This is a genomic window from Terribium retamae (assembly GCF_022347545.1).
GTDB classification, from domain to species: Bacteria; Pseudomonadota; Alphaproteobacteria; order Rhizobiales; family Rhizobiaceae; genus Mesorhizobium; species Mesorhizobium retamae.
The window spans coordinates 1-57105 of record NZ_JAKREW010000029.1 but is presented as its reverse complement, the minus strand read 5'-3'; the positions used below and the strand labels follow the sequence as shown (position 1 = coordinate 57105).

The 57105-nt window shown below is 60.7% G+C and carries 56 protein-coding genes and 1 pseudogene (1 of these 57 only partly in view); 26 read left to right on the top strand and 31 right to left on the bottom strand.

Annotated features, from left to right (window positions below; all coding sequences use genetic code 11):
- The 9 genes from L4923_RS22470 to L4923_RS22430 all read right to left on the bottom strand — a co-directional run.
- Positions 1-1495, bottom strand: the 5' portion of a protein-coding gene (locus tag L4923_RS22470; protein WP_239369328.1) for a beta-N-acetylhexosaminidase. It extends 530 nt beyond the left edge of the window; only the first 1495 of its 2025 coding nucleotides appear in the window; the start codon lies at positions 1493-1495; its stop codon lies off the left edge, out of view.
- Positions 1496-1632: 137 nt separating this feature from the next.
- Positions 1633-2118 (bottom strand): GNAT family N-acetyltransferase, encoded by a 486-nt coding sequence (locus L4923_RS22465; protein WP_239369327.1) that lies wholly within the window; start codon positions 2116-2118, stop codon positions 1633-1635.
- Between the two features lie 245 nt (positions 2119-2363).
- On the bottom strand, positions 2364-3152 hold the full coding sequence (locus tag L4923_RS22460) for a SapC family protein (protein ID WP_239369326.1): 789 nt from the start codon (positions 3150-3152) through the stop codon (positions 2364-2366).
- 168 nt (positions 3153-3320) lie between these two features.
- Entirely contained in the window at positions 3321-4937 is a 1617-nt protein-coding gene (locus L4923_RS22455) for an FGGY-family carbohydrate kinase (protein WP_239369325.1), read from the bottom strand.
- 66 nt (positions 4938-5003) lie between these two features.
- Entirely contained in the window at positions 5004-5732 is a 729-nt protein-coding gene (locus tag L4923_RS22450) for an SDR family oxidoreductase (protein ID WP_239369324.1), read from the bottom strand.
- A 140-nt stretch (positions 5733-5872) separates the two neighbouring features.
- Positions 5873-7132 carry a sugar ABC transporter permease gene (locus tag L4923_RS22445; RefSeq protein WP_239369323.1) on the bottom strand — a complete coding sequence of 420 codons (1260 nt, stop codon included), beginning with the start codon at positions 7130-7132 and terminating at the stop codon, positions 5873-5875.
- Entirely contained in the window at positions 7129-7938 is an 810-nt protein-coding gene (locus L4923_RS22440; RefSeq protein WP_239369322.1) for an ATP-binding cassette domain-containing protein, read from the bottom strand. The genes L4923_RS22445 and L4923_RS22440 overlap by 4 nt, the downstream gene beginning before the upstream one ends.
- Before the next feature lie 80 nt (positions 7939-8018).
- Positions 8019-9080, bottom strand: a complete 1062-nt coding sequence (locus tag L4923_RS22435; protein ID WP_239369320.1) for an ABC transporter substrate-binding protein — start codon at positions 9078-9080, stop codon at positions 8019-8021.
- A gap of 263 nt (positions 9081-9343) precedes the next feature.
- Positions 9344-10228, bottom strand: a complete 885-nt coding sequence (locus L4923_RS22430; protein WP_239369318.1) for an AraC family transcriptional regulator — start codon at positions 10226-10228, stop codon at positions 9344-9346.
- A 561-nt stretch (positions 10229-10789) separates the two neighbouring features.
- Between L4923_RS22430 and pobA the strand changes: the two genes are divergently transcribed.
- Positions 10790-11959 (top strand): 4-hydroxybenzoate 3-monooxygenase, encoded by a 1170-nt coding sequence (gene pobA / locus L4923_RS22425; protein WP_239369316.1) that lies wholly within the window; start codon positions 10790-10792, stop codon positions 11957-11959.
- Between the two features lie 25 nt (positions 11960-11984).
- Here pobA and pcaQ read toward each other — a convergent pair whose 3' ends face one another.
- Complete coding sequence (pcaQ, locus tag L4923_RS22420) at positions 11985-12905, bottom strand: pca operon transcription factor PcaQ (protein WP_239369343.1); 921 nt, start codon at positions 12903-12905, stop codon at positions 11985-11987.
- An 89-nt stretch (positions 12906-12994) separates the two neighbouring features.
- Here pcaQ and pcaD point away from each other — a divergent pair, with 89 nt between their 5' ends.
- The 5 genes from pcaD to L4923_RS22395 are packed head-to-tail and all read left to right on the top strand — an operon-like array spanning position 12995 to position 16684.
- Positions 12995-13795, top strand: coding sequence for a 3-oxoadipate enol-lactonase (gene pcaD / locus L4923_RS22415; RefSeq protein ID WP_239369314.1), 801 nt, complete (start codon positions 12995-12997; stop codon positions 13793-13795).
- 1 nt (position 13796) lies between these two features.
- Positions 13797-14201, top strand: a complete 405-nt coding sequence (gene pcaC / locus L4923_RS22410; RefSeq protein WP_239369312.1) for a 4-carboxymuconolactone decarboxylase — start codon at positions 13797-13799, stop codon at positions 14199-14201.
- Between the two features lie 2 nt (positions 14202-14203).
- Complete coding sequence (pcaH, locus tag L4923_RS22405; protein WP_239369310.1) at positions 14204-14944, top strand: protocatechuate 3,4-dioxygenase subunit beta; 741 nt, start codon at positions 14204-14206, stop codon at positions 14942-14944.
- A 58-nt stretch (positions 14945-15002) separates the two neighbouring features.
- Positions 15003-15620, top strand: coding sequence for a protocatechuate 3,4-dioxygenase subunit alpha (pcaG, locus tag L4923_RS22400; protein ID WP_239369308.1), 618 nt, complete (start codon positions 15003-15005; stop codon positions 15618-15620).
- A gap of 5 nt (positions 15621-15625) precedes the next feature.
- Positions 15626-16684 carry a 3-carboxy-cis,cis-muconate cycloisomerase gene (locus L4923_RS22395; RefSeq protein WP_239369306.1) on the top strand — a complete coding sequence of 353 codons (1059 nt, stop codon included), beginning with the start codon at positions 15626-15628 and terminating at the stop codon, positions 16682-16684.
- Positions 16685-16803: 119 nt separating this feature from the next.
- Here L4923_RS22395 and L4923_RS22390 read toward each other — a convergent pair whose 3' ends face one another.
- A complete protein-coding gene (locus L4923_RS22390) occupies positions 16804-17979 on the bottom strand; it encodes a M20 aminoacylase family protein (RefSeq protein ID WP_239369304.1) in 1176 nt (391 codons plus the stop codon).
- 112 nt (positions 17980-18091) lie between these two features.
- On the opposite strand from L4923_RS22390, the gene L4923_RS22385 reads away from it, so the two are divergent.
- The 7 genes from L4923_RS22385 (at position 18092) to L4923_RS22355 (ending at position 23351) form a co-directional block, all read left to right on the top strand.
- The gene (locus tag L4923_RS22385) at positions 18092-18922 is read left to right on the top strand and encodes an AraC family transcriptional regulator (RefSeq protein ID WP_239369302.1); all 831 of its coding nucleotides are present in this window, start codon (positions 18092-18094) and stop codon (positions 18920-18922) included.
- 146 nt (positions 18923-19068) lie between these two features.
- Positions 19069-20601, top strand: coding sequence for a sensor histidine kinase (locus tag L4923_RS22380; protein WP_239369300.1), 1533 nt, complete (start codon positions 19069-19071; stop codon positions 20599-20601).
- The gene (locus tag L4923_RS22375; protein WP_239369298.1) at positions 20598-21206 is read left to right on the top strand and encodes a response regulator transcription factor; all 609 of its coding nucleotides are present in this window, start codon (positions 20598-20600) and stop codon (positions 21204-21206) included. Before L4923_RS22380 ends, L4923_RS22375 begins: the two co-directional genes overlap by 4 nt.
- Before the next feature lie 87 nt (positions 21207-21293).
- A complete protein-coding gene (locus tag L4923_RS22370) occupies positions 21294-21779 on the top strand; it encodes a GlcG/HbpS family heme-binding protein (protein WP_239369296.1) in 486 nt (161 codons plus the stop codon).
- 799 nt (positions 21780-22578) lie between these two features.
- The gene (locus L4923_RS22365; protein WP_239369294.1) at positions 22579-22767 is read left to right on the top strand and encodes a hypothetical protein; all 189 of its coding nucleotides are present in this window, start codon (positions 22579-22581) and stop codon (positions 22765-22767) included.
- A gap of 11 nt (positions 22768-22778) precedes the next feature.
- Positions 22779-23117: a hypothetical protein gene (locus tag L4923_RS22360; protein ID WP_239369292.1), complete on the top strand. Its 339-nt coding sequence runs from the start codon at positions 22779-22781 to the stop codon at positions 23115-23117.
- Positions 23118-23129: 12 nt separating this feature from the next.
- Entirely contained in the window at positions 23130-23351 is a 222-nt protein-coding gene (locus tag L4923_RS22355; protein WP_239369290.1) for a hypothetical protein, read from the top strand.
- Here the strand turns inward: L4923_RS22355 and L4923_RS22350 are convergent.
- The 5 genes from L4923_RS22350 to L4923_RS22330 are packed head-to-tail and all read right to left on the bottom strand — an operon-like array spanning position 23348 to position 29036.
- Complete coding sequence (locus tag L4923_RS22350) at positions 23348-24223, bottom strand: ABC transporter permease (RefSeq protein ID WP_239369288.1); 876 nt, start codon at positions 24221-24223, stop codon at positions 23348-23350. The two genes, L4923_RS22355 and L4923_RS22350, sit on opposite strands and share 4 nt — an antisense overlap.
- On the bottom strand, positions 24220-25179 hold the full coding sequence (locus L4923_RS22345; protein ID WP_239369286.1) for an ABC transporter permease: 960 nt from the start codon (positions 25177-25179) through the stop codon (positions 24220-24222). Before L4923_RS22345 ends, L4923_RS22350 begins: the two co-directional genes overlap by 4 nt.
- 13 nt (positions 25180-25192) lie before the next feature.
- Positions 25193-26833 carry an ABC transporter substrate-binding protein gene (locus tag L4923_RS22340; protein WP_239369284.1) on the bottom strand — a complete coding sequence of 547 codons (1641 nt, stop codon included), beginning with the start codon at positions 26831-26833 and terminating at the stop codon, positions 25193-25195.
- 36 nt (positions 26834-26869) lie between these two features.
- Complete coding sequence (locus L4923_RS22335; protein WP_239369282.1) at positions 26870-27655, bottom strand: DUF427 domain-containing protein; 786 nt, start codon at positions 27653-27655, stop codon at positions 26870-26872.
- 22 nt (positions 27656-27677) lie between these two features.
- Positions 27678-29036, bottom strand: coding sequence for an LLM class flavin-dependent oxidoreductase (locus tag L4923_RS22330; protein WP_239369280.1), 1359 nt, complete (start codon positions 29034-29036; stop codon positions 27678-27680).
- 176 nt (positions 29037-29212) lie between these two features.
- On the opposite strand from L4923_RS22330, the gene L4923_RS22325 reads away from it, so the two are divergent.
- On the top strand, positions 29213-31042 hold the full coding sequence (locus tag L4923_RS22325; protein WP_343303902.1) for a dipeptide ABC transporter ATP-binding protein: 1830 nt from the start codon (positions 29213-29215) through the stop codon (positions 31040-31042).
- A gap of 118 nt (positions 31043-31160) precedes the next feature.
- Positions 31161-31682 (top strand): DUF982 domain-containing protein, encoded by a 522-nt coding sequence (locus tag L4923_RS22320; RefSeq protein WP_239369276.1) that lies wholly within the window; start codon positions 31161-31163, stop codon positions 31680-31682.
- Between the two features lie 77 nt (positions 31683-31759).
- On the opposite strand, the gene L4923_RS22315 is transcribed toward L4923_RS22320, so the two are convergent.
- Positions 31760-32701, bottom strand: a complete 942-nt coding sequence (locus L4923_RS22315; RefSeq protein WP_239369274.1) for a cation diffusion facilitator family transporter — start codon at positions 32699-32701, stop codon at positions 31760-31762.
- A gap of 292 nt (positions 32702-32993) precedes the next feature.
- Between L4923_RS22315 and L4923_RS22310 the strand changes: the two genes are divergently transcribed.
- Complete coding sequence (locus L4923_RS22310; protein WP_239369272.1) at positions 32994-35315, top strand: glucose/quinate/shikimate family membrane-bound PQQ-dependent dehydrogenase; 2322 nt, start codon at positions 32994-32996, stop codon at positions 35313-35315.
- 150 nt (positions 35316-35465) lie between these two features.
- On the opposite strand, the gene L4923_RS22305 is transcribed toward L4923_RS22310, so the two are convergent.
- Positions 35466-35843 carry a DUF982 domain-containing protein gene (locus L4923_RS22305; RefSeq protein ID WP_239369270.1) on the bottom strand — a complete coding sequence of 126 codons (378 nt, stop codon included), beginning with the start codon at positions 35841-35843 and terminating at the stop codon, positions 35466-35468.
- Positions 35844-35967: 124 nt separating this feature from the next.
- On the bottom strand, positions 35968-36714 hold the full coding sequence (locus tag L4923_RS22300) for a Crp/Fnr family transcriptional regulator (protein ID WP_239369342.1): 747 nt from the start codon (positions 36712-36714) through the stop codon (positions 35968-35970).
- A gap of 356 nt (positions 36715-37070) precedes the next feature.
- Here L4923_RS22300 and L4923_RS22295 point away from each other — a divergent pair, with 356 nt between their 5' ends.
- From L4923_RS22295 to L4923_RS22275, 5 genes are all read left to right on the top strand, one after another.
- Positions 37071-37376 (top strand): circadian clock KaiB family protein, encoded by a 306-nt coding sequence (locus tag L4923_RS22295; protein WP_239369268.1) that lies wholly within the window; start codon positions 37071-37073, stop codon positions 37374-37376.
- Positions 37373-38470 (top strand): two-component system sensor histidine kinase NtrB, encoded by a 1098-nt coding sequence (locus L4923_RS22290; protein WP_239369266.1) that lies wholly within the window; start codon positions 37373-37375, stop codon positions 38468-38470. The genes L4923_RS22295 and L4923_RS22290 overlap by 4 nt, the downstream gene beginning before the upstream one ends.
- Positions 38471-38757: 287 nt before the next feature.
- Positions 38758-38958 (top strand): CsbD family protein, encoded by a 201-nt coding sequence (locus L4923_RS22285; RefSeq protein ID WP_239369264.1) that lies wholly within the window; start codon positions 38758-38760, stop codon positions 38956-38958.
- Between the two features lie 245 nt (positions 38959-39203).
- Positions 39204-39500, top strand: a complete 297-nt coding sequence (locus tag L4923_RS22280) for a hypothetical protein (RefSeq protein WP_239369262.1) — start codon at positions 39204-39206, stop codon at positions 39498-39500.
- 171 nt (positions 39501-39671) lie between these two features.
- A complete protein-coding gene (locus tag L4923_RS22275) occupies positions 39672-40403 on the top strand; it encodes a carboxylesterase family protein (protein WP_239369260.1) in 732 nt (243 codons plus the stop codon).
- 67 nt (positions 40404-40470) lie between these two features.
- On the opposite strand, the gene L4923_RS22270 is transcribed toward L4923_RS22275, so the two are convergent.
- From L4923_RS22270 to arr, 6 genes are all read right to left on the bottom strand, one after another.
- The gene (locus L4923_RS22270; RefSeq protein WP_239369258.1) at positions 40471-40647 is read right to left on the bottom strand and encodes a hypothetical protein; all 177 of its coding nucleotides are present in this window, start codon (positions 40645-40647) and stop codon (positions 40471-40473) included.
- Positions 40648-40775: 128 nt separating this feature from the next.
- Complete coding sequence (gene minE / locus L4923_RS22265; RefSeq protein WP_239369256.1) at positions 40776-41057, bottom strand: cell division topological specificity factor MinE; 282 nt, start codon at positions 41055-41057, stop codon at positions 40776-40778.
- On the bottom strand, positions 41054-41869 hold the full coding sequence (minD, locus tag L4923_RS22260) for a septum site-determining protein MinD (protein WP_239369254.1): 816 nt from the start codon (positions 41867-41869) through the stop codon (positions 41054-41056). The genes minE and minD overlap by 4 nt, the downstream gene beginning before the upstream one ends.
- 30 nt (positions 41870-41899) lie before the next feature.
- Positions 41900-42661 (bottom strand): septum site-determining protein MinC, encoded by a 762-nt coding sequence (gene minC / locus L4923_RS22255; protein ID WP_239369341.1) that lies wholly within the window; start codon positions 42659-42661, stop codon positions 41900-41902.
- Positions 42662-43064: 403 nt separating this feature from the next.
- Positions 43065-44390 (bottom strand): NAD(P)/FAD-dependent oxidoreductase, encoded by a 1326-nt coding sequence (locus L4923_RS22250; protein WP_239369340.1) that lies wholly within the window; start codon positions 44388-44390, stop codon positions 43065-43067.
- A gap of 367 nt (positions 44391-44757) precedes the next feature.
- Positions 44758-45174, bottom strand: a complete 417-nt coding sequence (gene arr, locus L4923_RS22245; protein WP_239369252.1) for an NAD(+)--rifampin ADP-ribosyltransferase — start codon at positions 45172-45174, stop codon at positions 44758-44760.
- Between the two features lie 130 nt (positions 45175-45304).
- Here arr and L4923_RS22240 point away from each other — a divergent pair, with 130 nt between their 5' ends.
- Positions 45305-45859 (top strand): TetR/AcrR family transcriptional regulator, encoded by a 555-nt coding sequence (locus tag L4923_RS22240; protein ID WP_239369250.1) that lies wholly within the window; start codon positions 45305-45307, stop codon positions 45857-45859.
- A 72-nt stretch (positions 45860-45931) separates the two neighbouring features.
- Positions 45932-46660, top strand: coding sequence for an SDR family oxidoreductase (locus L4923_RS22235; protein WP_239369226.1), 729 nt, complete (start codon positions 45932-45934; stop codon positions 46658-46660).
- A gap of 367 nt (positions 46661-47027) precedes the next feature.
- Here L4923_RS22235 and L4923_RS22230 read toward each other — a convergent pair whose 3' ends face one another.
- Both L4923_RS22230 and L4923_RS22225 read right to left on the bottom strand, forming a co-directional pair.
- Positions 47028-47588 carry a HEAT repeat domain-containing protein gene (locus L4923_RS22230; RefSeq protein ID WP_239369224.1) on the bottom strand — a complete coding sequence of 187 codons (561 nt, stop codon included), beginning with the start codon at positions 47586-47588 and terminating at the stop codon, positions 47028-47030.
- A 225-nt stretch (positions 47589-47813) separates the two neighbouring features.
- Entirely contained in the window at positions 47814-48209 is a 396-nt protein-coding gene (locus L4923_RS22225) for a helix-turn-helix domain-containing protein (protein WP_239369339.1), read from the bottom strand.
- A gap of 351 nt (positions 48210-48560) precedes the next feature.
- Between L4923_RS22225 and L4923_RS22220 the strand changes: the two genes are divergently transcribed.
- From L4923_RS22220 to L4923_RS22210, 3 genes are all read left to right on the top strand, one after another.
- On the top strand, positions 48561-49313 hold the full coding sequence (locus tag L4923_RS22220) for an AraC family transcriptional regulator (RefSeq protein ID WP_239369222.1): 753 nt from the start codon (positions 48561-48563) through the stop codon (positions 49311-49313).
- An 80-nt stretch (positions 49314-49393) separates the two neighbouring features.
- The gene (locus L4923_RS22215) at positions 49394-50134 is read left to right on the top strand and encodes a haloacid dehalogenase type II (RefSeq protein ID WP_239369220.1); all 741 of its coding nucleotides are present in this window, start codon (positions 49394-49396) and stop codon (positions 50132-50134) included.
- A 390-nt stretch (positions 50135-50524) separates the two neighbouring features.
- Positions 50525-50740, top strand: a complete 216-nt coding sequence (locus L4923_RS22210) for a hypothetical protein (RefSeq protein ID WP_239369219.1) — start codon at positions 50525-50527, stop codon at positions 50738-50740.
- 236 nt (positions 50741-50976) lie between these two features.
- On the opposite strand, the gene L4923_RS22205 is transcribed toward L4923_RS22210, so the two are convergent.
- The 4 genes and pseudogenes from L4923_RS22205 to L4923_RS22190 form a co-directional block, all read right to left on the bottom strand.
- Positions 50977-52314, bottom strand: a complete 1338-nt coding sequence (locus L4923_RS22205; RefSeq protein ID WP_239369217.1) for an HlyD family type I secretion periplasmic adaptor subunit — start codon at positions 52312-52314, stop codon at positions 50977-50979.
- Positions 52314-54524 carry a type I secretion system permease/ATPase gene (locus L4923_RS22200; protein WP_239369215.1) on the bottom strand — a complete coding sequence of 737 codons (2211 nt, stop codon included), beginning with the start codon at positions 54522-54524 and terminating at the stop codon, positions 52314-52316. The genes L4923_RS22205 and L4923_RS22200 overlap by 1 nt, the downstream gene beginning before the upstream one ends.
- Before the next feature lie 25 nt (positions 54525-54549).
- Entirely contained in the window at positions 54550-56694 is a 2145-nt protein-coding gene (locus L4923_RS22195) for a hypothetical protein (protein WP_239369213.1), read from the bottom strand.
- A 100-nt stretch (positions 56695-56794) separates the two neighbouring features.
- Positions 56795-57105: pseudogene (locus L4923_RS22190) on the bottom strand (hypothetical protein); the annotation flags it as partial.

Sequence of the window (57105 nt, the reverse complement as noted above, 5' to 3'; positions counted from 1 at the left end):
AGCCGTCGATCTCGTCGGCATTGTGCCGGTTGGTGATGATGTTGACGCGCTTGGCGTGAACGGCTGCGACATCCGCGCCGGCCAACTCACCGAGTTTCGCCAGCGCCTTAGGTGAACCCGACCAGGCGCCGATCGGCACCTCGTCGGCGCCGACATGGATGCGCTTGTATGGGAACAGCTCGATTACCTCGTCGAGGATGGTCTCGAGCACCTGGTAGGTTTCCTCGCGCGCTGGGTTGAGGCAATTGTTGGGGAAGCCCTGCACTGAATAGTACACACCGTGCTCGGCCGGGTCGCGCAGTTCGGGGATCGCCTGCAGCATGGCATAGCAGTGACCCGGGACATCGATCTCGGGGATCACCTCGATACCGAGACGGCCGGCCAGCGCAACGATCTCGCGCACCGAAGCCTTGCTGTAGTAGCCGCCCGTGCGTTCGGGTCCCGAACCCAGCAATGGCGGCAGCGGCAGGCCGTGGCCGCGCCAGGCGCCGATGCGGGTCAGTTCCGGATAGGCGTCAATCTCGATGCGCCAGGCTTCATCATCGGAGAGGTGCCAATGGAAACGGTTGAGCTTGTTCCAGGCCATGATCTTGAGGAAGCGGCTGACTTCCGCTGTGCCGTAGAACTGACGAGCCACGTCCAGATGCGTTCCACGCCAGCCGAGCGACGGCTCGTCCCTGATCTCGCCTTCCAGCGGAAAGAGAAAGGTCTCCGGATGATGGCGCGCCCCGCGCAGGATCTGTCCGAGGGTGATCAAGCCGTACAGCAGACCAGACCGCGTCGCGGCGGAGATCATCACGCGATCGCCAGCGAAACGGATAGCATAGGCTTCGGAGGCGAAATCATCGGCCACGACAAGGGACACCGGTATGCCGCCTTCGCTTTCCGGTCGCACGATGCCTTCTACCGGAAACAAGCCCTCGACCAGTTCCGCGAAAGCGGCGGCGGCAGCCTTGGCCTCGTCGCCTTTGGCCTCGATCGCTAGGCCTTGCGGCACCGCGACACGGCCTGACACGGAAACGCTGTTCGGCCAGGGTACGATCGCCACAGGCACCGGTGCCACATGCGGCACGGGATAGATTTCAGCACCACGCTTCAGCGGCGCATTGTCACCCTTCGCCTGCGTCGGGGCGACGGACACCGGCACCGTCGTGCCATCGGCAAAGGCGACATAGGCGGTGTTGGCGCCATCAGTCCAATGGCGCAGGGGATAGGACAGTCCACGTGCGGTCACCGTCCACGAAGCTCCCGGCTCAAGCACGAAGCCGTCGGGCGGCGATAATTCGGAGTGATTGGAAAGCCGCGCGGTCAGGCTACCGCCCTCGACCATTGCCTCGGGGTCGATTCGGCCGGGCCCATTTACGCAAAGCTTGAAGCCGGAGACGGGCCTTGCCGAAAGATTGGTCAATGTCAGCGAATAGGCGAGGCTTTCATCCTCGATGGCCGGGGTCCAATGGGTTTGAAGGCGGAGGGCTGATTTCGGCTGGATGGTCATGTCGAACTTTCAGTCTGGCAAGCGTTGCGTTGCAGGCTCTTCTTCGCGCTTCCGTCCCCGGCCGGACCTTTCTTTTCTAAGGGAAAGGGGAAGCTTCCGGCGCCATGCCCTGCTCGCCACATCGGCGAGCCGGCGCATTATTCATGAGACGGTGGCCACTTCAACAGTCCGGCATAGATGCCGGGTTCGGAGTTGGGGATCATCGTGGCACCCACCGTGCGCTCATAGAACGCCGACGGACCGACATCGCCGATAATCGCGTAGCCGTAGCCCATCGTTTTCAGATCGAGCAGTGAGGCAAGCAGCAACGCATGGCCGATGCCGAGCCCTCTTGCTGCCTTTTCTACGCCCGTCGGGCCAAAGAAGCCGCGTGCGATGGATTCGTGGCAGGAAAACCCGACCAGCTTTTCCGCCCGCGTCGCCAGGAAACAGGTCGGCGGCTGGCGCATGATGGCGACTGCCGTCTCGCTCGACCAGCCGGCACCAAATGTCTTGCGCACCCAGTCAGTGACCAGTTCAAGCTCGGGTGCCAAGGCCCGGCGGATCGTGACCCCCGCCCTTTGCATGCGCTCATCCAATACAGGTTCCGGTCTCAAGAGGGAAAGGTTGACGAGATAATCCATGCTGCTTTGCCACCTGTTCTGGATGCGCACGGGACGATCAAATTGATCGATCCAGTCGAAGCCCGCCGAGACGACCTACCCCTTCGGCCGATGAGAAGGTGCGCTGTTGTCGAGATAGATCAAGCCACCGGAAACCGTGAGCGGAGATCCCCGGCGTCTCGCATTGCACCGAATAAATCAATTTGATTTATGGGTAGGAGCCAAGACGTGTTTCGTCAACTGCTAATACATACAGGGAAGACGGCTCAGCGAGCCTGATACAATGCCGCCTGGTGGATCAGCGAACTCCAGCTGTTGGTCGAGGCGAGGTGGCAATAGACCAGCGTCAGCGCGCCGGATTTCCTGAGATCGAGGAAGGCTTCGTCGCTCAGCTTGTTGAAGAGATCCTCGTCGATGACCTTGAAATCGGTGAGGTTCAGCACCTCGCCGTTTTCCAGCGTCACCGTGCTGCGGCGTTCGACGAACAGTCCGTGCGCGGCGATCTTGTCGACCATGGTGCGCGTGGCGGCAAAATCCATCTGGTATTGGTTGCAGAAGGCGAGCGCCTGTTTGGTGGCTTCCGTCGCCTCTGTCCCCGCAAAGAACGGTGCGACCTTCTCGCCGCGCGCCGCTGCCGCGGCCTGCTCGACCACACGGTGGCAAGTGCGATCAACGCACAGAGCCAGTCGTCCGCTGCCTTGTCCGCCATCATCAGCGAGAATGAAAGGATAACGACGCACATAGGCGGGAATGTAATGCGGCTTGGCCCACTGGCCGTCCTTTTCGACGAACAGATTCTCGCCCTGACGCAGCCCCGTGATGACGACAGGTTGGTTGCCTGGGCCGACAAAGACGATCGGATAGGAGCGCATGGCCGCCGGCATTTCGCCCGTCACCACGGGCAGTGCGTGCGCAGCGCGCGTGAAGGAAAAATCGGCACGCGCGGCGAGACCAAGTGAGCCGTGGCGGTCGGGGTTCATCGCCTCCGGCTTGGCATAGAAAAGCGGAAACGCGTCCGTTGCCGGAGCTGTCGTCGCGCCATTTTCTGCAGTCATGCCTTATCCCCCGATCTGGCGCAAAAGGCGGTTTCGCCCTCGCAGCGCATTGCAATCCGGCAGCGTCTTACGCCATAGGCTGGGAAAGTCCATCCGCCGCAAGACGGCGGAGCGAAATAGACCCAAAGATGGCAGGGTACATCCCTCTGACCGGAGAAAGAGACTAACTTAGACTTCCGCGCGTACCGCCCTGCCCGCCTTCTGCAGCAGTTCAAACGCATGGAAGCGTTTCGCGTGCCAACCGGCTTGAGCCGGATTCGCTCGATAAATATCGCCGAGTTCCGACATCGCCGCCATGGCTGTGGCGACATCCGGAAAATGGCCTGCCGCAACGGCGCCCAGGATGGCGGAACCGAGCAGGACAGGTTCCGGCGAAGTCGACGCGGCCACGACTAGCCCTGTCGTGTCTGCGAGAAGCTGGCGAACCAAAGGGCTCTGACCGGCGCCGCCGCTGACGACAATGGTGTCAGTCACAACGCCCTTCTCGGCCAACACGCCGACAATCTGGCGCGCACCGTACCCAAGACCGCAAATGCCTGCGAGATAAAGACCCACCAACCCATCCAGGCTGGTGTCCATACCGATGCCGGCGATCAGACCGAGCGCCTCAGGATCGGCGAATGGCGCACGGTTGCCAAGAAATTCCGGCACGACATGCAGTTTGCCGATGAGTTCAGGCGCCTTCTCGGCGCCGCCGCGCTTGTCGGCCTCCGTCGCCAGCCATTGGCTCAGGCTCATGCCGTTCTTATCGGCTTGCACCGACGCCTCGGCGGAAGCCGGGTGCATGCGCACCAGATGATCGATCGCAGCTCCTGCGGCTGACTGCCCCCCTTCGTTCAGCCACAGCCCCGGCACCATGGCCGAGAAATACGGTCCCCAGACGCCGTCCACGAAGGCTGGCTCGGCGGTGGTCGACATGGTGCAGGCTGACGTGCCGAACACATAGGCCATGCGCGAAAGCACGCTGCCTGCGTCGCCGCGTGCGCCCACCGTGCCGATACCGCCGGCATGGGCGTCGATGAGGCCGGCACCAACCGGTGTGCCTTCGGCAAGGCCGAGATCACGCGCTGCCTCGGCCGTCAGTCCGCTGCCCAGCGCCGTGCCTGCCGGCCCGACCTCCCTGCCGATGCGGCGGAACTGCTCGTCAGCCAGCGCGCCAAGCCCGACAGTGCGGAAATAGCGCTCGTCCCAGCGCTGTTCATGCGCCAGGTAAGTCCATTTGCAGGTAACAGTGCACACCGACCGGGCAAGGCTGGCTGTCGATTTCCAGGTCAGGAAATCGGTCAAATCCATGAATTGCCAGGCATGGGCAAAAGTCTCCGGCTTATGCTCGGCCAGCCACAGCAGTTTCGGCGTTTCCATCTCCGGCGATATGGCGCCGCCGACATAATTCAGCACGCCCTCGCCGGTCCGGTTGATACGCGCAGCCTGCTCGGTGGCACGGTGATCCATCCACACGATGATGTTGCGCTCGGCCTCATTGGTTGGCCCCACGCTGAGTGGCTGTCCACCGTCGCCCAGCACCACCAGCGAACAGGTGGCATCATAGCCGATACCAGCGATCGACTCTGCCAGCACGCCAGAAGTGGCGACGGCTTCGCGCGTGCTGGCTGCCACTGCTTGCCAGATATCGCGGCTTGATTGCTCGACGATGTCACCCGCTTCGCGAAACAGCGCAATGTCGCGTTTGGCGGAGGCGAGCATGGCACCGCTCACATCGAACACGCCTGCACGAGCGCTGCCGGTGCCGACATCGATGCCGATGAAATGCTTTGCCGAAGTCATGCGATCACCCGTAATAGCGAGAAAACGAAAAAACGCCGCCGGCACGCGAGCTGGCGGCCGTCGAAACTAGAGATCGTTGCTCTGCGGAAGGATCACCAGGTCGCGGATGGTGATGTTGCGCGGCCTGGTCAGCATGAACATCACCGCCTCCGCCACCTCCACAGGCTGCATCAAGCCGCCTGCCGCCAGCTCGTCTTCCAGCTTCTGCTTTGGCCAGTCGCTGATCAACGCCGTCACCACCGGGCCGGGCGCGACCGCACCGACGCGCAGGCCGTGCTTGGCCACCTGGCGGCGCAGCGTGTGGACAAAGGCCTGGATGGCATGTTTCGAAGCCGTGTAGATCGGCTCCCACACCACCGGCACAAGGCCGGCGATCGAGCTGGTGACGACAATGTCGCCGGTCTTGCGTTCGACCATGTGCGGCAACACCGCGTGAATGGAACGAAACGCAGCATTGATGTTGAGGTTCAGCATGCGGTCCCAGGCATCCGGATCCCCATCAACCACCTCGCCACCAACGTATGAACCGGCATTGGCGTGAAAGATGTCGAGCTGACCGGCCTTGTCCAGGATCTGCGGCATCATGCCGGCCACGCTTTGCGGGTCCATCAAGTCGACCACCACGGGGAACGCCTGCTGCCCAAGGTCCTCGCAAACGGCTTTCAGCGCATCTTGATTGCGGTCGACGAGCGCGACTCGCACGCCGGCCGCGACCAAGTGCCTGGCGCATTCCAGGCCAATGCCCGATGCGGCACCGGTAATCGCCGCGACTTTGCCGGTAAGGTCCTGAGCCATTTCTGCCTCTTGTTCTGTTTGGTTGCTTGGGGAGCTAGAACAATTCCAGGAAAGGTGCGCGTAGCGTTTTCCGTCCGGAATTGCGTGAAAACAAAACTGGAGCGTTTCCGCGATCTCGTGAAAACGGAAACGCTCCAGGATCAGGCGCGGCCGTGCGAGACACGAGACCTGCGCGCCAGCGAGTCGACGATCACGGCGATCGCCAGAACGGCGCCGGTGATCATGTAGCGAAGCGACGACGACAGATCGAGCAGCGTCAGTCCGCTCGCGATCGACTGGATGACGATGATGCCGAGCAAGGCTGAGTAAGCGCTGCCCCGGCCGCCGAACAGACTGGTGCCGCCGATCACCGCCGCAGCGATGGCGTTGAGATTGACGTCGCCGGTGCCGGCCTGCTGGCTGGATGAAGCAAGGCGCGCCGCAGCCAGGATACCACCGGTCGCCGCCAGCGTTGAACACAGCATGAAAGCGGTGGTGTAGATATAACGCACGTTGATACCGGCACGGCGAGCCGCTTCACGGTTGCCGCCAACGGCATGCATCGAACGGCCCCATTGGGTGCGTTTCAGCGCATAGTTCATCGCCACGACCAGACCGACGAACAGGCCGAACATCCATGGGATGCCACGCGAACTGTTGAGGTAGAAGACGATGGCCTCGAGTACGACGACGATGACGACAGCGCGCGCAACGATGCCTGCCATCGACTGCGCCGAAAGCCCCGCCTCGCGGCGGCGCGTGGCTTCGCGATAGCCGGTCCAGAAAATGCCGATGCCAGCTATCGCGGCGAGCCCATAGGAAACCCAGGCCGGCATCACCATAAGCTGGCCGAAATTCACCAACGGCGATTCATACGGCAGGTTGATCGAACCGGTCGAGCCGAGCAAATAAAGCTGGAGGCCCAGCACGGCGAGCAGTCCGGCCAGCGTCGAGACGAAGCTCGGCATGCCGAAACGATTGAGCAGCAGGGCGTAAACCGATCCGATGACCGCGCCTGCTGCCATGGCGGTGACGATGGCGAAGCCGACCGGCCAGCCCTGGTTGACCCAGAGCACACCGACCAGCGCCGAAGCGAAACCGCTGACGGACCCCACTGACAGGTCGATCTCGCCCAGCATCAGGATGCAGACGATGCCGAGCGCGATGACGCCGACCGTTGAGCAGTCGAACAGTAGGTTGACCAGATTGTTCGCCGACAGGAACACCGGGTTCAGGCTCTGAAACACCGTCCAGATGATGGCAAGCCCGACGATGACCGGCAACGAGCCGAGATCGCCCGATCGCACCCGGTCGAAGAAGGCGCTGATCGTGCCGCCAAGCCCTTCGGCGTGTTTCACGCGCACGTCGGCACGATCGAGAAGCTGTGGCTGCGGCGCATTCTGTGTGACTTTATCGGTCATGGCTGGCTCTCCTGAGCTTGCGCGCGGCGGCTGGCCCGGCGGGAAACAGAGTTGTTTTCGGCACCGGTGATCGCGCTGACCAGTTCCTGGTTGGAGGCATCGGGGAGGAAGATGCCGTTGTTCTTGCCGAGCCTCAGAACGACGATGCGATCGGCGACGGCGCGCACGTCTTCCATGTTGTGGCTGATCATGATCACGCCGAGGCCGCGTTCGCGCACACGCTCGATGAGATCGAGCACTTCCGCCGTCTGGGCGACGCCGAGAGCGGCCGTCGGCTCGTCGAGCATGATGAGTTTGGGATCGAGCAGCAGCGAACGCGCGATCGCCACAGTCTGGCGTTGCCCGCCCGACAATGAGGCGATTGGTTCACGCACGCTTGGAATGCGCGCCGAGAGTTCGTTGAGCAGCTTCCAGGCCTTGATCTCCATCGACACCTCGTCCAGCCGCATCGGGCTGAGCTCCTTGCCGAGGAAGATGTTGGCGACCACATCGAGATTCTCGCACAGTGCCAGGTCCTGGAAGACGGTGGCGATGCCGAGGCTGAGTGCCGTCGCCGGATCGGACAATGTGACGGGTTCGCCTTTGAAGGTGATCGTCCCCGAGGTCGGCTGATGGACGCCGGCGAGGACCTTGACCAAGGTCGACTTGCCAGCGCCGTTGTCGCCGACCAGAGCGACAACTTCGCCGGCATGAACATCGAGATCGATATCGGTCAGCGCGGATACGGCGCCGAATTGCTTGGAGATGCCGCGCAGGCTGAGCACAAGCTCACGTGCCGGGGCCGGCTCCTGTGATGTCCCTGTCATGATGCAAGCCTTCCCAAGAGTGTTCGCCACAATGGCGGTGCTGCCCCGCCGGTAAGCGGCGGGGCAGTCGCGATCATTGGTTACTGGGTGATGCCGAGCTTCTTGCAGCCCTCGGCATAGCGGTCGACGCACAGCTGTTCGGCGGTCGCGATCTTCTTGTCGATGATCTCGGCCTTCAGGTTCTCCTGGGTGACGACCACGGGTACGAAGAGCTGCGAAGGCGTGTTGAACAGCGTTGTCTCTGCCTTTGGCGTTTCGCCCTTTATCAGCTGCACAGCGACATTGGCAGCGGCAGCGGCAACGATCTCGCTCGGCTTGTTGATGGTGTTGTACTGGTCGCCGGCGATGATCAGTTGCAGGGCTGCGAGCGTAGCATCATTGCCGGTAACCGGCGGAACCGGATTGAAGCCACCAGCCTTGAACGCCGCGATGGCGCCACCGGCGGTGCCGTCATTGGCGGCAACCACGCCAAGGATCTTCTTGTCGAAACGCGTGATCTGTCCGCTCGCCCATTGCTGGGCCTTCGGCGGCGCCCATTCCGGCGTGTCGTATTCGGCCAGGATCGGATAGCCGCTGTTGTCGAGGCCGGCATGGATGCCCTTCTTGATCAGCCCGGCAGCCGCATCCGTCGGCGAACCGTTGATCTGGAGCACGCCGGTGCCCTCGTCGGCTTTCACACCCTTGTCCTTCAGATGCTTGACGAGGGAGTCGGCGATCGACTTGCCGATGGCTTCATTGTCGAACGACACATAAAAGTCGGCCTTGGCATCGGGAATTGGGCGGTCATAGGCAACCACCTTCACGCCCTGGGCCTGCGCTTGCTTGACCAGCGAAGCGGCCGCGGTGGAATCGACGGGGTCGATGACGATGACCTTGGCGCCTTGTGAAATCATTGAATTGAACTGCTGCTGCTGGCGCGCGGCATCGGCGTCTGCGTTCTGATAGAGAACCTTGCAGGATGCGCAGAGCTTTTCCATCTCGGCCTTGAAGCCCGGATAGTCATGCTCTTCATAGCGGGTCGACGCCTGGTCCGGCATCAGGAAGGCCACGGTGGCGCCATCAGCGCTCTGGGCAAGTGCCGAGCCGCTGGCAAGAGACAGGGCCAGCACCGCCAGGCCCGTCATTTTCCATGAATGTTTCATTGCATCTTCTCCCTTGGACGATATGGCAATGGGTGAACTGAAGAGCTGCCCTCCCAGGCAGCGTGAATCCGTCAGCATTCCGGCCGGCTTGCGCATTGGCTTGTGGCCATCTCGCAGCACCGAACGTCGCTTCGGGAAAAAGCTTTCCCCTCGCGAGCGGTACGCGACCGCTCACGTTGTTATTCTTCTGCTGGTTTTTCCTCCCGATCCTCCGTTCTAGCGGCCTCGGCCGCGTTGCTTCAGTCGGCTTTCGCCGCGGTTGTTCACGCGGCTTTCGCCGCGTTTATGTGGTCGATCGTCAGCCGCCGGAACCGCGACGGCGTCATGCCCTTCTCCGCCAGGAACTGGCGGTTGAAGTTCGAAAGATTGTTGAAGCCGACCTCGAAGCAGATGTCGGTGATCGGCGCCTCTTCGTCGCTGGTCAGGATCTGGCACGCAAGATTGATGCGCAGCCGTTTCACATACTGCACCAGCGTCATGCCGGTGTGGCGACGGAAGGCGCGGGAAAAGGCGGAGGTCGACTGTCCTGCGATGGCCGCCAGATCAGCTTCGCTGAACGGATTGGTCAGATTTTCGCGCAGATAGCTGAGCGCCTTGTTGATGCCAGCAGACATGTAGCCGGATGGGTCGGGCAGATAATTCGGGCTCGCCAGCATGCGTGCGCCATGGCTACGGCTCAGCAAACCTGCGATCGCCATGAACAGCTCTATGCGGCGCACACCCTGCGCCTTCATCAGCTCTTCCATCACCGGAGCGACCTGCCGGCTGGTCTCGGCCGAAAACATCACACCGCGCCGCGACTGCTCCAGCACCGGCGCAAGTGCTGCCAGCTCCGGCAACACCCGCATGGTGTCGCCGATAAAGCCTTCATTGAATTGCAGGATGCGGCACCGCAGCGGGATGGTCGACCCGGGAGGAATGTCGCTGACCCAGTTGTGCGGCAGGTTTGGGCCGGTCAGCACCAAATTGCCGGGTTCGAATTCGCCGATGAAATCGCCGACGAAATAACGGCCCGCAGTGGCAACCACGAGGTGGAGTTCATATTCGGGATGGAAATGCCAGCGCACCGTATGGAACGGATAGCCATGCGACCAGGCCTTGAACGACTCGCCTTGTCGAATCTGGACGACTTCCAGGTCCGGACCCATGCTTGTTTCCTCCGGGCGCTAGGCGGTTTGCCGCTGCGCCCTTTCCCAATCGGCTGGATGTGCTCCAGCTCTGACCTTCGAAACAAACGCTAGTCCCCACGCCACGATGGCGCCACCACGTTTGGACATGTGCAATGATACTTTTTTGACCTTCATGGGTAAAGATATGCAGTAACCGCTAGGCAGCTTGCGGACGGACGACCTTGGTGATTTGCACCGGCCCCGTCATTTTCGTTAAGCATTGATTTACCAATGTGGGCGGCAGCTGTGATTGTCGAAACGAAACGTTTCGCATCGGCACTCCGAGTCGAATAGCCCCGAACTCGGTCGGGCTCATCGCAAAGGCGGCTCATGGCGGACTCGGGCAACACGGTTGCTCTGGGCCGTGGTGGGTCCGATCACCCTTTCCAGAGCATCTGGACTGCAGTCCTCATTCCGCTTTCATAACGATCCATATATGCAAGCGGCTTTAGATATCATTTTACCGAACCGTACGGTTGGGCGATGGTGCCGTCCTCAGGCTGGAGTTGCAGCCAGTCACGCCGCTATTCTGAGCACCGGATGCGAACACAGGTCGTTATTATCGGTTCCGGCCCTTCGGGGCTGCTGCTTGGCCAGCTCCTGACCCGAGCCGGCATCGACAACATCATTCTCGACAGGGTCGGCAAGGATTACATCCTCGGTCGTGTCCGTGCCGGCGTGCTGGAACAAGGCACGGTCGATCTCGTGCGCAGAACCGATGCCGACCAGCGGCTGAGCCATGAAGGCTTGGTTCATGACGGCTTTTCCATCGCCTTCGGTGGACGCGATCATCGCATCGATCTTGCCGGCCTCACCGGCAAACATGTCACCATCTATGGCCAGACCGAGATCACGCGCGACCTGATGGCCATACGCGAAGCCGCAGGCACAAAGACCCTCTATGACGTCAAAGATGTCGCCTTGCACGGGTTCGACACCAACAGCCCGTTCGTGACCTATACAAGGAGCGGCGTTGCCGGGCGGATCGATTGCGACATCATCGCCGGCTGCGACGGATTCCACGGCATCAGCCGCCGCAGCATCCCTGCTGGGGCGATAAGAACCTTCGAGCGCGCCTATCCATTCGGCTGGCTGGGGTTATTAGCCGAGGTGCCACCGGTCAGCGAGGAACTGGTCTATGCCAATCACGAACGCGGCTTCGCTCTCTGCTCGATGCGTTCGATGACGCGCTCGCGTTATTATCTGCAGGTGCCCGCCGACGAACGGGTGGAAGGCTGGAGCGATGATCGCTTCTGGGATGAACTGCGCAGCCGGCTCCCGCGTCATCATGCCGAAGCAGTCGTCACCGGCCCTTCGTTCGAGAAATCGATCGCGCCGCTACGGTCCTTCGTGGCCGAGCCGCTGCGCTTCGGCCGCCTCATCCTCGTCGGCGATGCCGCCCATATCGTGCCACCGACCGGTGCCAAGGGGCTGAACCTTGCCGCCAGTGACGTGCATTACCTGTTCGAAGGCCTGCGCGACTTCTTCCTCGATAAATCATCTGCCGGCATCGACGCCTATTCCGGGCGCGCATTGGCAAGAGTCTGGAAGGCCGTGCGTTTCTCATGGTGGATGACCACCCTGCTCCACCGTTTCCCCGACAGCAGCGACTTCGAGCGCAGGATTCAGGACGCGGAGCTCGACTATCTGACGCATTCGCAGGCGGCAGCGACAGCGCTTGCAGAGAATTATGTCGGCCTGCCCTACTGAATTCTGCAGCAACCGGTCCCCATGCCTATTGCGGCAACTCCGCAGCCGCCTCGCGCAGCGTCTGCATCAGCAACCCTAGTCCCAGTGTCGGTTGCTGGTCGGCGCGGATGGTGAGGCCGACCGGGCCTTTGGTTTCGCTTGTGTCGATCGGAAGAACGGCCAACGCGCCATCTTCTATGTCGGCAGCCACCACCCCTTCCGATATGATCCACACCGCATCGGTCGAGCGCACGAAAGCGTGGCCAAAAGCGTGCGAAACCGTTTCGATTTGTGTCGGCCAATTCGGCACCCCGTTGGCAATCAGCAATCGCTCGACGAAGGGACGGATGATCGAGGTTCGCGTCGGCATCAGCGCGACATAGCGGGTGAGGTCGGCGAAATCGAAGGCGCCCCCGGCCAGCAGTGGATGGCCGGCGCGCACCACGAAACGCACCTCTTCCGAATACAGATGTTCGAACGAGAATCCGGCCATCTGCTCCGGCGCAGCCAGCCGCCCGACGACGATGTCGAGATCGCCGACACGCAACTGCCCGAGCAGCACGGCGTTCTCCCCGGTGACGATCTTGACACGGCTGCCGGTGTTTTCGCCGAGCAACAGCGATATGGCACGCGGCATGATGCGTGTGGATACCGTCGGCAGCGCACCGATCCGAACCGGTTCGGCACGGCCCAATCGATCCGCAGCGATGGAATCCATCCCCTGCCGCAGTGCCGAAATCGCGGCACCGGCGTGGCGCAGGAACACTTCGCCAAGTCGCGTGACGCGGATGCCGCGCCCATCCCGCTCCAATACGCGCACGCCGAGCGCGTCCTCCAGTTCTCGTATGGTCTTGGTCACTGCCGGTTGGCTGACATGCAGCATTTCAGCCGCCTTCATCACGCTTTTCTGGCGCGAGACCTCGACGAATGTCTGCAGATGTCGGAACTTGATGCGGTGGTCGATCACGTAGCCCATAACCCGTGAGTTAACAGACTGGCGCAATTTATTATTTTACTTAACCAAACGAAAGGGCAACAACAGCAGAGGAGGTGTGCATGCGACTGACACGGATCAACGATATCGTCCTGCACCATCGCCTGACGGCCACGCCATCCGAGGGCCCGGTCGTCGTGTTCATCAATTCGCTCGGCACCGATTTCCGCATCTGGGACGAGACCGTGGCTCGCCTCGCAGGTGAATGCGCCACACTGGTCTACGACAAGCGCGGCCATGGTCTTTCGGATCTCGGCGACGCCCAGCCGAGTATCGCCACCCATGCCGCCGACCTTGTAGCCCTGCTCGACCACCTCGCCATCAAACGTGTGATCGTCTGCGGACTTTCGATCGGCGGCCTCATCGCGCTCCAGCTCTACGCCAGCCGCCCCGACCTCATTCAGGCCATGATCCTGAGCAACACTGCCCACAAGATCGGCACCGCCCAATCCTGGAACGAGCGCATCGAGATTTCCGAAACCAAGGGCATCGCCGCCTTTGCCGATGGCGTGATGGAAAAATGGTTCACGCCGGCCTTTCACGCTGAACGCGCCGACGAGCTTGCAGGCTACCGCAACATGCTGATCCGGCAGCCGGTCGCCGGCTATGTCGCAGCGTGCCGCGCGCTGGCAAGTGCCGACTTGACGCAAACCGCCCAACGCATTTCCGTGCCGACACTCTGCATCGTCGGCGACAAGGACGGCTCGACGCCGCCAGCGCTCGTTCGAGCCCTTGCCGATCTGGTGCCTGGCGCACGCTATGAAATCATCGACGGTGCGGGGCACATCCCTTGCGTCGAACAGCCGGAAACCTTCACGGCGCTCATCAGCGCCTTCATCCGCTCGCAATCATCGGGAAGCTGATATGGCCGCAGGCGAGACGATGTCAGAGCGCTACCGGCAGGGAACAAAAACCCGCCGCGCGGTGCTGGGCGATGCCCATGTCGACAAGGCGGAACGCGCCGTCACCGACTTCGACCGTCCTTTCCAGGAGTTGATCACCGAGGCAGCGTGGGGCACGGTTTGGGCGCGTCCGACCTGGACGGCGCGCGAACGTTCGATCGTCACCATCGCACTGCTTGCCGCGCTTGGACATGACGAAGAAGTGGCCATGCATGTGCGCGCCACCGCCAACACCGGCGCGACGCGCGAGGACATAACCGAGGCCATGTTACATGTCGCGATCTATGCCGGCGTGCCCGCGGCCAATCGTGCGATCCGCATCGCCAAGCAGGTCTACGAGACCCTCGACGCCGAAAAGGAAGCCTGACCATGACGGACCTCAAGCCCGACACAGGCGCCTTTTTCACGCGCGACCGCACCTGGCATCCGCCGGCTTATACGCCGGACTACAAGACTACGGTGCTGCGTTCACCGCAGCGGGCGCTGCTTGCATTGGACAACACGCTCTCCGAAATCACCGGCCCGGTCTTCGGCCATGCGATCCTCGGCGAACTTGACAACGACCTCATCCATAATTTCGCCCGCCCCGGCGAAGCCGCAATCGGCGAGCGCATCATCGTGCATGGCCGCGTCCTCGACGAAAGCGGCCGCGCTGTGCCAGACGCGCTGATCGAGGTTTGGCAGGCCAATGCCGGCGGACGTTACCGTCACAAGAAGGAAGGTTATCTGGCGGCGCTCGACCCCAATTTCGGTGGCTGCGGTCGCTGCATCACCGACGAGAACGGCAACTACCGTTTCCGGACGGTAAAACCTGGCCCCTATCCCTGGCCGAATGGTCCCAATGATTGGCGTCCCGCACACATCCATTTTTCGGTGTTCGGCCATGGCTTTGGCCAGAGGCTGATCACGCAGATGTATTTCGAGGGAGACCCGCTTATCTGGCGCTGCCCGATCGTGCGCACCATTCCAGACCGGCGCGCGGTGGAGCTGCTGATCGCGCCGCTAGACATGGCCAATACCATCCCCATGGATGCACGCACCTACAAGTTCGACATCGTCCTGCGTGGCAGACGCTCGACGCTTTTCGAAAACCGGCTGGACGGCAACTAAGTCGTAAACCCATGAAGATCGAAATGGTACTTGAAACGGCAAAGAGCTCGCGACCGCAATGACGCAGGATCTCAGCTATCTGAAGGAGACCGCCTCGCAGACGGCAGGCCCATATGTGCATATCGGATTGACGCCGAACGCCTCAGGCATCACGGGTGTCTATCCAGCCGATCTCGGCGCGACGATGCTGAATGACCGGACCAAAGGCACGCGGATCATCATCCGCGGCCGCGTTATCGACGGCGGCAACGCACCGCTGCGTGACGGGCTGGTTGAGATCTGGCAAGCGGATGCGGCTGGCCTCTATAACAGCCCTAGCGAACCCCGCGGAGGGGCTGACCCCGAATTCACCGGCTGGGGTCGCTGTGCATGCGACGGCGACAATGGCGAGTTCATATTCCACACCATCAAACCTGGCCGGGTACCATTCAAGGATGGTCGACTGATGGCACCGCACATCACCTTCTGGATCGTCGCGCGCGGCATCAATCTCGGCCTGCACACGCGCATGTATTTTCCGGAAGAAATGCAGGCGAACGCGGAAGATCCGCTGCTTCTGCGTCTCGAACATCGCGATCGGATGAAAACCATGGTCGCGCAGGGCGAAGGCAAAGACAGCTATCGCTTCGACATCCATCTGCAGGGCGAGCGGGAAACCGTGTTCCTGGACATCTGAGCCCGATGAGCGTCTGCCCCTTCGACCATCCCGTCCTTGGCGGCCTTCTCGGCGACGAAGAGGTCAACGGCTATTTTTCCGCCGAGGCGGAAGTGAAGGCAATGCTCGCCTTCGAGGCCGCTTTGGCCTCCGCCGAGGCAAAGGTCGGGCTGATACCGGACGAGGCGGCTACTGCCATCGTCGACGCGATCTCGACCTTCGAGCCCGACATCGACCGGCTGCGCATTGCAGTCTCGGTGGACGGCGTTGTCGTGCCGGAACTGGTGCGGCAACTGCGAGCGGCAGTTGGTGGCAAAATGGCATCGCATATCCATTTCGGCGCCACCAGCCAGGATGTCATCGACACCGGCTTGATGTTGCGCCTGAAACCGGTGCTTGCCGTCGTCGAGCAGCGTCTCGCCGTCTTCCTGAACGCGCTGGGCAACCTCGCAAAACGCGACGGCGAGAAGACGCTGATGGCTGCAACACGCATGCAGCCGGCAATCCTGATCCACGCGGGCGACCGTATCGAGAGCTGGCGTGGGCCGGCTGAACGCAATCTGGAACGGCTGCGCGCGTGGATGATGGACGGGCTTGCGCTGCAATTTGGTGGTGCCGCCGGCACGCTCGACAAACTCGGCGACAAGGCGAACGCGGTGTGCGCAGCACTTGCGAGCGAACTCGGGCTCACCGATCGGCCACAATGGCACAGTCAGCGTGACCGCATCGCCGAGCTGGCTTCTGTTCTTTCGTTGATCTCCGGAAGCTTGGGCAAATTTGGGCAGGACGTGGCTCTCATGGCGCTATCGGGCAACGAGATCGAACTCGCCGCCGGTGGCGGCTCTTCGGCCATGCCGCACAAGCAGAACCCGGTTTCGGCTGAAGTGTTGGTGACACTGGCCCGTTTCAACGCAACGCAGCTTGCCGGCATGCATGGCGCCCTGGTGCACGAGCAGGAGCGGTCGGGAGCCGCCTGGACGCTGGAATGGATGATCCTGCCGCAGATGATCGTCGCCACGGCTGCAGGCACCAGACTTGCCACCGAACTCGTCGCTAACATTCGACGGCTGGGCCATGAAGGTTAGTTCGGCGATCCCTCTTGTGGTCGTCGTCAAACGTAGTCGATGATCCACGCCAGTCTACGAAGGCACTTCATCTGCGAGCGGCGAACGCAGCCGCTCGGACCGGTAAAGCTTGCTCTAAGTTACCGCACGCGCGGCAACGCTCGATGCACGACGTTCAGGAAATAACGCATGCCCACCGGCACGATGTCATCGTCGAAGACGAAGCGGTCGCCATGCAAGCCTTCGCCCGGGCCGACATCGCCTACACCGATCCAGGCATAAGCGCCGTCTCCGACACCGCGCAGCAGAAAGGCGAAATCCTCGCAGCCCATGCTGGGCGGGAAATCGGTACTGACGCGCTCGATACCGACCGTATCCCGTCCGGCAAGGGTAGCCAGTTCGGCACCCGCGACGGGATTGACCACCGGCGGATAGCCGCGCTTGTAATTCAGATCTGCCGCCACGCCATGCATGGCTGCCACGGCCTGCGCCACCCGGCCGATCTCCGCCGCGCAATGGTCCGACAAGGCTGGATCATAGAAACGGCAGGTCCCCTCGACGGTGGCTTCCGTCGGCACGAAATTGTTGAACCGTCCGCCATGGATCTGCGTGACCGAAAGGACGGCGGCCGAAAGTGGATCGATGCTACGGCTGACCACGCGCTGTATTGCGGTGACGAAGCTAGCCGCGGCCAGCACCGGGTCATCACCGAGATGCGGCATCGCCGCATGACAGCCGCTGCCGTGGAACCGGATCTCGAAATCGTCGACCGCCGCCATCTGCGGGCCGGTCAAGACACCGATCTGGTCTTTCGGGAAACCCGGCCAATTGTGGATGGCAAACACTTTCTCGACCGGGAAGCGCTTCAGCAGCCCGTCTTCGATCATCTTCTTGCCGCCACCGACAACTTCTTCGGCCGGCTGGAAGATGAAAACAACCGTGCCATCGAAATCGCCGCTCTCGGCAAGCAGCTGCGCGGTCCCCAGCAGGATCGCAGTGTGGCCGTCATGGCCGCAGGCGTGCATGACGCCCTTGTTCCTGGATGCATAGTCGACGTCCGTCGCCTCCTCGATCGGCAGCGCATCGAGTTCGGCGCGCAGCGCGATCGCCCGCTTGCCGCTTCCTTTGGTCAGCGTGGCGACAACTGCGGTCTGGCTGACATCCGTGTGCACCGCCAGGCCGAATTCGGAAAGCTTTGCCGCAACGAAGGCAGCGGTCTCATGTTCAGCAAAACCGAGTTCGGGATTGGCGTGGATATGCTTGCGCCAAGCGACCACTTCGGGCGTGATCTCGGCAACTCTGTCGTTGGTGGGCATCGATTGTCTCACGGTTCACTTCTCTCGGAATGACAGCGACCCTAGATGTGGAGAAAGAACCCCGTCTTGAACGGGATTGACCAAAAGGCCGGTTTCCGGAAGGCTGCCACAAATGAGCGATGAGCGCGGAGAACGCGAGGAAGCACGGCTGACACGGCATGCGGGGCTCGGCGATCTCGAATTACTGACTGCCCGCTACCGCGACCATGCCTATGCACTGCACACCCATGACAGCTACGTGTTCGGCGTCGTGGTAGCCGGCGCCGAGAAGCTGCGCATCAACCGCCAAACGTATTTGGCTCCTGCTGGCTCGATCATCGTCGTCAATCCCGAGGATCCGCATGACGGCGAGAAGGGCTGCGATGCTGGCTGGGCATATCGGACATGCTATCCCAGCGCCGAGCTGATGCGTGAGGTTGCGGAGGATCTCGAGCTTGGCCACCTGCCGATGTTCCGCCAGGGGATCATCGAGGCGCCCGATCTTGCCAGCGATTTCGTCCAGGCACATCGCCTTGCCGTTGCAGGCAGGACAATGGAAGCGGAAACGGCGATGCTGATGGCCTTACGTGGATTGACCCGGCGCTTCGCAGACCGTAGCGGCCGCAATCCTTCGCCTGACGACAGCGAGGCGGCCAGGCGCTTTCGACTTTATCGCGATCTCGTCGAAGCCGACCTTGCCCGTGCCTTCGACCTGGGTAGCCTCGCCGAGACCGCGGGCGTGACCCGCTTCCAAGTGATCCGCGACTTCAAGCGCATCGCCGGCATGACGCCGGGCCAATATCTGCGCGACAGCCGCATCCGCGCCGCTTCGGCCCTGATGCGCGCAGGCAAGCCTCTGGCTGAAATCGCTTTCGAGACCGGCTTTGCCGACCAGAGCCACCTTACCCGGCTGTTCAAATCCATGCGCGGTCTCTCGCCCGGAGCGTTTCGCGAGGCAGGATAACTGCTGGCGACCGCGGTCGTTTCGATCTAGCCCTTTCGGACACTGGCGATGCCAAGTCCATCGCAATGTTTTCCGACCCTACCTGCCGTCTGGCAACGGTCAGTTGTTCCCTTTAGCTAAAGCGCACAAACTGCCACAATGGTCCGATGACACGTTCGATCCTCGCTCGGCCGTCCAGCCTGATTGTCGTCTGGTGCCTCCTGCTGCTGGCTGCGGCTGGCGTGTTGGCAGCCTGGCAATATCGCGCGCTCAGCAACGAACTTGCTCAGGAGAGTTTCGTTCTGCACCGACTGGCCTCACAGCGGGCTGACCAGCACGACGCTCATATGACGGCGCTTTCCGCCATCGCGACGGCTTCCGACGGCCGCAGCTTCGACCTGTTCATCGACGTCGCATCGACCATTGCCCGGTTTTATCCACGGATCGACGAGGTGCAGCTTGTTCCGCTGGATGCCCAGGCTGAAATCGCCGGTACGGCGCCGCTCGACACAGCAGCGGCGGAATTGGTCCGCGCGGCAGCCCGGGCTTCGGATGGCCGGATAGCGCTACTGCGACATCCTACCCGACCCGGCCACTACGTCATGATCAAACGTAGCCCGAACAGTGCGGCTGCCCGCTACGGGCTTATGCTGGGTATCGATGCCGGCAAGCTGATCAGCGACGAGGCTCCCTTCTGGACGCGTCCTGGCGTGATTACACGGCTGTCCCTGCCCGACAGGCAGCTTGTGGTTGGTCCGCCTACCATGCCTGCCGCAATCGGCTTTTCCCGGCCGCTCGGCAGCGCCTCCCAGCCTCTCATTCTCGAAACCGGCGTGGAAATTGGGATCGCAGATCTCCTTCCTCCCTTCCAGACGCTTGTGACGCTGCTTGCCGTCAGCCTCGCATACATTGCCGTGCTGGGCATCTTGCACCAGCGGGTACGCACACGGGCTGCCGTTGAACAGGCGCGGCTCAGTGCCTTGGAATCGCGGCTCGCACACGCTTCGCGCGTCAATGCGCTCGGCGAGATGGCCAGCGGTATGGCGCATGAGTTGACGCAACCGCTCACTGCCATCCTGGCACAGACGCAAGCCGGACGCCGACTGGCGAGCAAGGGCGACGTCGCGGCCCTTGCGGCGGTTCTGGACGACACAGTCACCCAGGCCAAACGGGCTTCCGGCATCCTGGAGCGATTCCGCAACTGGTCGCGGCCGCAGAACACGCCAGCGTCGGCATTCGACCTGCGCAGCGCATTGACCAATGTGCAAACACTACTTGGACCGGAAGCGGCGACACGCAGCATCCGGCTCGATGTCCGCCTTCCCGAAAAGCCGGTTGTGATCGTTGCCGATCCTGTCGAAATGGAACAAGTCGCCTTCAATCTTGTGCGCAACGCGATGGAGGCTCTGGAGGCTGAACGTGGCGATGCTGCGCAAGTGACGATGAGCTTGAAGGATGATGGTACACACGCTGTTTTCGAAATCAGCGATAACGGGCCGGGCGTGGCCGAAGCCGTGCGAAACAAACTGTTCACTCCTTTTGCCACGACCCGCACCGACGGCACGGGGCTGGGCCTGGCGCTCAGCCAGCGCCTGGTGGAACGCGCAGGCGGCGAGATTACGCTGATCAATACCGGTCCGGGTGCCACCTTCCGGGTCGTTTTGCCGCGGAGAGAGCAAATCGCGGAGGCCGCGCAATGAGCAGTCCTGTCTATCTCGTCGACGATGATGAAGCGGTACGTCGTGCGCTCAGCCTGCTGCTCTCGACAGTCGACGTGAAAGTCACCGGCTTCGCCGATCCGCAGGCTTTTCTGGCGCAGGTCGCCCGGCTAGAGCCCGGCTGCCTCATCCTCGACATCCGCATGCCGGTCATTTCCGGATTGAAACTACAGGAAAGACTGGCGGAACAAGGCGTCGACTGGCCCACCATCGTCATTTCCGGTCATGGCGACATCGAGGCCTGCCGGCGTGCTTTTCGTAACGGCGCTGTCGATTTCCTGTCGAAGCCCATCGATGAGCAGGATCTGATCGATGCGATCCAGAAAGGCCAACAGGTGCTGGAGCGTACCTTGCGCAAACGCGCCGAAACAGCCGAAACGATCACGTTGCTCGCGGCGTTGACGGCGCGGGAGAGCGAGGTGCTCGACCGTATCGCCTCAGGTTTCACCACCCGGCAGATCGCCGAGGGGCTTGGCCTGTCGCCTCGCACCGTGGAGAGCCATCGCGCCGCCATCGGCGCCAAGCTTGGCACGACATCGCAGGCCGAGATGACGCGGCTGTGGCTGGAGGGCCGAGAAACTCCGTAGAACTACGGAGCCGGCCGCAAGTCCTACGAATACCGACGGCACCGATCGAACGGTATCTTTTCCACATCAACTGGACAGGAGACCATGATGATCCGCACTCTCGTACTTGCAGCCGCTGTCGTTGCTCCGCTTGCCGCAACCGCGCAGGAACTGCCGACAACCCCTTATCTGCCGCTTGAGCTGGCGACCAAGGCGGCCGACGCCGCGCTCAAGGCCTGCGTTGCCGAAGGTCACAATGTCAGCGTCGCCATCGTGGCGCACGACGGCGCAACCAAGGTTGTGCTGAAAGGCGACAATTCCGGCCCGCACACCGGCGCAAGCGCTGAGGGCAAGGCCTTCACTTCGGCCGCACTCGGCCGCGACACCGCAGGGCTGGCGGAATTCATCGCCGGCAAGCCGGCCAATGAGGGCATGCGCGACATGGACAGCCGCATGGTGATCCAGGCCGGTGGCCTGCCGGTCAAATTCGGCAAGGCGCTGGTCGGCGGTATCGGTGTGGGCGGCGCCCCTTCGGGCGACATCGACGCCAAGTGCGCGGTCGTCGGGCTGAAGGCAATCGGCGCAGCCGAATAAGATCGACTTGTCAGACAATCGAAAACGTCGCCGGTGGGTCAACCTGCCGGCGGCTGCAGCTTCAATTACGACTTCCGAACCGTCGTCTCGTATTCCGAATCCAGCGACGCCGTCTAGAGCAGGAACGGCCGGCCGGCGGCAATCGTGCTATCTTGTTGGTATGGGAGGCGGTGCAGGATCAGGAAAAGGACCGGGAGGCGTTGGCGGCCCGGGATCAGGATCAGGTCCTGGTGGCATCGGGTCCGGTATGGGCCGCGGCGGCGTGAAGGCGTAGGGCGGAATGTCCTTTACCTCGTCCGGACCTGGTACCGGTATCTCTTCCGGCAGCCTTCCAGGGTCAGGTTCTTCGTCTGGCCGCGGGCCCGGTTTGGGCATCGGGTCCGGCACATCTTCGTCGGGATTAGGCTTTTTCGGATCAGCCATCACGGCATCTCCTTTGCTCTTCATCTTGGCGATCGATTTACGGCAATCTCCGAAGGTCGCGATTTTACGTCCGGAATTGCGCAAGCGTTGCCACGAAAGCGGAAACGCCTCTAATGGAGGTACCCTAGAAGCCAAAGGATGATGATCACCGGCAACGGAATACCAACAATCCAGAGCAAGGCGCCTCTAAGCATAAAATCCTCCTTGGTTGTAGGGGAGGAACTCCAGCAAGGATGTGCAGTTCCAATAAACTGCCGGGACTGGATTGCCCCGCCTGCCCGATGTTAAGCAAGCCGAATGAGTTTCTCTTGAGGATCAAAGCGGATGGTGTTCTTTGTTCGTTGCGAGGAGCATTCGGGCAAGAGATGAGGCAGGAATGCAATTACACCAGAGAGGCGTCGACCTGCTGGTCACGGTAATGGATGCGATCGACCATCAGGATAAGCTTGAGCCATCCGATGTCGATTGGCTGTTGCGGGAAACGGCGCATGTTTTGGGCGAATTGTTGAAGCGCGACGTGCCGGTCGAACGGCAGGATGGTACGCGCGCAGCCAATGATATTTGAGGCTCAGGACAATGAGACACTTGTCAACGTTAATTGCGATTTTGTTGGTGGCAGCAGTCGCGGGATGTACGACGACCCCTTCGAACTATGCCGCCACGCTCTCGACCCAGGATCCCAAATGGCAGTCGAAGCAGTGTGAGCAAGTCCGCACAAAGGCATTGGCCTACGAGGCCAAGGAAAAGGAGACCCGCAAATTGGCTCCTGGTCTCCTGCTTGGCCCATATGGCATCGGGATTGCGCTGGCTATCAAGGAGCATCAGCAAAAACAGCGAAAACTGCTCGCGCGCGAGCTCCATTTGCAATGCTCGAGCCAACCGCTCCCAAAAGAGCTGCAAGCCAATCCAAGCTAAAAGCGGACTCCGATGACACCTGAACGCCTCGAAGAATGCCTTTCCGTGGTCCACTGGCCGGTTGAGACCTTGGCTGAAGTTCTAGGATGCGACGTATCTCTGGTCGAGGCATGGCTGACCGAAGAAGCCGAGATCCCTCCAAAGGCAGCCGCGTGGATCGATACGGTTGCTCAGTTCATGGAAACGGCCGATGGGATGAAACCCAAAGGACTGAAGGGCAAGAAATTCCCTTAGTTCCGCTCGGACGAATCCACTCCTTGCGCGATCAGGTTCGCCGCCATGACGAGCGATACGATCGCGCCGGAATTGAAGACGACGATCCACCATTTGCCTCCGGTCAGGAACCCGTATCCTTCCGCGATGGCGAGCCCCCAGTCCGCCGAAGGCGGCTGGATACCGAGCCCCAGGAAACTCAGTGTGGCGATGGAAAAAAAGGCGTAGCCGAGCCGCGTGATGAGCTCGACGAGGATCGTCTCGCGGATATTCGGCAGGATTTCGAACAGCATGATGCCAATCGAGCTCTCGCCCGCCAGCCGCGCCGCACTCACGTAATCCCGCTCGCGCTCCTGCCTCACAGCGGTTCGTACGGTCCGCGCCACCAATGGCGCGTAGGCGATGCCGATCACCAGGATGACCGTCAGGTTCGACGGGCCGAGCGCGACCAACGTCATGGTAACCAGCACGATGAAGGGAAACGCCATGAGGGCGTCGAGCAACCTCGCGCCGATAGCATCCACCCAGCCGCCCAAATAGCCGAACACCAAGCCGATCAGACTGCCTGCCGCGACGCCGGCCAATGTGGCAAGCGGCGCGACCAGCAGGATATCGCGCGAACCGACCACGATGCGGGAAAGGATGTCGCGGCCCAGCGCGTCGGTTCCGAACCAATGGGTGGCATCCGGCGGCGCCAGCATGGCAAGGAAATCTTCCGCATAGGGGTCGAAAGGCACGAACAGGTGGCCAAATGCGGCGCACGCAACCCAGAACAGCAGGATGACGCTGCCAATCAGCGTCGACGGCGCGGGAAGCCGATTGCGCAACCGCACCCGCAAGCTCGGTTTCCCTGCAGCAGTGTCGGAAGCCGGAGAATGGACAAGATCGGTCATGCTGCCGCCCTACGCCGCTGACGCGGGTCGAGGAGCATCTGGATGAGATCGCCGACAGTCGCCGAAACCACGAAAATGGCGGCGATCACCAGAACGCCGGCTTCCAGAGTGGGAAAGTCTCGCCCCTTCGCCGCGGTCAGGACGAGATTACCTAGTCCCTGGATGCCGAACAGCGCTTCGATGACGATGAGCCCGCCGAGCAGGAAGCCGCTCTGCGTTGCGATCACTGCGATGGTCGGCGTCAACGCGTTGGGCAGCATATGGCGAAAGATGATTTCGCGCCGGGTAAGCCCCTTCAGCACCGCTGACCGCGTATAGTCGGCATTGACGGCCTCGATCACGCCGGCACGAATCATGCGCGCAATATAGCCCAGGAGATTGAGCACGAGCGGCAATGCCGGCAGGATCAGGTAATAGCTGTTCGTCCAGAAGCCTGAACCGACCGGAGCAACCCCTGATATAGGGAACCAGTTCAACCATAGGCCGAACACGATCAGCAACAGAAGGCCGGAAACGAAGTCCGGCACGATTCCCAGGGAAACGCCAGAAAACACGATTGCCCGGTCAACAAGACTCCCGGCTTTCAAGCCAGCGACAATACCGGCGCCGATGCCCAGCGGGATCAGCAGGGCGAGCGAGACACCGGCCAGTGCTGCCGAATTGCGGAGACTTTCCAGAACCAAGGGGCCAACCGGCTGGCGCAACGACAACGATACGCCGAAGTCGCCCTGGATCGCCTTTTCGAACCAACGCCAATATTGCACGAGCACGGGCTGATCGGTGCCGAGCTTTTGGTTGAGTGCAGCAACCGCCTCAGCATCGGCAAATGGCCCCAGCATCACGCGTCCGACATCGCCCGGCAGAACCTGCCCGGCGAAAAAGACCAGCGCGCTGACCAGCCACAGCGTCAACAGCAGCGAACCGATGCGTGCAGCGATGGTTCGGTACAGCGTCATCGATATCCCCCGCTCATGCGAAGGAGGCGCGATCGAGCAGGAGATGCGATATCGCAGTAAACCGCACGCCCTCGATCTTTGCGCTGGTGATACGGCTGTATTGCGAGAAGTAGCTGATGATCAGCGGCGTCTCGTCCAGCAGCAGGTTCTGGATTTTGCCGGCGACCAGCCTCTGTGCCTGAAGATCGCGTGCCTTGCTGTAGTCGAGTAACAGCCCGTCATAAGCAGGATTGTTGAAATGCGCCGCGTTCCAGGTGCCGCTGCTCTTGAGTGTTGCGTTTAGGAATATATCGGGCGTGCCGCGGTGGCCGAAATCGGTGATGCCGAGCACGGAATCCAGCCAAGGTGAGCTGCCGAAAGTGGCCGAGCCATAATAAGCGTCCTGAGGCAGCACGTTGAGCTTGATGTTGATGCCGGCCTTCTTCGCGAAGTTCTGGATCAGCACGGCATAGTCCGGGATGTCGTAGGCGCGCTCGGTGGTCAGCGTGACGTCGAAGCCATTGGCAAAGCCCGCTTCCCCGAGCAGGCGCTTCGCTTCGGCAAGATCCTGCTTGCGCTGCGGAACCGATGGATCCGATGACGGGAAGATCGGCGCAAACGGCGTGTCGTTGCCGACGATTGCGCGGCCTTTGAGCAGGCCCTTCACCACGGCTTCGCGGTCGATCGTCAACGCAAGCGCGCGGCGCACGCGCTTATCGGTGAACGGCGCCTGGTCGGTACGCAGATGCACCTCGTCGTGCGAGCTTGCCTGCACGCTGATGATCCGGAAGGCTGGATTGCCCTCGATCGCCAGGGAAGATCGAGTGGTTTCGGGGATTACGTCCAGTTGGCCGGCCTGCAGGGCCAGCAGTTGCGCCTGCGAGTCATCGAAGAACTTGATTTCGATCTTGTCGGGCAGCGCCTGCTCGCCCCAGTAGTCGGGATTGCGCACGAAGGTCGCGCCCTGCTTGGGGCGGAAGGATTCCAGCTTGAACGGACCGGTACCGATGAAGGTCTTTTCGAAGTCGCCGCCATAGTCGGCGGGCAGGATAATGGCGTTGACGACGTCGGACGAGACATAAAATGGAAAGTTGCTGTTGGGCGCATCGAGTTCGAAGGCAACCGTCTGCTCATCGACCTGTCGGATGCCACCCTTGGAAAGGATCCCCTTGTAGGCAGACAAAGCGGATGAGCCGCTCTTCGGGTCGACCAGCCGCTCGAAAGAGGCGACGACATCCTTCGCCGTGACCGTTCGACCGTCGTTGAACTTGACGCCCTGCCTCAGCTTGAAGGTCCAGCGCTGGGCGGTCTCGTCGGCTTCCCAGGAAACGGCGAGTCGCGGCAGCAGGCCATCCCTCGGGTCATCCAGCAGCAGATATTCCCCAACCTGGCTGATCAGCGCGATGCTGGCCGGGTCCGTCACAAGGATGGGATCGATGGCGGCTGTCGGTTGGTCGAGGCCGACCCGGACCGTGCCGCCGGGCTTAGCGGCGGCGCGTGCCGTGCCTGAAAAGCCGAGTCCTTGCGATGTCGCGAACCCTGTCAGGCCGATCAGCATGGCGTATTTGAGCAGGTCTCGCCGCTTGAGGAACCCCGAGGCATGCTCATCCACGGCGATGTTCCAGAGGTCGCCAGACAGGCCGCGCAAGGCATCGATGTCAGAACGTTTGGTCATTGTTTTTCCGATGAATGGAGGAAGTGAGGGGAACGGCTAGGAGACGATTTCGCCGTCGAGTTCGATGCGGTCCACGGCTTGCGGATAGAAGGCGATCAGCCCTTTGATCTTCGGGATCTCGTCGATCGGATCGCGGTAGCTCCACGCGATATCCTGGGTGATCGAGCCATCCTTGAGCTTGCCCGACCAATAGGAGGCGATGCCTTTGTAGGGACACCGGGTCGTGCTGTCGGACGCAACGAGGCGATCGAGCCGCACGTCGTCCGGATGGATGTAGTAGCGGGTCGGCAGATGGGTCTCGAACAGCAGCACCGGGCGCCGGCTGTCGGCGATAAGCTCACCGTCGAACCAGACTCGGACATGGCTTGAGCTGTGCAGCACATCAATGCGGGCGTAAGGGTCGCGCGCATGGACGAAGACCTCTTCCTCTTCTTCGAGCCATTGGTCGACGGCGTTCCAGACAAAGGCGATACGGCCGGCAAGCGGACCAAGCTCTTCGTCCGGCGGCGACACGAAGGTCCAGGCGGCGTTCGCCACTCGGCGACCACCGGTGTCCAGGTCCCAATATTGACGCTCGCCGCCGACCTCATGCGGGTCGCGGTGTCCAGAAGGTTTGAGGACAGATGGCAGGACGGATGCAGGCGGAAAGAAATAGATCGGCAGGAAATGGTTTGAGCGCAGCACGAGCGCGTCGCGGCTGTCGGCTATCGTCCCACCATTGAAACGCACACGGATGCGCTTGGGACTGGAAAGGACATTGATGAGCTGAGGCGTGGTGACTTCGCGTGGCTGCAGCTTCGTGTTTGTGACGGGCGCGTTCATGGCATCATTCCCTCTGAAGCGATCACGAGACCGCACGTTCATTGTCACGTTGCTCTGCGAAGCGGTTGGCCGGACGAGGGAGGCCGAGACGATCGCGCAGCGTGCCCGGCTCGTATTCGGTCCGGAAAAGGCCACGGCGCTGCAGCTCTGGCACCACCTTCTCGGCAAAGGCGTGCCAGTCTTCGGGCAGCAGCGGGAACATCAGGTTGAAGCCGTCGGCGGCACCGGCAACGAACCAATCTTCCAGTTGATCCGCGATCTCCACCGGCGTTCCGGCGACTGTCGGAACCGAACCGCTGTTGGAAAGACGGCGTGCGACCTCGCGCAAGGTGAGGTTCTGCTTGGCCCATTGCCGAACGCGATTGAGTGAGGTGTGACCGCCGTTGAACGTGCTTTCGTCCGGCAGCGGCGGCACCGGCCCGTCCGGCGGGTAGGCGGAGAGGTCGAGCCCGCTCCAGCTCGACAGAAGGTCGATGCCAACCTGATCGGGAAGCAGGGTTTGCAGGTATTCCTGGCGCTCGAGTGCCTCGTCCTTCGAGCCTGCAACGATCGGTAGGATCCCAGGCAGGATCTTGAAGCTTTCCGGGCGTCTTCCATGGCGGGCCAGGCGCTCGTTGATGTCCTTGCGGTAGCCGACACCATCTTCCTTGGTACTGAAGATCGCGAAATGGGCGTCGGCATGGGCCGTCGCGAAATTCTTGCCGTCCTCCGAGGAGCCGGCCTGTACGATCAGCGGATGGCCCTGCGGCGGACGCGAGACGTTGAGCGGGCCGCGCACCCTAAAATGCGGCCCCTTGTGATTGATGGCGTGGACCCTGGCCGGATCGGCGAAATAGCCGCTCTCCTTGTCGATCAGCAGCGCCTCATCTTCCCAGCTGTCCCACAGTGCCTTGACGATATCGAGGTACTCAGCAGCCCTTTCGTAACGCAGCGCATGATCGATGTTGCCGTCGCGTCCGAAATTCTTGGCTTCCTCTTCCATGGCGGAGGTCACCACGTTCCAGGAAGCCCGGCCTTTGCTGATATGGTCGAGCGAGGCAAAGAAGCGCGCCACATTGTAGGGCTCGCTGTAGGAACTCGAGGCGGTGGTGATCAATCCGATGTGCCTGGTCACCCCCGCCAGCGCCGCCAAAAGCGTCAACGGCTCGAGGCGGGCATTGGCATAGTGGGCGACGCCGCTTTTCACCGAATCCCAGATCGATACGTGGTCGGCGACGAAGATCGTATCGATCTTGGCTCGTTCGGCCGCCTGCACAAGATCCCGATAATAGTCGAAATCGAGGATTTCGCGGCCCGGCGCGCGTGGATGCCGCCATGACATGCGATGATCGCCCTGCGGGTTGAAGAAGAACGCGCTGAGGATGATGTGACCGTGCGCCATGGCTGGCTCCTTCCCTTTTGCAGTCAAAACTTTCGCCGCGTCGACGAAGCAAGCGGCCGAAAATCTCCAAATCGGCAAAAGGTTAGATTGCGCGCATATTCAATACGAGTAATTTTATAGACATTATGGATCTCACATCCGGAAGCCGTTGCCCCGGACGGCAAAGTGAGAAGAATGTGGTTCCGAAAGAGACATCATCGCCATTCGTTCTGAACATCGAACGCCTCTCCGTGAGCTACCGATCGGGCCGTTCACTGCAACGTGCAGTCAGCAACGTCTCCCTGAGCGTCAAGCCGGGCGAGGCGTTGGGGATCGTTGGAGAGTCAGGTTCGGGCAAGAGTTCGGTGGCGCTGGCGGCCTTGCGCTACCTGCCGAAACATACAGAGGTGGAAGCTTCCGCGCTGCAATTTCTGGGGCGTGACCTGCGAACACTTTCCACAGAAGAGCTGCGGCGGCTGCGCGGAGACCGCATCTCGGCCGTCTACCAGCACCCCGGTTCGGCGCTCAATCCCAGCCTGACGATCGGCCGCCAGATTACCGAAACGATCGTGCGGCACCGCAATGCCGGCCAAAAGGATGCAGCCCGGCAAGCGGCAGATCTGTTGCGCCGCGTACGCGTTGCCGATCCGGAGCGCATGCTCCGGCTTTATCCGCATGAATTGTCGGGCGGTATGCAGCAGCGTGCCAACATCGCCATTGCCATAGCACTCGACCCTGCCCTGCTGATCCTGGACGAGCCGACGACCGCGCTCGATGCCAGCGTACAGTCCGAGATCATCGCGATCCTAGAGGAGTTGCGCCGAAGCCATCAAACCAGCGTCCTTTTGATCAGTCATGACATCGATCTGGTCAAACGCTGTTGCGAGCGTGTCGCTGTGATGCAATCGGGCGCTGTCGTCGAAAGCGGCAATGCAAACGCGCTTTTCGAAGAACCGCGGCATTCCTATACTCAAATGCTGGTCCGCAGCATTCCGACACTGGCATACACCAAGCGCGACGGCCTTCTTGCGGAACCCGGGGCCTCTCATAGCGACTCGATAAAACCAGCTGAACATATCTCTACCGTTGAGCGTCTGCGCGAGCCGGTGCTCCTCTGCAAGGACATCCGACAATCCTTCGGTGGCCATCCAGTGCTGCATGGAATCGACCTGAGGATCGGCGCCGGTGAGACCTATGGGTTGATTGGTGAATCCGGTTCAGGCAAGTCGACCCTCGCCAGGATCGTGACAGGCCTGCAGGCACCCGTCGCAGGCACAGTCGAACTCTTGGGCCAAGCCGCTGCCGCTCGCGTGGAGCGACGCAAGCCGGTCGAGCGCCGCAACGTGCAGATGGTTTTTCAGTCGCCCGATCGCACTTTGAATCCGCGCCAACGGATTGGCACGATTCTTGGCCGCTCGTTGCATCGGTTGGCTGGCCTGTCGCGATCGGCCAGAACGCAGAGAGTAGCCGAATTGCTGCAATCTGTGCGGCTTTCCACTGCATTTGCCGAGCGTCGGCCCGGCGCGCTTTCCGGCGGCCAGCGCCAGCGTGCGGCAATCGCGCGCGCCTTCTCGGGCACGCCGAAGCTCGTTGTCCTGGATGAACCAACCTCCGCCCTCGACGTCTCGGTGCAGGCAACCGTGCTGAACCTGCTCAACGATCTGCAACGCCGCGACGACACTGCCTATCTGTTCATAAGTCATGATCTCCGGGTCGTGCGCTACATGGCCGACAGGATCGGCGTGCTCTATCGCGGTCGCCTTGTGGAAGAAGGTTCGTCCGATCAGATTTTCCAGGGCCCCAATCACCCCTATACCGCGATGCTGCTCGCCGCGGACAATGCGGGTATCGACAGCGCGAGCCCCTTTTCCCCTGCCCCAGAAGGCATATCGGATAAAGGCTGCGCATTTGCCGGCCGATGCCCGCTGGCGCAGCCAACTTGCCTTGAGGCAGCCCCCCCGCGGAGCGTGATCGCTGAAGGTCACATTATTCGTTGCTGGCAGCACGCCAACTTCGCCTCCAGCTAGCACCGCGATCCGCAACTGACACTTGGCTGCTCCTGTGGAAGGCGAGTTGCAGACCCATGCAACCTCTGCCCGCAGATCGCGTTGACCTTGATCGTCAAATACGTTGGGAGGACCTCTCATGGAAAAAGGATGGTTCGACAGACCGATACCGGTCGTGGTCGGTACGGTGAGGACAGTCCATCAGGTTTCCAATGCCAGGGAAGCCGCTCATTTGCTGATCAACCGCTGGCCTCGGCAAGGCACGGCCATGCACATCAGGGCAAGAACAGTGTGCCTGGCTGTTCTGCACGGGCAGCAAAAACCCGTCGAAGCAAGGGAGGCCTTTGCGGACGCAGCGCGGGAGGCCAACGTCTTGGCGAAGGCGACCGTCGACATCAGCGACGCCATGGATGGCAGCCTTCCATTCGACGCTCCGGTTCGGATAAGAACCGGCGCTACGGGCGCGTCGTCCAGACTGGTCACCTCCGTGCAGGGCGCGATCGACGTGCTGATCGACTGGCCGCAGTCTCGACGCGGACCGGCATATCACGCGACAAGGGATATCGTTGAAGGAGCTATCGACGGCCAGACGACACCGGCGGAAGCGCGTGAAGCCTTCGCGGCACTTTCAGACGACGAAAGAATATTGCTAGAAGACTGACAGCCTAAGAACGGACGCCTCGGTTTGCTGAACATCGTCGGATAACTCCGATCGGTCTGTTTCTGCGGGCGGAAGTTTCAGCTAGCCAAAACCACCTTGCTTCGCTCGAGATAAGTCCCCGCCCGCTGTGGCTTCACGAAAAGCGATGTGACTTCCGGGTGGCTTGCCTTGATCTCGGCTTCGATCCGCTCCACGGCTAACTCGATCTCCGAAGCCGGCAACGCGTCGACGAACTCCAGGCTTATATTCGCCACTATCTGGCGTGGCGCCAGATGCACAGTCAGAACCCCGTTGGCATGGTCGACGGCCGGATCCCGATCGGCAATTGAGAGGATTGCGCGTTGCAGAGCCGGTGCTGCTGCTTCCCCAATCAACAGCCCCTTGCTCTCGCGGGCGAGGATCACCGCAACGAATGCCAGGACGAGACCGATGCCGATCGACGCCACGCCGTCCAGCTCTGGCATGTCGAAGAACTGGGCCGCAGAGATGCCGACGAAGGCGATCAGCAGCCCGACCAGCGCCGCACTGTCTTCGAACAGCACGGTAAATGTTGTCGGGTCTTTGCTTCGCAGAACCGCCTTCAGGTAACTCCCCGGTTCTTTGTCCTTTCGGAATTCCTTGAGCGCGATCCACCAGGATGTGCCTTCGAAAAGCATCGACACCCCGAGCACCGCATAGCTTATCAGCGGGTTCTCGATCCTCTGTGGAGAGATGATGTGGAGAACACCTTCGTAGATGGAGACCCCGGCCCCGAGAGAAAAGATCAGAAGCGCTACGATGAACGCCCAGAAATAGAGCTCCCGTCCGTAGCCGAGTGGATGCGCGCGATCTGGCGGATGCTCGGAGCGTTTCAGCCCATAGAGAAGTAGCCCCTGATTGCCTGTATCGACCAGCGAATGAACCCCTTCGCTAAGCATCGCCGAGCTACCGGTCCACCCAGCAGCAGCAAACTTCGCGAGCGCGATCCCGAGATTGCCGGCAAGCGCGGCATAGATGACCTTCCTGGATTGCGATGCCATGCCTGCGCAGTATCCCATTTCCGATGTTTCAGGGAACAGTTCTGCCGGTTCACCGGTTCCAGCTAAGTGCGCGGGAGGAAAAACATGGGTGAAAAGATATGCTTCGCATAGCCATTGCCGCCGTCCTTGCCCTGTTGGCCATTTACCTGTTCGTCAGGATGGGAGAAGCGCCGACGCCCGGCCAGCCGGCACCGCATGCCTTGGACCAATCGCAATAACGGGTTAAGGTCGCCTCGGTCGCGGGGTTCTACGAACTGTTCTTTAGTCCGGCATCTCATCTCTGGGCGGCACCATGATTTTAATCACATCGTTATTGCTCACCTTGTTCGGTCTCGTGCTCGGTGCCGGCGGCATCTGGCTCGTCGTGCTGGGCGGCAGTCCGGTTTATCTCGCAATCGGCATCGTTCTGCTGCTTGTGGCGCTATTGCTGTACAGGCGCAGCGCCTTCGCTCTCTGGGTCCATGCGCTGCTGATCCTTGCGGCGCTCGCTTGGGCAATCTGGGAGGTCGGCTTCGACTGGTGGCAGCTCGGTCCGCGCGGCGGCTTGATCATCCTGATCGGGCTCTGGCTGCTGACGCCCTGGATACGCCGCTCGCTCCGGTCGGGCGACGGTGCCGTTCCGAGCGCCTGGCCGTTGGCGATCCCAGTGTTGGCGGCCATCGCGGTTGCGGGTTATTCGATGACCATCGATCCGCATGACATGCCGGGTGAGCTGCCGAAGGAAGGGGCCGCGGTCGCTTCCCTTGGCAATCTCATGCCGCCCGGCGACTGGCATCAATATGGCCGCACACAGTTCGGCCAGCGTTATTCCCCGCTGGACCAGATCAACACCGGCAATGTGGCCAACCTGAAGGAAGCCTGGCGCTATCAGACCGGCGACGTGAAGCTGCCTGACGATATCGGCGAAACAACCTATCAAGTGACGCCGTTGAAGGTCGGCGACACACTTTATCTCTGCACGCCGCACAATCTGGCCATCGCGCTCGATGCCGAAAGTGGCAAGGAAAAGTGGAAATTCGACGCCAAGCCAGGCCTCAATCCCGACCGGCAGCACCAGACCTGCCGCGGTGTCACCTATTGGGCGGAGACGCGAGTGGCGGCTGACCAGCCGTGTGCTGCGCGTGTCTACTTGCCGACCTCCGACGCCAGGCTGATCGCGCTTGATGCAGTCACCGGGAAGGTCTGTGAGAGCTTCGCCGACAAGGGCGTGCTGCATCTGGAAGCCGGCATGAAATACAATCCAGCCGGATACTATTATTCGACCTCGCCGCCGACAGCGGTCGACGACAAGCTGATCATCGGCGGCGCCGTCAACGACAACTATTCGACCGAGGAACAATCCGGCGTCATCCGCGCCTTCGACATTCGCACCGGCGCCCTGCTGTGGAACTGGGATTCCGGCAATCCCGAGGACACCGCGCCGATCGCGGAGGGCAAGACCTATACGACCAACTCGCCGAACAGCTGGTCGGTGTTCAGCGTCGACGATCGGCTGGGGTTGGTTTACATCCCGCTCGGCAATCAGGTGCCGGATCAGCTCGGCATGGGTCGCAGCGAAAATGTCGAGCGATTCTCGTCCTCCATCGTGGCGCTGGACATTCTCACCGGCAAGCTCCGCTGGGTGCGCCAGACCGTGCATCACGACCTCTGGGACATGGACGTTCCCGCCCAGCCTGTCCTGTTCGACCTGACCAAGGCAGACGGCTCCATCGTGCCGGCGCTGGTCGGGCCCACCAAACAGGGCGACATCTATGTGCTCGACCGGCGCACCGGCGAACCCATCATTCCCGTGAAGGAAATACCGGCGCCGGGCGGCGCCATTCCGGAAGATTTCACCGCGCCGACACAACCGATCTCTGATCTGACCTTCTCACCGCCACCGCTCCAGGAGAAGGACATGTGGGGCGTTTCGTTATTCGACCAGTTGATGTGCCGCATCGACTTTCATCGCCTGAAATATGAGGGACGCTACACGCCGCCTTCATTGCAAGGCACGATCGTCTATCCAGGTAATTTCGGCGTCTTCAACTGGGGCAGCGTCGCGGTCGATCCCGAACGGCAGATCATGTTCGGCATGCCGACCTATCTCGCTTTCACCTCGCGCCTCGTGCCTCGAGCCGACATCCCGCCCAAAGGCAGCAATGAGAAGGGCAGCGAGCAAGGACTGAACCGCAATGAGGGTGCGCCTTACGGTGTCTATATGGGCCCGTTTCTGGGGCCGCTCGGCATCCCCTGCCAATCTCCGCCCTGGGGCTATGTCACTGGCGTCGACCTCAAGTCCGGCAAGATCGCCTACAAGCACAAGAACGGCACGGTCTACGACATGACGCCACTGCCGTTACCTTTCAAATTAGGCGTTCCCGGCATTGGCGGCCCGATGCTGACGCGGGGCGGCGTGGCATTCCTCGGCGCCGCGGTCGACAATTATCTGCGCGCCTATGACGTGACGAATGGCAGAGAACTCTGGCGCGCAAGGCTACCCGCGGGTGGCCAGGCAACGCCGATGAGCTACGCCACCGCCGACGGCAAGCAATATGTGGTGATGGTCGCCGGCGGGCATGGCTCGGTGGGAACCAAGCCAGGCGATTACGTCATCGCCTATACGCTGCCTTAGAGCACGATCGCGGAAGTGGAGCCGGCTTCGTGAGATCATGCTCCAAACAAAAAGGCAGATCAGGATGGCATTTCGCTCAACCTGAACGGGGGCAATTCTCAACGAGCCGGCCGCGAAGCGGCCAGCTCGTACGGCCTCCAAGGTTTTGATTCAATACACACGGGCGCTTGCCAAAATCGGCTTTGTCACTCGGGCACGTCGCCTGATTTGGTGACCGAATGACTGGCGCTCCGGCCGGATGGTCTCCGGCTCGATGGAAGCCAGTTCGCGCGCGACACGGTCCTTGAGCCTTCGGCACTCGACGATCCGACCCTGCTCCTGAGCTGCAAAGACGAAAGCATCGAACGCAGCGCGGGGGCTGCACCATCCCAATTTCGCCTGCTCCAGGATGCAAGCAGCGCTGCGATAGCTGTCCGAGGACTTGTTCGGCCAAGACATGCCCATCGCTCTCTCCACGTCGTACAAGGTCGTGACGGGGATCTTGTAGTCCCGGGTCGTGCGAAAGATGACCGCTTTGAATGGTGGCATTATCCCTCCGTTGGCTTGATCGGCCTGATCCGTAGTCGCCGCCCGGAACAACCCGGACCGTCTTAGAATGTCGATGGAAATGTCTCGTTCCAAAAATCTGCATCGGGCGTTGCAAACCAGGCACTCAGTGTTTTTCCGAACCGTTGTGACCATTCGGATAAACCCCTTTCAGCACGGCCTCGAAATGCCGGCTGACGGCGGCATTGCATTCGCAAGCGATTGAACGAAGCCGAAGGGACTTTTGCACGACAATGCGGCCTCGCCTCGTCTCGATGACGCCGTCGTCGCGCAATTCCCGGAAGACTCGACTCAGATAGCTGCGTCCCACGCCGAGCATGGCGGCAAGCTGCTCCTGCGTCAGCGTCAAGTCATGCCTGCCGGTTCGATCCATGGCCGCCAGCAGCCATTTGGCCGTGCGCTGCTCGATCGAGTGGGCTGCATTGCAGGCCACAGATTGAAATATCTGGGCCAGCAAGCAATCAGCGTAGCGTGCGAACAGATGCCGCAGGCTCGGCGATTGGGATTTCGCTTCTTCCAGCTGTGCCAGATCGATCCGCCAGAAAGAGCCTCCAACTTGGACCACGGCGCGGGCGAAAGCCGGCAATTTTCCCTGGCTGACAATGCCGCCAATCGCCCCTTCCCGGCCGACCAGCACCGTTTCAATGCCTTGGCCATCGCTAAGATCGACAAAATACGAAATCAGGCTGGCGGCACGCGGAAAATAAGCATGGCGCACGGTATCGCCAGGCTCGTGAATCATCAAACCGGAATGGGCCGACCAGTCTTCGAGGTGAGGCTGGAGAACAGCCCAGTCATCCGGCTTCAACGCACGCAAAAGGTTGTTGTCGAGTTCGTCAAACGAGACCGGCATCGTCGATAAATCCCTCTTTGTCTCAGTCTTGGTAGAGGCAACGCGAAAAGCCGAGATATGTTCACTAGTATGCAGACGGGCTGCAGTGTGTCTGTCTACAACAGCACACAAGGTGCGGTTCTGAAGGCTTCCGAACAATCCAGGCGAAGTATCGATTGTTGGAGCGCTGCCCGTTCGGTCGGACGAGTCATGTGCCCGCCCGGAAGATATCTGAAAAGCAAAGTACGCAGCGGTTTTGCGTCGAATTGCGTAACAAGAAGTTGGAGCGCTTCCGCGAAAAGCGGAAACGCTTTTGTCGACGACTGGATTCTCAGAGGGCGTGGCGCATCGGTCGCGCCAAACAGCAGGCGTGACATATGACCATGAAACTTCGCACTGACGTTCCGCCCACGCTGCGGCTGTATATCGCGGGCGATGGCCCTGCCATGCAGGCGGCACTGGAATGCCGGGAAAAGCTGCTGGAGTTCAGCGACCAAAAGATCGATATCGCCGTCATCGATATTCTCGCCACCCCTCAGGCAGCTCAAAGCGCTGGTGTTCTTGCCACTCCGACACTGAGTGATGACACGCGCTCGCCACCGCGCAGGTTGGTGGGGGATCTCAGTGCTCTCGACCGGATCGTGGAACACTTCGATCTGCAAGGAACGGGGACCATCTCATGAAGATTGTCGGCGGCGATTACCACGCAACCTCTGCTTCGCCCGGGAGCTCGTTGCCGGGATTTCGCAGGCCGCGTGGGCGGGACAGGTCGGCGCACCGGGACACCAGCGACGCCCTTCTGGTCGTCGACGCCAATGGCGTGATTCTCTCCGCCAACGCCGTTGCCAGCCGGATGTTCGACCGCCAGCCCGACGATCTGCTGCAAGCCGTGTTCGGCCATCCGCTCACGAACGCCACCCGGACCGAGATCGTCATCCACAACCCAACCCGGGGTGGCATCTCCGCAGAGCTACACACGTCCGAAACCGTGTGGCGCGACAGGCCGGCAACGCTTGTACGACTGCGCGATGTGTCGCGGCGCAAAGTGAAAGAAGCTCGCCAGCGAAGAGCTCGAAAACTTGAAGCGACGGGCCGGCTGGCGGCTAGCGTCGCCCACGACTTCAATAATCTGATCGCCATATTGGAATCCGGCCTCAGGGTGCTGCAGCGCCGTCTCGGCGACACTGCCGATCCGGCGGTTGCGGCATTGATCGAAGAGATGTTGGGCCGCACGCATAATGGGACGGCACTTGCCCAGCGGCTGCTTTTTTTCGCGAGAGGTCAATCCTTGGGACCGGAGATACTCGATCCCAACGAGCGGATTCTTTCCCTTGCTGACCTGCTCGGCCAGACGCTGGGCAAGGGCATCGAAATAAAGACCGAGCTTGACCGCAGCGTAGGAAAGCTGCGTCTCGATGCCGATCAGCTCGACATCGCGATCCTCAACCTTGCCATTAATGCCAGGGACGCGATGGCTGGAAATGGCATGCTTTTCATAACCACTGTCGGCAATGTGCGGCAGCCGGTAGGCGACAAAGGCGATGTCGCCCCCTTCATCAGGATTTCTGTGACTGACACCGGCTGCGGCATGACGGGCGAAGTCCTGGCCCAGGTTATGGAGCCGTTTTTCACCACCAAGGGACCGGAGCAGGGAACGGGACTTGGACTAAGCCAAGTGTATGACTTTACCCGGCAATCCGGCGGGCACGTTCAGATCGAGAGCCAACTCGGCATCGGAACCACGGTTCATCTCTTTCTGCCGTCCTCCGTGGGATAGAGCCCTATCCACTAACGGACCCTGGCGTCCGAACCCAGCAGAAATCTGGAACCCCGGCCCAGTGCCGATGTTTTGATAAGTGCTGGCGTTTCCCGTCCCTCGGAGCACCAGTCAAAGCGGACGTCGCTTTGCAGCCAGCCCGGCTAGCCGCCAACTTCCCTCGTCGCCGGGCTGGCTGATTTCGCCGCGGCCTCGGCCGCAATGCAAGGAAACGGGGCATCCGCCCTGCAGCATGATCACGGGTGGAAGGCAGCGGATCAAGCGACAAAACAAAGAGATGGAAAATCATGGATTGGAACCGCGTGGAAGGAAACTGGAAGCAATTCAAGGGCCAGGTGAAAGAACAGTGGGGCAAGCTCACTGACGACGATATCGATCAGATTGCAGGACGACGCGATCAACTGGAGGGGAAAATCCAGGAACGCTATGGCATTGCCAAGGATCAGGTCAGAGAAGACGTCGATAATTGGTTCGGTCGCCTCCCCTGAGCTTCACCGGAATATCGCCCGCTCCCAACGTGGAGCGGGTTTTCCTTTTTCAACCTGTTTGAAAACTCCATGGAACCCGCCTCCTCCTTTTAGGGTTATGATTATGCCTCACAGTAGCGTTGTGTGGTGAGGCTCGCAGAAAATGCGCAGAAGGGCTGCGAAGCTGATCAGCGATGCGCAAGCCACACCAAGCCCGGAAAGGGCGTCGTTTCGGAGCCGCGGATTGTTCCGGCGGATGTGTCGTTGTGCTGCTTGCGCTGGTCGGATTGGCCTTCCTTTGCCCCTCGGCGAACGCGCACAGCGCACCTTCCGGCTGGAGTTATGACATCGAGTGCTGCTCCGGCCTGGATTGCTACCAGGCACCGGCTGCCGATGTGAGAGAGACGAAGGAGGGATACTTGCTGTCGACAGGAGAACTCATTCCCTACGGCGATCGCCGCATCAGACCGTCTCGCGACGAGTTCTTTCACGCATGCAAGCCGGGCGGCATGACCACCTCCCGGCATTCGCTTTGCCTCTACGTGCCGGATCGCGGCATGTAGTTCCCCTTCGGACTATCTCCACCCACCCAATGAAAAGGCTGGCAAGTCGAACTTCGGACGAGCTTTTGCTCGACGCACCAACAGCGGGCTCGGGCACAATTCGATCCAGATGGATGTGGTTAGCGAATTCAGTCTATTTGATTGATATTTCCAGCAAGCGAAGGATGGATCATGTTTCGAGCGTTATTGTCAGTGGTCGCGGTCGCGTCGATTGCTTTTTTAAGCCCGATCCCAGCGATGGCCGACCAGACCGCGCTGACGTCGAGCGCGAGCATCAAAAATGACCTGAACTATCTGCTCTATAAGCCTTCCGATTACGATAGTTCCGGCAAGACATATCCGCTCGTTGTCTGGCTTCACGGCGGAGACCAGGGCGGCAACGATATCGAGAAGGTCAGAAGGAGCGGACTGCCGAAGCTGATCGAGGGTGGGAAGGAATTTCCATTCCTCGTCTTCTCTCCGCAGAATCCGAGTGAGGAACTGCTCTATCCCATCGAAAAAGTGGAGGCCGCGCTCGAAGAGGTCATCGCCAGCAACCGTGTCGACCGCAGCCGCGTTTATGTGATCGGTTATAGCCGCGGTGGCTTTGGTGCCTGGGCCATGGCCGAGCAATTTCCGGGACGTTTTGCTGCCATCGTGCCCATCGCGGGCGGCGGCAATCGACATTATCTGAGCCGAACGAACGAAAAGGCCGCGTTCTGGGTGTTCCACGGAACGGACGACGACGTCATTCCGCTATCCGATTCCGTTGTCCTCTATGAGCGGCTCAAGGGTCTCAAGCGCAATGTACGGCTGAGCGTGCTCGAAGGCGTCGATCATTCGGGGATCGAGGGAGCTGCCTTGAACGACGCCAAATTGTGGGATTGGCTTCTGGATCAGCGCCTCGGGAACGCTGCAGAATAACGAAAATAACAAGCCCCATACCCGTGAGGGGATGGGGCACCGGCTGAATTGCCTGAGCGGATTTGTGCTACGCTGCCTTGCCTTCCGGACGCGGCGCGAGACCGGCACCCTGTTCGCAGACTTCGATATGTTTGGCCAGCGCCTGATTCGACAGCACTGCGCTGATCGTCGTGATGTCGCGGCCCTGATAGCGCGGCATCTGCTGGAGTTCCTTCAGCCGTTCCAGAAGTGAAATACGGGTCATGGCGTAGCTCCTTTGTTGTTGATGGTTTGCCCGGCGACTTGCTGCCGGATGCCTTTCGCATCCGGGCTCGGCACCTACGCTTGTCTTGTCCCCCATGCCTCCGAAGAACGCTCAACGAAGGCGGCTGCTTAAGCCGCCTTCTTCCTGCCGGCAGCCGCCTTGACCGCACTGAATGGAATCTCGACGTCGACAGCGAGCGTCGACATCTGCTCGCCGCGTTCCATCTTTACGCTCACCTTGTCCTGGTCGATCTGCATATGCCTGGAGATGACGCGCAAGATCTCGTCTTTCAGCTTGGCGACCAGATCCGAGCCCCCTGCACTGGCGCGCTCATGAGCAAGCAGTACCTGCAGGCGCTCGCGCGCTGCCGGCGCCGACTGCGGCTTGGAAAAGAACCGGAACAGATTCATGCCGCTTTCCTCCCAAAGAGCTTGCCGAAGAAGCCTCGTCTTTCACCCGGAACGGTTACCGGCAGGGCTTCGCCCCGCAGCCTGCGCACGGCGTCGAAATAAGCCCGCGACGGCGCGCTGCCTTCGTCTGCCAGCGTGACCGGCGAGCCGAGGTTCGAAGCGCGCAGCACGTCCATGCTTTCGGGAATGATACCAAGCAGCGGGATCGATAGGATCTCCAGCACGTCGTCCACTTTCAGCATATCGCCCCGCTCGGCCCGCGTCGGGTCGTAGCGGGTCAGGAGCAAGTGCTTTTCCATGCGCTCGCCGTTTTCGGCCTTCACGGTCTTGGAATCGAGCAGACCGATGATGCGGTCAGAATCGCGCACCGAAGAGACTTCCGGATTGGTCACGACGATCGCCACATCGGCATGGCGCATGGCAAGCGTGGCGCCGCGCTCGATGCCGGCCGGGCTGTCGCAGATGACCCAGTCGAAGGCTTTCTTCAGTGAAGCGATGACCTTCTCAACGCCCTCCGGCGTGAGATTGTCCTTGTCGCGCGTCTGCGAGGCCGGCAGCAGATAGAGGGTCTCGACCCGCTTGTCGCGGATCAGTGCCTGGGTGAGCTTCGCCTCGCCCTGAATGACATTGACCAGGTCATAGACGACGCGCCGTTCAGCCCCCATGACCAGGTCGAGATTGCGCAAGCCGACGTCGAAATCGACGACCACAACCTTCTCGCCGTTCTGCGCCAGGGCGGCGCCCAGCGCGGCCGAGGACGTGGTCTTGCCCACGCCACCCTTGCCCGAAGTCACCACGATAACCTTGCCCATCGACCTCTCCTTTATGGACCTTCGTTCGGGTCAGCCTAGAATTCCAGTTTTGAGCGCATGACCTTCCAGCCACACCTGCACTGCCCGCCCCCGCAAATCCGGCTCCATATCCTCTGCCGTGAGGTAGAAGCCATCGATCGCCATCATTTCCGCCTCGAGCTTGCGGCAGAAGATGCGCGCCGTACCGTTGCCGGTAGTGCCGGCGAGCGCACGCCCCCGCAGCGTGCCATAGACGTGGATGGAACCGCCGGCGACGATTTCCGCGCCCGACGCGACCGAACCGACGATGGTGACATCTCCCTCCGGGAAGAACACCGACTGGCCGGAACGAACCGGTTCGGTAACGACCAGCGATCCTGTGACCTGGATCGAAGGCCCGGCAGCCGCGATCGTTTCCACCGCCGGCGCTTCCTGCGCCTCGACCGATTCCTTGGCCACGGCTATTTCATCTTCGGCTGCCGGATCGAAGTCCGAGGCCGGGCGCCCGTCATTCATGGCCGGCGGCATGTCCGGCCCGAGCAAGGAATGCCGTGCACCTTCCAAGCCCATGACACGGACGTTGCGCTGGCTGAGTTCATTGACCAATTCGCGCAGGTCCGCCTTCTTGATCTCGACAAGGCTGCTGACATCAAGCACCACGGGCCGCCGCAGGAAAAAGCCTGCAGAACGCGCCGCAAGATCGTCGAGTCCGGCCAGCCAATCCTCGAAGGGCAATTCCGGGGCAAGCGAAAGGGCAAGGAAGGACCGCCCCTTGAGGCGGATGGGCCGGGGTTTCGTTAACACGCTGGTGATCTTGGTTAATTTTTGATTGCGAAGATGTACCGGCGAAATGGTTAACAAAAGGTTAACGCAACATTCCTGGGAGAGGTTCGAAACGTAGGGTGGCAGGGCACGCCAGGCGTCGGAACGGAAGGTCGAAATGCCGTAGCCGTGCCGCTTTGTATGATCCCTGCCTGGAATGGCACTTCCCGTTTTCGGTCATAAACAAAATCGGAGCGACATGGGGATTTTGGTGCCGGCTGCAAGGCCGGTGACCGACCTGGCTGATTTGAAAGCGAACGGTGTCACTGATTCGGACAGCTCAGCCGCTCCACGCGTAACGACGAGTTGTTTTAGAACATCGATCGCAGCCGCGTCTCTATCTTGATTGCGGAGAGGGCACGGCGGCTATCCGGCTGGTGATACGTTCCGACTATCAAACGCCTCCAAGCGGGCGGATGGGAGAGCCATCGTTAAACCGCGAGTGCCTGAACGGAGACGGGTCCACAATCGGTTCCCGCCCGAGCGCGAGGTCCGCTAGGAGACGGCCTGCGCCGGGTCCAATTCCGAAGCCATGGCCGGAGAAGCCCGTGCCGACGATCAGGCCTGGCACGGCATCGATGGGAGAAATGACCGGAACGGTATCAGGCATCGCATCGATCATCCCGCCCCACCTTTGCACGATCTTGGCTTCTTTAAACTGAGGAAAGATGCGCATCAGCGACCGATAAGCCCTATCGAGGGTCATCTCGACAGGATCCGGGTCAAGAGTGCGAACACGTTCAAACGGCGAAATATCATCCAGAGCCCACGGGCGCGACAACCGCCAACTTTCGAAAAATGGACGTCCGAACCTCAATTGGAGGTGCCGCCCTTCGATCTTGAGCAGCGGCAGGAATTCCTTGAAAAACCGAAAGCTATCCGGGGTAATTTCCGCACGGTTCTCCGAACCGTTCGCGATCGTATATCCGCCATCAAGGCGCTTGCGATAGGCGAACTGCGACGACCATGCCGCTCCAGGTGGCCCGTCAACGACGCTGGTCCGTAAGACGGAGGCCCTCACACCAAGTTGGGGCAAACGAATACCCAGGCTGCGGCAGAAAAGTGTGCTCCAGACACCTCCGGCGAGAACCACCGTGTTGCATGCAATCGGACCGCGCTCCGTCACCACCGACGCTACTCGGCCGGATGCCATTTCGATTCCCCGCACGGCACATCGCTGCAGAATGATCGCCCCCTGCCGCTGTGCCGCGCGCGCTATCGCAGGAGCTGCTTTTTGCGGTTCGGCGCGTCCATCGCTTGGCGTATAAAGACCGCTTCGCCACGGCTTCGTTGCACCGGGCATCAGGTCGGCAAGTGCCTGACCTTTGATCATGTGCGTGTCCAAACCGTGAGGCCCAGCTGCCTTGAGCCAAGCTTCTCGTTGCCCTTCCTCTTCGACATTTTCACAGGCGTACAGAATACCTGTTTGCCGGAAGCCAACGTCTTCACCCAGCAACTGAGACAGGCCTTCCCAGATCTTGATCGCCTCTACGATCAGAGGGAGTTCTCGCGGGTCACGCCCCATCCGGCGAACCCAACCCCAGTTGCGGCTGGATTGTTCGCCCGCGACCTCGCCCTTCTCACACAGGACGACCGGCACTCCAGCCATTGCCAGAAACAGGGCCGTGCTGACACCGATGATGCCACCGCCGACGACGACAACTTCAGCCCGACGTGGCATGGTTTCGTTGGAATTCACTTGTTCCGTTGGTGGCTGCATCCCCATCCGTGCCTTTGTCTTGCTGTCCCGCTGCATGCCCCGCGAAATGCGGTGTGCAGCAACAGAATGGCGAGGCAGAACTGCCAGCTGCAATGACCGCCGGCATCCTTCCCGTTGGACCAGCCTATGTCAGCGACGTTCTGTCGCTTGGAGAAATGATACGCGATGGGTTGTTGAAATATGTACTTTTGGGCCGGTGTAATCGGGCTGGCGATCGCTAACGCTGCCGTCGCGAATGACCATCGGTCGACTGCTCGCCGCGGACGCCCAAATGGTTGTCGAGAGCAGATCGGAACCCGCCCCGAACCCCGTTTGCCGATGCTCCAAAGCCACAGACCCGAACTTTGCCCATTGCAATCTCCCGCAATCAGTCCTCGATAATGACGTCGCTCCCCTCCTGCCTCATGCGTGCTAGATTGTCCTTCATGTGTTGCAGTTGCTCAGGCAAATGGCCAACCCAGTCCTTGACCTCGCCGGTGATCCGCAATGGATCGACTGAGCGGTATGATGCGGTGACGTTGCCGGGGAACTTTTTGTCGGTGAGGTTGGGGTCGTCCTCGAACGGGCCGGTCGGTTTAACAACATAGATGCGACCTCGGCCTTGGCCCTTAGCGAGTTCCGCTCCCCAAGTCGCCGCTTCGAGCGTAGCGCTGAAATATACGTGTTTCAGCCCGCGCTCGACGAAATTGCTTTCAAAGCCCGGCGCGATCAGATCGCCTATTTGAAGGTCGGCTTTGGTGCCGTGATAGAACACGGTACCGACGGGAACGTCCTTTGCGTACATGAGTGACTCCTCACGCTATGTTTCCCGCCCCCAGGTAGCCTTCTCGCCGTGACATTGACGCCGGAAAGCGGAGGAATATACTCCGCTTGTGGATGCGTCAAGAAAGCCCGGCTGACAGAAGGGTGGAAGAATGCGGGCTGATGCACTGAAGAACAGGCAGCGACTTATCGAAGCGACGGTTGAACTCGTTCTCGAAGTTGGCGGCGAGCCGGCACGAGACACCATAGCAGGGCGCGCCGGTGTCGGTATCGGGACCCTGTACAGGCACTTCCCGGACCGGCAGTCCCTGCTTCACGCCGCTGTGCGTCACGTCCTGGAGAAAAGCATCGGCGCCGGAGAGGCGCTGGCCGAAACCGTTCCCGACGGTGTCGATGCGCTCCGCCAGTACATGCATGTCGCCCTCGATAGCGGGATTGGGGTGGTGAACATCCTCCATCCACTGCTGGAAAGACCGGAATGGCCAGATCTCCGAACTCGTGCAACGGTGCTCATGAAATCGATCGTCGGTCGCGCCGTGCGGGAGGGACCACTTCGCAAGGATTTATCCGAGCGCGACATCGTATTCGCCTTGACCCGCTTTGCTCGGCCATTGGCGGTCGGATTGCCACCCGAAGAGGAGCGCTCGCTTGCTCATCGTCACCTCGATTTCTACCTCGACGGCTTGTGCGCTCACCGAAGCCATTAAAGGAACAACCGATAGAGAAGCACTGTTTTGAAGGGAGCCAGTTTCCAGCAACCAGCATAAGGAGCAGAATCCATGGGCAGATTTTCCAGCAAACGGATCATTGTCACCGGCGGGACAAGTGGCATAGGGCTGGCCGGCGCAGAACGGTTGGCGGCGGAGGGCGCCGAAGTCTTCATAACCGGTCGGAAGGAACCGACGAGCGGCCGGTTGTCAGATAGCGTCCACTTCGTTCGCAATGATGCCACCGACCCCGATGCTGGGAAGGAATTGCTTCAAGCCCTCCCTGATGAAGGCGGCTTTGACGGTCTATGGCTCAATGCGGGGTTTGCCGAGGTGGCGCCTTTGTCAGAGATCGACGCGGTTTTTTTCGACCGCATGATGCACACCAATGTCCGCGGGCCGGTCCTGCAGATGTCCGCTCTGTGCGATCGCCTCAACGACGACGCCTCCGTCGTCGTGACATCCTCGACTGCGATCCACGAAGGGTCACCGAACGCGAGCATCTACGCAGCGACGAAGGGAGCGCTGGTTTCGCTGTGCCGGTGCTGGGCATCAGCGCTCGGGCCTCGCGGTATCCGGGTTAACGCTCTGGTCCCAGGGGCGATCGCGACCGGATTCAGAGATTTCATGCCGAAGGATTTCCGCTCTGCGTTCGAGGCGGACGTGGTGGGCCGCACGGTTCTGGGACGTGTAGGCGCGCCAGGTGACGCGGCCGCCGTCGCGCTGTTCCTGCTCTCTGATGAGGCAGCCTACGTGACGGGCAGCCAATATCTGGTCGACGGTGGCCTCACCATGGCCTGACCGGGATTAGGGCTCGGAGAAACTTGCGAAGCGCGCTCGTAGACCTGTGAGAAATCCAAACCCGCCTGCACGGTCACTCGCGCGGGCCGGTCATGCGTTCGATGCCAAGGCTCCAGAGCTTCTAGCTCGCTGACCGTCATCTTGTTGTGATCGATCATGCCCGCAGGTCCCGCCAAACCCCGACGGACAAAGCCGCGTTGGCCAGTTGGAATTTGGAAAGTCTCGGCGGCGCAGCCGCCAAGGGCTGATTGCCGACTATCCGGTTTCACCTCGCACACAGCAGATAACTGCCGTTCGGCAAACGACCGCATTGTCGACACAAGCCACTCCTGCCCTGATCATTGAAGCGATCGACCAACATTTCGCTTCAGCCCTTCGTCGACCTTGTACGGCCCAGGGCAACTTCACGGCGGGCACGTTTAAGGGAAGTGGCGAACCCTGAATCGGGATCTTGCAACAACCGTACCGTCGCATCAACGTGCTGCCGAACCGTCGCGTCTCCGCGTTCCGCGGCGACAGCAAGGAGAGGCTCGATCACATCCTTTCCTAACGCAACAAGGGCTCTGCTCAAGCTGAGTTGCGTCTCCGCATCCCCATGACCAAGCCTTGTCGCAAGTTTTTCGGCCAGCCAGTCGCGCTCTCCTTTGGGCACCAGCGCCACGGCCGAATACCAGGCTGTGCGGACAACGCTCTGATTCTCGTCATCCAAGCGACTCGCCACGGCTGGCCACGCCGTTTCATCTTTGAACTTGGAAAGCGTGTGGAGGGCCTGACATCGAGCCTGTGGTTCCGGCCGGGTCAGGTCTTCGATCACGCGCGGCACAACCCTGTTCGCCGGAAGTCGGATCAGCGCCCAAGTCAGCATTTCCCGGACCTGGAAATCTGGCTCGACCGCACATTGACGCAGCAATATCTCCAGGTCCGACAACGAAGGGCTCATTCCCGCTCGGAGGGCCGCGTCGAGACGCAGTGATGGGTCAGGGTTGGCAAAAGCGGATTCAAGAGGGCTCATGGGCATATTTGTTGAGGCTTCGGAGAGGACATTTCGTTGGTGCCGCTGATAGCTGGACGGGCTGTTGTTTAGATAAGTTGACCACTCGCTCTGGAGATGATGCCCTTTTATAACTTCTTCCCGGCACCTCGGTTCTCTAGATCACGAGCTGGTCCCCAAGCATGCGCTAACGAGCTTGAGCAACATCGCGGCATCGGCCGGCGACGCGACAAGAATGACCTTGACGCTGCGACGCTCGGGGTCATGCGCGATATCGACCGAGATGGAAGTGCCGGAAGGTTCTTTGCCTTTGGACGCTCCGAGCAGAACTGCTGAAAGACGTTGCAGAAGCACCATATCGACATCTGCAATGTCGACGATACTGGTGGCCCTGGCGTCGCGCCCGTCATTCGGACTGTTCGAACCAGCGAAGGTATTCAGGTCGGACCGCATCACGCGGTACTGCTTGCCCACCTTGGCCGCACGCAGCCGGCCTTCGCGAATAAACCGCAAAACGGTCTTCGGATGCAATTGCAGGAGATGAGCGGCCGCCTCCACGGTCAAGAATTCGGTTGTCATTATTCCTAATTGATACCCATTATTCCCTAATTCAGGATATTTGAGGCGTAATAAGGAGTCAACGCCATCGGTGACAGAGCGTCATGGCACCGGCAGGGGCTTGACCATGAACGAAGATGCCATCCAGCGCGCCAGAGCAAGCATCGGTCTGCAAACTCTGCATCGCTTCCACAACGGAGGATCGGCGCGCAGGGTGTCGTTGTGACCCATGTTAGATTGCGAAGATAGCCAGCTTCCCGATCATGGAAATTCTGTCTACGACTGCGAACCAAACGGCTCGCCGCGCCGGGCAAGGGTCATCCATCAGTTTTCGCGTGGGTGGATTGGTTGATGAACGAACCGATAGTGGAAGTTCGAAAATTCTCAGGGGAAGTCGAACAGCATCAGCACGATTACCATCAAGTCATCTTGCCTGTCGTCGGCGCACTTGAGATTGACCTGGGTTTCAACGCGGGACGGGTCACCGGGAGTATCGGCTTGTTCGTACCGGCCGGTTGCGGACATACGTTTTACTCTCGTCAATCGAATAAATTCATCGTTTTGGATGTGCCCGCAAGCTTCGTCGCGCGACCAGGTGGCGAAGATACGTCTCCATTTTTTGCAATCGGCCCGGAAGTTCACGGCCTGATCGACTACATGGCCGCGTTCCCGTCCTCGCTGCCGCCGCTTGCCCCGCTGCGACAAGCCTGGACAACGCTGCTTCTCGATCGCATCCGCGATCACCGACATTACCCCGATCGCACTGAACTCATCGTCCGCCGAGCCATGGCGTTCATGAAGCGAAAACTTGCCAGCCCTATTCGCATCGCCGATATCGCGGCGGCAGCGGGAACGAGCTCTACCCGCTTGCACGACGCGTTCGCCAGGCGGCGTGCAACCACGCCCCATGGACAGCTGATTACGATGCGTCTTGACGCCGCCGAACGCATGCTCGCCGACTCACGCCTTACCATCGCAGAGGTGGCCGTCCGAAGCGGCCACGCGGACCAGAGCGCTCTGACACGCATAATGCGTCGAGAGCGCGGCACATCTCCAGCCGCGCTTCGAAAGCTTCTCCTCGGAAGAACGGAAGGAAACGCCTAAAATCTGGGAGATGGCTCCAAGATATTCGCCTCGCCACGCGTTACGGAAAGCGCAGAATTTGCCAGCGCGAGGATCACAAAATGGATTTCACCCGCTTCAAGGCGTTGTCTTTCGACGTCTACGGTACACTTATCGACTGGGAAACCGGCATCTGGAACGCGCTTCAGCCGCTTCTCAGCGTAGGCAATCGCTCAATTTGCCGCAATGAGGCGTTGGAAGCCTATGGAGAAGTCGAGACGATGCAGGAGGCAGAGACGCCTTCCCTGCACTACAGGACATTGCTGGCGGTGGTGCATGCGAGGCTCGCCCGACGCTGGGGCATCTCGGCACACGCCGATTTGCACGAGCGTTTTGGTGGATCGGTGCCGGATTGGCCTGCCTTTCCAGATTCGAGGGAAGCGCTTGGCTACTTGAAGCAGCACTACAGGCTGGTCGTCCTGTCAAACATCGATGACGAGAGCTTCGCGGCGTCAAATCGTACCCTCGGTGTCACATTCGACGCGGTCTACACCGCCGAGAACATTGGCACATACAAGCCGGACTCAAACAACTTCAACTTTCTGATTCAACGATTGGATCAGGAGCTGGGTATCCAGCAGGACGAACTGCTTCATCTCGCTCAGAGCTTGTATCATGATCACGTACCGGCGGAAGCTAGCGGGCTCGCCACCGTGTGGATCGATCGCCGGTTCGGAATGGAAGGTTCGGGCGCAACAAAGCGCCCACACAAGCTGCCAAAGATAGGTGGCCATTTCCCGACATTGGCCGAATTTTCAGCCGCACATCGTGCAGCGAGCAAGTCACCGAAGGGCGGGACCTGATCGAACGCCTTAGCGCGCTTCCCCGTCCCCGTTTCAGTTCGCAGCCCACGACGGGAAAGCGAAAGGTCATGCCGTTTGGATGGCGCTAACTGTTTCCAGAATTACGCGATCCCGCAGCGACAGGAGGCGAACATCATCTTCTCGGTTGACGTTGGTGATCATACCAGTTGGGCATCTATTACGTCTTCGGGAGTACCCCAAATGGGACTGGAGCTCAGGCCTGCGAGAGGATAGTCTGTTGCTCTTAAAGTTCCCAGATGTACGTGGGCCTCATTCAACGAGGCAGTTCATCCGGCCTGGGTTGGACGCAAATGGCAACATTTGTGAGAAGGGGTGTGTTGAGCACCCTTCGTCCAATCGCATCAATTGGGTCGGCAGGGGCAGTTCATCATGGACTTAAAGATCGGGCCAGCAAAGCGGCCGGGGGTCGAGAAGACAATCCTTAGACAGCCACTTAATCTCGTCGAGGTGGACATCAATGGCGATGAGGTCGAACTGCGGTTTTGCGCTGGCGGCCTTTACGACGACAAATCTCTCTACCGCTACACGATGCGGTTTTCGCGCAATGAGATGTTGGAATTGCTCGCGAACGGTCAGACGCATTGATCCGGGGAGTTGCTTGCCAACTCGTGAATAGTCCGACCAAGCGTGTAGCCAGTTCCTTTCGCCGATGGGCTTGCCGGCATTGCCGACAGCCGTGTTGCGGGAAACTCCAGATCGCCCTAGGGTTTGTCCCACCTTGAACGCGAAGCATCTTCGGGCCCACAAACGCAATCCGCCTTTGACATCCATACACAACGCGACGGCGATACCGCGACTACGCTGTCGGCGACCGCATTCGGCTATCGTTCGGTGAAAGCCCGCGACATGCTTTCGCGGATCGGCTTTGTCAGATAGTCCAGGAAAGTCCGCTCCGCCGTCTCAATCATCACCTCGACAGGCATGCCTGGTGTCGCGGTGAAGCCGGGAATCCGGGCAAGTTCGCTTGCCGACAAGCGAATACGCGCCAGATAAACCTCGGTGTTCGGGAGCGCCGCATCGGACAAGGCGTCGGCGGAGACGTAGTAGACATCGCCATACAGCACCGGCGTCGTACGCCGATTGAGCGCAACGAGGTGGATGGTTGCCCTCTGGCCCGGCTTGACCGCGTCTATGTCCTTGCGCTGGATTTGCGTCTCGATGATGAGCGGGACGTTGGCCGGGAGAATCTCGAGGATCTTCTTGCCGCTTTCGATGACCCCACCGGAAGTGTGATAATACATCCGCACAACCGTGCCCGAAACCGGCGCATTTATCGTCGAGCGCTGCATGATATTTTGTGCCTGGCGGGCCTCCTCTCGTACGGCGTCGAGTTCCCCCTCGCTGCTTTGCAGCTCGTCCAGCGCTTTCTGGTTCAGTTCGGTGATTGTCTGATCGATCTGCTGACGAAATTTTTCCACCTGGGCGTCCGTCTCGGCAACTTCCGCATTCAGCCTGCCAATCTGGCCCTGTGCGTCGGCGATGGCCCGCTGGATCGCGTTGACCTCCGGCTTGCGCATGAGCCCCTGGTTTAGAAGCTTCAGCTTCCCTGCATATTCTTCCTGCAGGAAGGAAAGCTGTTCGGACATGGATCGACTTTGCCGACGGAAGCCTTCCGCACGGAATTTCAGGGATTCCATGTTCTGCTTGAGCAATCCGACCTCGCTTTCCACGCGGCTCTGGGCCGAACGGAAACTGGCGATCTGTCCGTCGACGATCGAGCTGATGTCGCTATCGTTCCTGTTGTCGATAATGATGTCGGGAAACTTGATTTCGGGCTTGTTGGCGACCTGCGCGGAAAGGCGCGCCGCATTCGCTTCGAGCCGCGCCTGGCGCAGAAAAAGCTGCCGCTGCTTCACCTGTGCGGCGATTCCGTCGAGCCGGATCAGGGGCCGGCCGGCGGTGACGTGATCACCCTCACTGACCAGTATCTCCTGGATGATCCCGCCTTCGAGGTGCTGAACCACCTTGTTCTCGCCGGTTGCGACGAAACTGCCCGCGCTGATCACCGCAGCTGCTAGCGGCGCGGTCGCCGCCCATGTCCCGAAACCGCCAAACACAGCCAGGATCAGGGCCAGGCCGACGAGTGCATGCCTGCGTATCGAACGCGGCACCTCGCCATACCATTCGATATCATGAACGTTTGCGATGCTCGTGGTCATCACGCTACCTGTGCCGTCTGGGGCGCCACAGCGGGACGGCCGTTCGCGGCGTTATAAGGCGCGAGAGCTTTGAGAACGTCCTGGCGCACACCGAACATCGATACGGTGCCGTTGGACAAGAGCAGGATCTTGTCGACACAATTGAGCAGCGACGGCCGTTGCGTGATGGTGATCACCGTGATCTTTTCCTCTTTCGCGTGCGCTAGGGCTCGCAGCAGCGCAGCATCGCCCGCCCCGTCCAGATTGGAATTGGGCTCGTCAAGAACGACCAGGCGCGGATTGCCGAAAAAAGCTCGAGCGAGCGCGATCCGCTGTTTCTGGCCTCCCGACAAAGGCGCGCCATCGGCTGCGACCATCGTTTCGTAGCCCTGGGGAAAGCTCGAGATGAGCTCGTGCACATCGGCCAGCATAGCGGCCTTGTAGATGTCCTCATCGCTGGCATCTTCACGCATGCGGCCGATATTGGCTTTGATTGAGCCGGGAAAAAGTTGAACGTCCTGGGGCAGATAGCCGATGTTCTCACCGAACTGGCGCTGGTCCCAGTTGCGCAGGTCCATCAGATCCAGACGCACGCTGCCGGATGTTGGCAAGATCGAACCGACAAGCATCTTGCCGAGCGTTGTCTTGCCGGCGCCCGAATCCCCGATGACAGCAAGCGATTCACCAGGTGCGAGCGTGAACGATATCCCGTTCAGCACGACCCGCTTGGTTCCATGCGGCACGAAGAGCAGACGTTCGACATCGAGCCGTCCTTGCGGCCGGGGCAATTTCAGCCGCTCGAAATTCAAGGGAGACGATTTGAGCAGAGCCGAAATCCTCTCATAGGCGGAACGTGTATTGATGAATTGGTGCCAACCTTCGATGGCGCCTTCGACAGGAGCCAACGCGCGGCCGGCGATGATCGAAGCAGCAATGACCATGCCGCCCGTCAGTTGGCCCTCCAGAGAAAGATACGCCCCCCACCCCAGCATGGCTACCTGCGCAAGCAGGCGTATTCCCTTGGAGATCGAAGCGGAAATGACGTTGCGGTCCTGGGCGAGCACTTGGGCCTTTAAGGACCCCGCAGTATCCTGGCCCCATATCTTCACCGCCTCCGGGATCATGGCAAGCGCGTTGATGATCTGGGAATTGCGCGACATGGAATCGAGATGCAGGTTCGCCCTGCTCTGGAAATTGTTTGCCTCATGGAACGACGCAGCGGTCATCCGTTGATTGATGAACGCGATCACCAAAAGCAGACTGGCAGCGACCACCGTGATGAAACCGAGGTGGGGATGCACCAGAAATACCGCAAGCATGAACAGCGGCGTCAGCGGTGCATCAAGAAACGCAAGGAGCGTGCCCGAAACGAGAAACGACCGCAATTGCTGCAGGTCGCCGAGCGTCTGATATTCGCGCCCGTTGCTATGAAGAGAAGCACGGGCAGCGGCGCCAAGAATGGGCGCACCGAGTTGGACCGCCACTTCGACCGCCGTTCGCATCAGGATGAAACGGCGGATGGCGTCGAGTACAGCATTGAGGACGACTGCGCCTGCGATCAATATCGTCAGCATGACAAGCGTGTCGATCGAACGGCTGGTCAGCACGCGATCGGATATCTGGAAGAGATAGATCGGGATCGCAAGGACCAGGACGTTGGTCGCCACAGTAAAGGCCATGACAACTGCGAGATTGCGGCGGACGGCGCGTATTCCAGCCTTCATATTGTCGGCGAGATTGATCGGCCCGAGACGACGGTGGAATACGTCGGCGGTACCAGCGTCTGCACTCCCGGCGCGCTTTTTCGGAGTTTTGGAACCGGAGAGGTGCGCCTCCGTCTTTATTGGACCGTTGTCGGCATCCATCAACTTGAGGCCGCCGGCAGCCATGTCCCGCTCTCCCTGACGCCGGAACCGTCCGTTTCGCCCGAATGCCGGCTCGTCCATCGCCTCCGCCGGATCCTTATCCTTGCTTCGAAAATCGTCTCGACCGAATCCGGGCGCTGCTTCCTCGTCGTCATTGGCCGGACGAAACCAAATCGAATTTGTCTTGTTCCTCCTCAGTTCGGCGGCCGCCCGATCGATCTCCGCCATGAAGACCGCGAACCGCTGGTCCAGCTTCTCGTTGGCATCCGACGGCGTGGCGCCAGACTTGCGGGGATCGCCAAAATCGGTTTCGGCATCATGATGGGTCGCCGTCATTTCCGCGTGATTTCCCGAATGCTCGTTCATCGCCTCCCTCGATAGGATGTTGGCCTCAGGAAACTACTGACTGCATGATGTCGCTGTGACCGGGATGGACATCGAGTGGGTCCGTCAAATGTGAAACCGGGTCGTCATGGCCCGAGCCGGCCATGTCATCGCTGAGGAATGCCACTGCTTCATTGACAAGATGATCGGCATCCTGTGTCTCCAGCAGGTGATCGGTGCGGATGACGTCGGTCTGAACCAGCAGTTCATCCGTGTAGCGATCACCCCCGACATAGATCTCACTGCCCGGGTCGACATCGACGATCTGGGCCGAATTGACGAGAGCATTGGAGCCGGTCGTTATTGACCAATTGCCGTCGACGGCCTGAAGGGCAGAGTCCATCGCCAGCGCGACTTCGTCGGCGTCGCCAAGCACATTGGTCTGGTGGATATATTGCAGGTCGTAGATGCTGCCCGAGATGTAGAGAACCTTGAGGCCGGGAAGACCAAGGAAGGCGCTGTCGTTCAACACCTCTGAGGAAAGCGTCTTGTTGCCGTTCCCGAATTCCTGGATCGCGTGCAGGAAGCCGTCCGGCAATCCCTCCGCGGCCCCGGAGCCGACCGACATAATGCTGGCGCTGTTCCAGAGCAGGTTGTCACCGGTCGACGCCGAGCCGTGGCCGGAGCTATGAAACCCGGCAACCGCACCCACGATGTCGTTGTCGAGAAGCACATTCGTCTGCGAGATGATATTCGCGTCGTAGTAATTTCCGCCGATCAGCACGAGATCGTAGCTTCTTCCGAGATCGAATATCGAGAGGCCGTTGAAGGCCTGGTTCCCGCCGGTGCCGACCTGTGTCGTCACCCCGAAGGAAGAGGAAATGACCGCAGTGTCGTGATCAATGACGAAATTGAGTTGCTGTATCCAATTCAGGGAAATGAAGTCACCGCTGATCTCCGTGACAACCCAGCTGCGTGGGAATGCAACGGCAGCTTGATCGTCGCCCCCGGTTTCGGCTCCGTCTATTCGCACCATCTCCGCGATGTTGAATGCTGCGGTCGCGGCCTGATGCTTGGCGGCGTCCCAGCCGTTCACGCTCGATCCAATCGCATCGGAATCGCTCCACGCATTGATCTGGATGATGGCATCGAGCGAGAAATGATTGCCGGCCACCGCGAAGACTCCGCCAGCAAGCGCGGCGTTTATCACGGTTGCGGAATTGACCAGGGCATTGCCGCCGGTGCTGAGTTCCACAGAGGTGCCTGTCGACACTAGGCCCTCTCCGTGGACCGTACCTCCGGTGACGGTCGACCCGACATTGCCGGCCTCAGGGTCGCCACCGTTCGAATCTGTGCCGGAAGCGGTCGACGCCGGTTCATGGACAAGAGGGGATGCCGCTGGAAGCTTGTCGTTCAGTTCCGGCTCTTCCGCCACCTGCCCGTTGACATATGTCCCGCTTCCAACCGGCTCCGTCACGACCGAGACACGCGCGTGAACGGAAATCCCGTCGGCATCGGCGGGCAAGGAAGAGGCGTCGCCTGAACTGTCTGGGGCAGGCTCCTCCGCCATTTTGCTGGCTGCCTCGGCAAACCGGTCGAGCGACGCCGCCGTGTCGGCGACGAAGGAACCGATGTCGGCGGGGATACCCGACGATAGCGGCTGGATCGGAAGGAATTGCAGCGCGTCGTTATGCAGCGTTTCGAGAACAACGTTCGGCGAACCGATCGAATGGAAATCGACGTTTGTTGCGCCGACAGTGACAAAATCATTGTCGAAAAGGTTGTTGATCTGCGCGACATGCACAGCGACGGAGCCGACAGGTTCGAGCTTGAAAACCGGAGCGCCGGAATGGGCCGTCTGATACGCCGCCTGAGAGAGGTGCGGCGTAAGCGCAAGGTAGTCGGGATAGACCACGGGCGGCACCTCGGCGCCGATCGGAATCCCCATCCGGACGTAGGCCAGTTGGGTTAGCGTGGACTGCTTTTCGAGCTCAGGACCAGCTGGAACATAGTGCAGGCCCGGATCGGGGTCGTTGAAATCATATGGAGATCGAAAGGCGATCGGAAGATGGTCGTCCGGCGGCGTCGGATCCGGCGTTACCTGCCGGGCTTTGAACTCAAGGTAGTCGTCGCGCAACCGCGACTGTTCCGCCGCAATGTGGAACAGCCCTATAAAGTGGGCGATCGCCTCGCTTATCCTGTCCAAATACACGGAGCCGTCCTTCCATCTGCCGCCGCGTCGCGCCTGGCGTAACGCGATTGGTGACTACGCGGCACGCACCGCGTAGTCACAGCTCGTGGGAGCAACATCCTCAGGAATCGTCGCCGTTGTTCATGCTGTCGTAGTTCCCGCCAACGATCGTCTGGCTGAGCAGGTTTTCCATCAGATTGGCGCCCGTGACGATGCTCTGGTTGAACGCGCTGGTGTCGATGGTCGCATCGGCATGGGCTTCAGACAGGCCATTCACATAGCTGTCATGGCCATTGTTGGATCCCCACATGCCGCCATCACCACCGCCACCGCCGGCTCCGTTCGTCACGATGCCGCCTGCGCCGCCTGCGCCGCCATTGCCGCCGGCAGCAGCGCCTCCGGTGCCATCACCGCCGGTAGGCACTACGATTG

Bases quoted from the DNA above. Each gene is read 5' to 3' on its own strand.
- L4923_RS22290 (WP_239369266.1), top strand. From the start codon at position 37,373: ATGAAGATTGTCGGCGGCGATTACCACGCAACCTCTGCTTCGCCCGGG.
- L4923_RS22385 (WP_239369302.1), top strand. From the start codon at position 18,092: ATGAGCGATGAGCGCGGAGAACGCGAGGAAGCACGGCTGACACGGCAT.
- arr (WP_239369252.1), bottom strand. From the start codon at position 45,174: ATGTACGCAAAGGACGTTCCCGTCGGTACCGTGTTCTATCACGGCACC.
- L4923_RS22235 (WP_239369226.1), top strand. From the start codon at position 45,932: ATGGGCAGATTTTCCAGCAAACGGATCATTGTCACCGGCGGGACAAGT.
- pcaC (WP_239369312.1), top strand. From the start codon at position 13,797: ATGGCCGCAGGCGAGACGATGTCAGAGCGCTACCGGCAGGGAACAAAA.
- L4923_RS22320 (WP_239369276.1), top strand. From the start codon at position 31,161: ATGGAAAAAGGATGGTTCGACAGACCGATACCGGTCGTGGTCGGTACG.
- L4923_RS22310 (WP_239369272.1), top strand. From the start codon at position 32,994: ATGATTTTAATCACATCGTTATTGCTCACCTTGTTCGGTCTCGTGCTC.
- L4923_RS22370 (WP_239369296.1), top strand. From the start codon at position 21,294: ATGATCCGCACTCTCGTACTTGCAGCCGCTGTCGTTGCTCCGCTTGCC.
- L4923_RS22440 (WP_239369322.1), bottom strand. From the start codon at position 7,938: ATGACAGGGACATCACAGGAGCCGGCCCCGGCACGTGAGCTTGTGCTC.
- L4923_RS22455 (WP_239369325.1), bottom strand. From the start codon at position 4,937: ATGACTTCGGCAAAGCATTTCATCGGCATCGATGTCGGCACCGGCAGC.
- L4923_RS22360 (WP_239369292.1), top strand. From the start codon at position 22,779: ATGAGACACTTGTCAACGTTAATTGCGATTTTGTTGGTGGCAGCAGTC.
- L4923_RS22390 (WP_239369304.1), bottom strand. From the start codon at position 17,979: ATGCCCACCAACGACAGAGTTGCCGAGATCACGCCCGAAGTGGTCGCT.
- L4923_RS22315 (WP_239369274.1), bottom strand. From the start codon at position 32,701: ATGGCATCGCAATCCAGGAAGGTCATCTATGCCGCGCTTGCCGGCAAT.
- L4923_RS22270 (WP_239369258.1), bottom strand. From the start codon at position 40,647: ATGACCCGTATTTCACTTCTGGAACGGCTGAAGGAACTCCAGCAGATG.
- L4923_RS22300 (WP_239369342.1), bottom strand. From the start codon at position 36,714: ATGCCGGTCTCGTTTGACGAACTCGACAACAACCTTTTGCGTGCGTTG.
- L4923_RS22365 (WP_239369294.1), top strand. From the start codon at position 22,579: ATGCAATTACACCAGAGAGGCGTCGACCTGCTGGTCACGGTAATGGAT.
- L4923_RS22210 (WP_239369219.1), top strand. From the start codon at position 50,525: ATGGACTTAAAGATCGGGCCAGCAAAGCGGCCGGGGGTCGAGAAGACA.
- L4923_RS22295 (WP_239369268.1), top strand. From the start codon at position 37,071: ATGACCATGAAACTTCGCACTGACGTTCCGCCCACGCTGCGGCTGTAT.
- L4923_RS22445 (WP_239369323.1), bottom strand. From the start codon at position 7,132: ATGACCGATAAAGTCACACAGAATGCGCCGCAGCCACAGCTTCTCGAT.
- L4923_RS22205 (WP_239369217.1), bottom strand. From the start codon at position 52,314: ATGACCACGAGCATCGCAAACGTTCATGATATCGAATGGTATGGCGAG.
- L4923_RS22465 (WP_239369327.1), bottom strand. From the start codon at position 2,118: ATGGATTATCTCGTCAACCTTTCCCTCTTGAGACCGGAACCTGTATTG.
- L4923_RS22200 (WP_239369215.1), bottom strand. From the start codon at position 54,524: ATGAACGAGCATTCGGGAAATCACGCGGAAATGACGGCGACCCATCAT.
- L4923_RS22250 (WP_239369340.1), bottom strand. From the start codon at position 44,390: ATGCAGCCACCAACGGAACAAGTGAATTCCAACGAAACCATGCCACGT.
- L4923_RS22275 (WP_239369260.1), top strand. From the start codon at position 39,672: ATGTTTCGAGCGTTATTGTCAGTGGTCGCGGTCGCGTCGATTGCTTTT.
- L4923_RS22330 (WP_239369280.1), bottom strand. From the start codon at position 29,036: ATGGCGCACGGTCACATCATCCTCAGCGCGTTCTTCTTCAACCCGCAG.
- L4923_RS22375 (WP_239369298.1), top strand. From the start codon at position 20,598: ATGAGCAGTCCTGTCTATCTCGTCGACGATGATGAAGCGGTACGTCGT.
- L4923_RS22305 (WP_239369270.1), bottom strand. From the start codon at position 35,843: ATGCCACCATTCAAAGCGGTCATCTTTCGCACGACCCGGGACTACAAG.
- L4923_RS22430 (WP_239369318.1), bottom strand. From the start codon at position 10,228: ATGGGTCCGGACCTGGAAGTCGTCCAGATTCGACAAGGCGAGTCGTTC.
- L4923_RS22460 (WP_239369326.1), bottom strand. From the start codon at position 3,152: ATGACTGCAGAAAATGGCGCGACGACAGCTCCGGCAACGGACGCGTTT.
- L4923_RS22395 (WP_239369306.1), top strand. From the start codon at position 15,626: ATGAGCGTCTGCCCCTTCGACCATCCCGTCCTTGGCGGCCTTCTCGGC.
- L4923_RS22220 (WP_239369222.1), top strand. From the start codon at position 48,561: ATGAACGAACCGATAGTGGAAGTTCGAAAATTCTCAGGGGAAGTCGAA.
- L4923_RS22355 (WP_239369290.1), top strand. From the start codon at position 23,130: ATGACACCTGAACGCCTCGAAGAATGCCTTTCCGTGGTCCACTGGCCG.
- L4923_RS22380 (WP_239369300.1), top strand. From the start codon at position 19,069: ATGACACGTTCGATCCTCGCTCGGCCGTCCAGCCTGATTGTCGTCTGG.
- L4923_RS22350 (WP_239369288.1), bottom strand. From the start codon at position 24,223: ATGACCGATCTTGTCCATTCTCCGGCTTCCGACACTGCTGCAGGGAAA.
- minD (WP_239369254.1), bottom strand. From the start codon at position 41,869: ATGGGCAAGGTTATCGTGGTGACTTCGGGCAAGGGTGGCGTGGGCAAG.
- minE (WP_239369256.1), bottom strand. From the start codon at position 41,057: ATGAATCTGTTCCGGTTCTTTTCCAAGCCGCAGTCGGCGCCGGCAGCG.
- pobA (WP_239369316.1), top strand. From the start codon at position 10,790: ATGCGAACACAGGTCGTTATTATCGGTTCCGGCCCTTCGGGGCTGCTG.
- pcaH (WP_239369310.1), top strand. From the start codon at position 14,204: ATGACGGACCTCAAGCCCGACACAGGCGCCTTTTTCACGCGCGACCGC.
- L4923_RS22450 (WP_239369324.1), bottom strand. From the start codon at position 5,732: ATGGCTCAGGACCTTACCGGCAAAGTCGCGGCGATTACCGGTGCCGCA.
- pcaD (WP_239369314.1), top strand. From the start codon at position 12,995: ATGCGACTGACACGGATCAACGATATCGTCCTGCACCATCGCCTGACG.
- L4923_RS22285 (WP_239369264.1), top strand. From the start codon at position 38,758: ATGGATTGGAACCGCGTGGAAGGAAACTGGAAGCAATTCAAGGGCCAG.
- L4923_RS22340 (WP_239369284.1), bottom strand. From the start codon at position 26,833: ATGACCAAACGTTCTGACATCGATGCCTTGCGCGGCCTGTCTGGCGAC.
- L4923_RS22435 (WP_239369320.1), bottom strand. From the start codon at position 9,080: ATGAAACATTCATGGAAAATGACGGGCCTGGCGGTGCTGGCCCTGTCT.
- L4923_RS22240 (WP_239369250.1), top strand. From the start codon at position 45,305: ATGCGGGCTGATGCACTGAAGAACAGGCAGCGACTTATCGAAGCGACG.
- L4923_RS22215 (WP_239369220.1), top strand. From the start codon at position 49,394: ATGGATTTCACCCGCTTCAAGGCGTTGTCTTTCGACGTCTACGGTACA.
- L4923_RS22345 (WP_239369286.1), bottom strand. From the start codon at position 25,179: ATGACGCTGTACCGAACCATCGCTGCACGCATCGGTTCGCTGCTGTTG.
- pcaG (WP_239369308.1), top strand. From the start codon at position 15,003: ATGACGCAGGATCTCAGCTATCTGAAGGAGACCGCCTCGCAGACGGCA.
- L4923_RS22335 (WP_239369282.1), bottom strand. From the start codon at position 27,655: ATGAACGCGCCCGTCACAAACACGAAGCTGCAGCCACGCGAAGTCACC.